A 56,436-nucleotide genomic window follows, 5' to 3' on the forward strand; every position below is an offset into this window, starting at 1 on the left:
ACATGTGCGGATCGGCTGATTGAGCATCTGTTAATTGACTTGTCAGGCGTAGTCGTTGTCGATACGATGGTGGCGCACCAGATTTTTAAATTAATTGAGGCGCTGAATCTGATCGGCGTTACGTCCACTTTATCCGGAATCAGGCCGGAAATTGCCCAAACCGCCGTACAGCTCGGTATTAATTTCTCAGATATTACGATCAAATCCAACCTCGCTCAGGCTCTTAATTACCATCAGTAACATACATAACAAAACAGGCTGCCGAATCACTCCGGCGGCCTGTTTTTATAAAAACAACAGTGAAACGAGACAGCTCGCGCCGAATAACAGAAGCACGAGCAGGAAAAAGAACCAATCGGCGCGGCGCACAGTAACCGTTCTGTAAAATGTGCGGTTTCGGCTGCCCGTAAAGCCTTTAGACTCCATCGCGATCGCTGTTCGTTCCGCCTTTCTGATTGCGCCTGCCAAAAGCGGAATGGTGAAGCGTCTGAAGGCGGAGATCTTTCCTTTCAGCCCGGAATCAGACGCCGCGCCTCTGATTCTGTGCGCCTGCCGGATGATCAGGATTTCATCTTTCAGAAGAGGGAGAAACCGGAACCCGGCGATAACGCCGTAGGCAAGCTTCGGCGGGAGCTTACACTGCTGAATCAGACTGAGCATAAACAGAATCGGATCGGTTGTGAAAAGAAACATCATCGACAAAGCGGAAAAACATAAAATACGAAACGCGATAGAAATCCCGAGCGCCGCGTTGGCACTGTTGACGGCAATCGGCCCGAGCTTAAACAGCAGATTGCTTCCGGTTGTCGGGACGTTTCCGAATACGGCGGCGGTCCATAAAGAACCAAAGGCAAGAATGACAAACGGAATCGTAAACAGCAGCCATTTTTTCAGCGGCACGCTTCCCGCCAAGAGGACGCCTCCCGCAATGATGATATAAAACACAGCTGGGGTGTACGGATTATAAATAAACGACAGCATAACCACGCATAACAAAACAGCCGCCGCCTTAATGGACGGGTTAACAGCTTCCAGCCGCACGTTCATTTCTCCGCCTCCTGTCCTGTTTCATCCATTCATACCGCAGCGGCAAAGCTAAATGCGCCCGCTCCGCGGTTCCGATATGATCAGTAAACAAAGAATCGGGAGTTCCGCGGTATACCAGCTTCGTGCCGCAGAGCACAAGGATCGTGTCCGCATAATCTGAGACGAGCTCCATATCATGTGTCACCATCAAAACAGCCGTTCCTTCCTTTTGAATCTCCCGCAGCATCAGCATACACTCACGCGCCGTTTTTGCGTCCTGCCCGAAAGTCGGTTCATCAAGCAGCAAAACTTTCACATTGTGCATAAGCATCGTCGCGACGCTGAGCCTGCGTTTTTGTCCTTGGCTTAAAGAAAACGGATGCTGTGAGGCATGGCGTCTCAGGCCGAACCGGGTTAACAGCTGAAGAGCTTTCTCCTTTGCGGCATTGCCGTCTTCAAAGCCGAACAGCAGCTCGTTAATAACAGAATCTGTGACAAACTGGTGTTCAGGGTTTTGGAAAACATATCCCATCAGGCGCCGAAGCTCTTTTTCTGAATAGGAATCTATCGGTCTGCCGTCTATTTTGATGTCTCCGCTCACAGGACGGATGAGCTTGGCCGCGGCGGACAGGAGCGTGGACTTTCCTGTTCCGTTAGGGCCGGCAATCGCAGTAATTGACCCTTTTTTTACGGAAAAGCTCACATCCTGAAAAATGACATCCGTTCCTCTTTTGCATGACAGCCCGTGAACACTCAGTGCATCCTCTGCCGAAAGCGCGGCGGCCCGGGGGCAGGGAAGAGCCGGTACAGGTTTATGAAACAGGCTTTCTTTGCACAATGTAAAAGGAATGTTGACGTATTTCTGCAATGGGATTACCCGCGGAATCGGAATGCCGAGCCGCGTCAGCTCTTCAAGCTTTGTTTCAAAGACAGCGTCCGTCTCTCCGTCCATCACTATCTGACCGGTTTCGTCAAGGACAATCGTCCTGTCCATCCACGGAACCCAATGATCAAGCTGATGCTCGATTACGAGAAGGCCGAAGTTTCTTTTGGCTTGAAGTTCTTTGATCAGCCGCACAAATTCACGGACGGAATATGGATCAAGCTGTGCCGTCGGTTCGTCCAAAATAATGAGTTCCGGATCCATCGCAATGATACAGGCGAGCGCCACTTTTTGTTTTGAACCGCCTGACAGCGAGGCGATCGTTCGTGTTTTCAGATGAGTGATTTCTAATTTTTCCAAAACGTCATCAATGATGGTATCCATATCTTCTTTTGTATATTGCAAATTTTCCAGACCGAAGGCTATTTCATCTTCAACCGTCAGCATGCAAAACTGCTGATCGGGATCTTGAAACACTACGCCGATGGATGCAGCGGCGGGTCCTGCCAAGTTTGAAAGCGGTGTTCCGTTTAAGGAAACGGTTCCCGTTTGAACCGCATCACAGGCTTCCGGGTACAGGCCGTTTAAACAAAGGGCGAGCGAGCTTTTGCCGCATCCGCTCGGTCCGAGCAATAAAGCCCGCTCTCCTTTGCGGAGCTGAAATGACACGTTTTGAAAAATCGGCTTCTCATCCTCATCATAAGAAAAGGTGAGACGGCGGGCTGATAGAAGGGGTTCAAATGCCTGCATCTTGGTTCACCTGTTTCTTTTTCTTCTTCAATTCTTTTCCGAGCGCCATGCCGTTCAGCACTCCCGTGTAAGCCAGCGCATCACTGATTGCTTTGCCGAGAAGGCCGGCAAGAAGCGCGCCTGAGACCAAACGGATGAGAAGCATGACGGTTAATAAACCCGGGTTCAAAACAGAGTATCCGGAAACGAACAAATCATAAATGAAGCTCGTTACAGAAGATCCCATACCGGATAAAAGAAGCACAGGCAGGGTATAAATCCGCCAGCGTGTCGCTAAAAAGACCGCTTCCGCCCCGATTCCCTGTGCGATGCCGATCAGAATCACCATCGGTCCTGACGGATTTCCGAGTAAGCATTCCACAAACGCGGCGATGATTTCAGAAACGAGCGCCGCACCCGGTTTTTGAATAATGTACGCGGCAATCACCGAGACGATAAACCAAATGCCGTAAATCGGTTCGTAGCTCATCCGGCCGAAAAACCCTGCCGCTATATTGCTTGCATGAGTTGATAATAAATAAATGACAGCGAATACAACACTGATGACGGACATGACGACAATTTCTCTCATTTTCCAATTTTTCATTCTGATCTCCTGCTTTCTTATCGGATAGTCCTATGTATGAAAGAGTTGATTTTGTTACAGGCGGTTCATATTCCGTTTCATAATGCGGTGTCCTCCCCCGTTTTTTAATGAAAAATAAAAAACTGCATATCCGAGGGAATATGCAGCAGCAGAACGAAAACGCATGGAAAAGAACCCGCGCTCCGGTCAATCTGCACTTCCCCACGCTGGTATTATCCAGATCGGGTTATAAGGGATCAAAACACGCTTGCCGCATGTTTTATCTCAGCCGATAACAGCACCCCTAGTGCGTTTCCTATACAGTTTTTTATGATGACATCATCATAGTTGATCATGTCTGATTTGTAAACAGCCTTTCTCGAAAAGAGAGTTTGGAATCGGAACGGATGATCATTCATAAAGATAAGAAGAGTGTATATCACGCCCTTTTGATCAAAAGGAAACGGAGGACATCTATGTTTGTTCATACAGTGCAGTCTGGCGACTCGCTATTTTCCATCAGCAGAAAGTACGGATATCCTGTTGACAGCATCAGAAGCGTCAACGGGCTTGAGGAAACGAATATCGTTCCGGGGCAGGCGCTTTTGATCCCTCTTAATGAATATACGGTTCAGCCGAATGATACGTATGCCGTTATCGCAAGTAAGGCCTATGTGTCGCAGATGCAGCTGATGCAGGCAAACCCGGATATTCAGCCGAACCGGCTGCGGCCGGGTATGAAAGTGAAGATTCCTGATATATCTAACTATCTGGCAGGAACCCTGCAATTTTATGTCATTCGGACACCTGAAGCGGACAGAGAGTTAATCAATGATTTTGCGCCCTATTCATCAGCGATTTCTTTGTTTGAATATCATTTTGGCCCGAACGGAGATATCATTAATGATTTAAACGACAGAACCGCGATAGAAACCACATGGCAAAACAGAGTGCGGCCGCTTGCCGTCATCACGAATCTGACAGAAGGAGGATTCAGCCCGGAATTAGCTCATCAAGTCCTGCAAAACCCGACGGCGAGAACGAACCTCGTCAACAATATCGTCTATTTGACTGTAAGAAAGGGATACGGCGGTGTAAATATTGATTTTGAACGGGGCAGAGAAGCCGACCGGGATCTTTTTACCGGATTTCTCCGGCAGTTAAAAACCAGGCTCTCGGAGCACCAGCTCGCGTTAACGATATCGGTTCCGGCGAAAACAAGTGAAGCAGTGCCGTGGCTGAGGGGATATGATTACGGCGGAATCGGAGCTGTCGTCGATTATATGTTTATTATGGCATACGATTGGCACCACGCCGGCAGTGAGCCGGGAGCCGTGGCGCCTTTGACAGAGGTCAGAGACACCATCAATTTTGCCATCAGCAGGGTACCGAGAAGAAAAGTGATTCTCGGTGTTCCGCTGTACGGGTATGATTGGGTGATTCCGTACCGCCCCGGAACAGTCGGATCCGCCATCTCCAATCAGCGCGCCATGGAAACAGCCATGAAGCATCAATCAGTGATCCGTTATTCCCAGCAGGATCGTTCCCCTTATTTTCGGTATACTGATGAAAATGGGAGAACGCATGAAGTATGGTTTGAGGATGTGCGGAGCATGAGTGAAAAAATGGTTCTCGTGCGGCAGTACGGACTGCAGGCGATCGGTGCGTGGCAGTTAACGCTCGGCTTCAAACCGGGACCGTGGCTGCTGCGGAACTTTTTCACGATCCGAAAAATATAGCTGTATGTCCGCTTCACCTGGTGATTTTTTCTTTTCTATGATAACGGATCTTCTTTTGGACAATCTAAAGTTGAAAAGGAGGTCTGTCCCATGAAGAAAAGGGAAGAGCAGTATATCAACGAGGCTGAGTATGTACCGCACCCGACAAAAGAAGGGGAATACGCGCTCATGCTGCATGAATCATATCATTTCCTTTCAGAAGAAGATGAAAGCGATCTGCCGGAATAAGGGCTTTATGCCTTTATTCCATTTATTTTATAGGCATATGCTGAAATAACAAATTTAAGGTTGACACATTCCTTTTTTTTCTGTAATCTCAGTGTGTCAATTCAAATAAGAACTTCGTTAGGTGAGGCTCCTGTATGGAGATACGCTGCTGCCCAAAAATGTCCAAAGACGCCAATGGGTCAACAGGAATCATCGACATAAGGTGATTCTTAACGCAGCTGGATGGCCGTCCTATGCCATACAGTGCTAAAGCTCTACGATTGAAGGCCCCGCACGTTTATTTGCCGTGCTTGTTTTCGCCTTCATATCGGAAGGTTTTTTTTATGCCTCAAAACGTACATGACTGAGCATGATAAGGAGGTGCGGAGTATGGATTCTCCCCATTCGAGTATGTCAGAAGAAGTACCCATATACAGCCAGATAACCAATGACGACATGATGAGGAGACAAACCGCCGCACTTCCCTTGACGGACGGCGCGTCTCCGTAAAGGAGGTACGAGTCCCGATGGTCCAAAACATGACCTATGACGAACTCATATTACGCATTATCATTTTATTGCGGGACGGGAAAATTAAAGAATTCCGGAGCATGATAGATGAGCTTCAGCCCTATGATATGGCGTTTTTATTTAAAGAAATGCCGGAAAAGCACCGGGCCCGCTATCTGTCATATATGACGGTTGACGATATCACCGACATGATCGGAGAGCTTGAACGGGAATTTCAGCTTGCCGTTTTGCATAAAGTCGGTAAAACAAAAGCCACTCTCGCAATGAATAAAATGGATAACGACGATCTCGCCGCTTTGCTGGAAGAGATGGATGAAGAACTGAAAGAGCAGCTTTTATCCAGCATGGAAGCTGAGGAATCAAAGGCCGTACAGCTTTTGATGAACTATCCGCAAGAATCGGCGGGCCGGATGATGACGAACCGCTTCGTCTGGATTCCGCAGCATTATACAGTAAAAGATGCGGTCGTGAAGCTGAAAAGCTTTGCAGAAATCGCAGAATCAATAAACTATTTGTACGTGATTAATGACAGCAAGCAGCTTGTCGGGGTGCTTTCTTACAGAGATTTAATTCTCGGCGATCCTGAAGATAAGGTGCAGGATCTCATGTTTACGCGTGTCATCTCAGCCGGAGTGCTTCAGGATCAGGAAGAAGTCGCCCGGCTGATCCAGCGGTATGACTTCTTAGCCATACCCATCGTTGAAGAAAATAATGTGCTTGTTGGTATTGTCACTGTCGATGATATTATTGACGTCGTTATTAAAGAAGCCGATGAAGATTACGAAAAATTCGCCGCCTCCGGTAAGGCGATTACATTTGATACGAAAGCGTATGTTGCGGCGTACCGCCGCTTGCCGTGGCTCATTCTGCTTTTGTTTATCGGATTGATTTCCGGAAGCATCCTGAATTACTTTGAAGATACATTGCAAAAAGTAGTCGCCCTCGCATTTTTCATGCCGATGATCGCGGGAACGACGGGGAATACAGGTACGCAGTCACTCGCCGTCGTCATCAGGGGATTGGCTAAAGAAGAAATGAATAAAAAAACCATCTTTAAATTGATTTTCCGTGAATTAAGGGCCGGTATCTATATCGGCATCGTCTGTTCGATCGCGATCACGATTGTCGCATCCGTCTGGCAGAAAGACTTAACTCTCGGTTTTGTCGTCGGTTCATCGCTGCTTGCCACATTGATTATCGGTACGATGGCCGGAACGATCGTCCCTATTATTCTTCATAAACTGAACATTGACCCGGCGATTGCATCCGGGCCGCTGATTACGACGCTGAACGATATTTTGTCCTTATTAATTTATTTCGGCATTGCCACTGCATTTCTTCATGCTTTATAAAAAAAGGTCCGTCTCACAAGAGGCGGACTTTTTTTGTCAGCGGTTTTTATATTTAAAATGGGCATTAAGCTGTCCTTCCAGCATTTTTTTGCGGAGCTGCGGGTCGTTTTTGAGGGCCTGCTCTTTTTTTCGCATGTCTTTTAAAATCTCAGCCGTCTGTACGCCGTCTTCCCGCTTGTTTGCAATATCCATCAGCCGCTCAACGTCCGAAAAGGAATACTTTCTCGTTCCCCGCGATGAGCGCTGCGGGTAGATCAATTTCCGTTCTTCATAGTATCTGATCTGCCTGACTGACAATCCGGTTAATTCGCTTACAATGCCGATCGAGATTACTTTTTTATCTTTGTAAGATTGTTCGTCTGTCGTCATTTTTCCACCCCTGGATGTCTTTTACTCATATTATATAAGAAAAAAAGAGAAAAAACCTGACGCTTGTCAGGTTTTCTGACGTGAAATAGAAGATTTTAGAAAAAAAGCGTCAGAAAAATTAACAAGGTTAATGCATGGCTCTGTATCCCGTTTTATGCTTACTTTACAGATACAATGAGAGGAAGGATATGAATGGAGAAAGAAAAAGCGGTTTCGCTGGCAAAAGAAATCATTGAATTAGATAGGAAACGCGATGAAATGCTGGAGACGTTTATGCAGCTTGCCGGGGAACACGCTTTTCCGCTGCTCAGAGCCGTCCAGAACGGACTTTACCGAAAAACATCATAATTCCACACAAGTTTTACAATGGCTTCATACGTCATTGAAATAAAAGCGTTATTCTGATCATAGAATAACGGAAAACAAAGGAGGCCGTCATGAGTCATTTGCTTCAAAATGCACTGGACAGAGAGAGAAACCATTATTCCGAAAAGCTTCTTCAGATCGGAGTCTATACGAAAGAAATACTGAATTCCATGACAATCACAGAGCTGAGAAAGGAATATGCGTATTTTTTCCGGAACATTCCCTATAAAGAACGTAACCCTTATACAAATTAAATGATGTATAAGGGTATTTTTTTATATAAAAAAGAAGGAATTCTGAAAAACGGCACGAATAGAATATAAAACAGAGAACGACTCTTATGAATTGTAAGGGTTTACATTATTTTTTTATAAAAATCTTAAATACGGGGTAGATATGATGAGATTATCATTTAATGAAGAAGAAGTGATGCGTGCGATGAATTTGTACAAAGTTTTTGCAAGGGCTTTCAAGAGTGTGTCTGAACACAGCATCCGCGACAGTAAAGAACACGGTTTTAATCCGACTGAATTTGCCGTTTTGGAGCTGCTGTATACGAGAGGTCCGCAAAAGCTTCAGCAAATCGGCTCGCGTCTTTTGCTTGTCAGCGGAAATGTCACCTATGTCATCGACAAGCTCGAAAGAAACGGGTTTTTGGTCAGAGAACAAGACCCGAAGGACAAACGTTCTGTTTACGCCCATTTAACTGATAAAGGAAACGAGTATTTGGACAAAATTTATCCGATTCATTCATTGAGAATTGCGAGAGCGTTTTCAGGACTTATGCCTGATGAACAGGAACAGCTGATAGCCTTACTGAAAAAAGCGGGAATTCACAGCCAGCATTTGCTTTTCCGTTAAAAGAAAGCGGATACAACACTCTTCTTCAGGGAGAGTGTTTTTTTCTGTCCCGACGGTAGAGCCTGAAGCCGTTTTTGCATATGCTGATACAGGGCGGCATCATTATTTACCAATCATAATGTGATATGCCCCATGCCAAAATATGAAGGTGCTTTGAATATAAAGAAGGTGAACGTGTGAGAAGCTGTCTGCTGACTATATGGTACTTACTTGATCCGCTTTATTTTTTCTTTACCCGGCTGACGCTGATTGATAAACGGCAATCAAATGTATTCCGCGTCCGTTTGACAAGATATAAAGGAAAAGAAGTCGTCCTGAGCGACGGAACGAGAATTAAAAAAAATGACGTGTTAGTGAAGATTCATCTCCATAATGTCAAACTCCTGAAAGAGCTGCAGCCTATTGAAAGCGCGGTCAGAAGGGGGATTATGCTATATCAGAAAGTTTATCAATCCATGCCTCATTTAGCGGATTATATTAACCAGCATAAACGGAAAGACGAGATAAAAGGCGTCGTCGGCATTACAATGCTTCATAAAGGGGCGGCAAGACTCGGGTTTGATGTGATAACGCCGTCCAGCGGCTGCTACAGGCTGTTTAAGAAAGCTGCCCATATCCCGATTTTATATTTTACTGCGAAGCAGCTCACCCTCAAAAACATTCCTTATTCCTGTTATTTATTCATTTCCAAAGAAAAACTGATGTGCACGTATCAGACGGAAAAGAGCTGACGAAAAGCGTCAGCTCTTTCTCTTGATTTGCTCAAGCACGATTGAAAGCGGGCCGTCCTGCGGATTGCGGTAAAACTCATAAAACGGATCTCCCTCTGTTCTGACGCGATTCACGACTGTATCAATCGTATAATCATCAGGTGTTAAAGAGGAATTGACTTCGTTCCAATAAAGGGGGGCGGCAACCGTTCCCAATTCGTTGCCCCGGGTCGAATAGGGGGCGATAATCGTTTTTCCTTCAGCATGCTGCAAATAATCAAGGTAGAGCCTGCCGTTTCGGTTTTTGATAAACCGCTCTGTCGTAAATAGATCCGGGCGCGTCCGGACGCAATAATCAGCAATGAGCATTGTGAACGCGCGGGTCTCTTCGTAGGTGAATGCTTCCGGTGAAAGCGGGATGTAGAGCTGAATGCCTTTATTTCCGGAAAGCTTCGGAAATGATGTAATGCTGAATGAGTCAAACAGCTCTTTCAGCACATGCGCCGCCTCCACAGCCATAGGGAAATCATTCCTTGACGGCGGATCAAGGTCAATGACGATTTCTGCGGGCCTTTTAGAATGGACTGTCTGAAAAGGAACGTGAAATTCCAGCGCCAGCTGATTGGCCAGCCATAAAAGAGACGGTATGCTGTTGCACACGATGTGCTCATGGCTTCCGTCAAACACGCTTGAGACAAAGTCCGGCGTGTAGTCCGGCTTGTTTTTTTGAAAAAAAGACTCGCCCGGCGCCCCGTGTGGATATCGGATTACTGTGACAGCCCGGTCTTTAAGAAAGGGCAAAAGAACATCGCTCATCTTCACCATATAACAAAGGAAATCTTCTTTCGTTTTTTCACGCTTCTTAAAAACGACCTTATCCAGGCTTGTGAACTGCAGCTCTGGTGGCAGCGTTTTAGATCGGAGGATTAGCTGCTGATAAGTGCATTCAGTCCAATCCATCCCAAACTGAAAGGAAACAAAAGATACTTCGCGCAGGGTGTCCTGCAATATGGTTAAATATTGCACGGTCATGCAGATGGAGGGCTCTAGTGAATACTCGCCGTTTTTCAGTTTTTTTCCGTGGGTCTCCATAATGGTTCTGACGGCGTTTTTTTCCTCAGCCTGCATGCCGTGGGAAACGGATGCGACAGGAACGGCGGTGCCGTCTTTTAAAACCGAGGCCGTCACATACCCGTTTTTCGGATTGAATCCGGTTAACAGCACATGTGCCGTTTTCATATGTTTGTACTTCTGCCAGTCGGGAGACCGTTTATTTTCCGCCCAGCCGCTCGATACCCTTTTTGCTACTATGCCTTCTCCGTCATACCGGACGACCTTGTCCCAGAGCGCTTCAAAGTCAGTGTGCTCCGGAATGTATTGAATCGCTTCTTCCGCTAAGTGACGGGGGCTTAAAGGAAGATTTGCTTCTTCAAACAGTTTGAAAAGGGCGTGCTTCCGTTTCACATAGGGCAATGAGACTGTCGCGGCGCCTTTCAGAACCAAGAGATCAAATGCCAGAAAGCGGCACGGCCGTTTATTGGCGATATTTTCAATGGCTTCCGCCCGTTTTAAACGTCCGCGGATTTGAATGTGCTCAAAGTCCGCTCTGTACGGATTCACTAAATAAACAAGCTCACCGTCAAGCGTAATGGGGAACCTGTCTTTCATGTGCTGAAAACACAGGACGGCAAAGGCTGTGATTTCCGGAAATTGATTCGTCAGCGTCTGGCCGTTTCTGCTGGTTAATGTGACACCGCTTTCGTCTATGCGGAGAAGACAGCGGAATCCGTCATACTTTACCTCATAGCGCCACTCACTGCCTGTGGGCGGTGCAGAGGTCAGAATCGGCTGCATCGTCAGCACCATAATTAAGACGTTCCGGCTTTTTGTCTGGTCGTTTTCCGTTTTTTCCCTTCGCCGCCTGCGGACGCAGTGTCTTTTGTCCGCACCGGTGCAGCCTGCTCGCGATTCGGCCGCTTCGTCCGGTCAATGCTCGCCTGCAGGGCGCTGACAAGGTCAATGACATCTTCGCGCGGACCGGGAGCAGCCGGTGTCACGCCTGCTTCTTCATGTTCGAGCTTATCATTAATTTTGGCGAGGAGGGCTTTCCGGTATGTGTCTTCGTATTGCTCTGGGTCAAACTCGGTTGTCAGCTCGTTTATTAACGTAATCGCCGTCTGCAATTCTTTTTCATTCACGGCCGTCTGCTCGGGAACTCCCGGCACATGTCCGGCGTTTCTGACTTCATCCGGATAATGAATGGACTCCATCACGATACAGTTGTCATACACGCGAAGAATCGCAAGCTGCTGCTTAGAACGGATCGTAATAGAGGCAATCCCGATTTTACCTGTCGTCCTCAGCGCTTCCCGCAAAAGTGTATAGGCTTTTGTGCCGTTATCTCCCGGCCCGACATAATAAGACCGGTTAAAATAAATCGGATCAATTTCTTGCAGCTGGACAAAGTCAACAATTTCAACCGCTTTCTCTTCATGTTCCTGTTTTACGTCTTTCAGGTCCTCGTCTGTCAAAATGACGTATTTTCCCTTTACATACTCATAGCCTTTAACGATTTCACCAGGCTCCAGACTCTTTTCACATCCGGTACAGATTTTTTCGTATTTAATCGGCGCATGGTCTTCTTTATGAAGACTGCGGAATTTTATATCTTTATCTTCAGTGGCCGCAAAGAGCTTGACCGGGATATTGACGAGGCCGAAGCTGATCGAACCCTTCCACATCGTGTGCATGAATAAAAACTCCTTTTTGTCTTTATTGTGGATAAACGGGTCCGTTCCATGTGTAGCAACTTATGGGTGGCGCGGCGCTTCATGGAGCAGCTCTTCAATCTCCTCAGGCGGCAATGGCCTGCTGAAATAGAATCCTTGAAGAAAATCGCACCCTTTTTCATCTAAAAGCTTTTTTTGCATCGCCGTTTCAACCCCTTCAACCCCTTCAGCAACGACTAAAAGAGAAAGCTGATGTCCCATGGCAATTATTGCGCCTGTGATCTGCGCGGATTTAGGATGCAGCTGGAGATCATCTATAAATGATTTATCGATTTTCAATCTATGAATCGGAAAGTCCTTTAGGTAACTGAGAGAACTATGGCCCGTCCCGAAATCATCAATACTTACACTGATTCCCAGCTCAGTTAGCGCCGTTAGCACTTTTTTGCTGTGCTCGCGGTCTTCCATCGTCATGCTTTCGGTCACTTCTGCTTCAAGCAGTGCGGGAGGAAGCTTGTAATGGGTAAGTGTTTTCTGAATAAACGGGACAAGTTCTTCCGACTGAAATTGTTTAGCCGAAATATTAATGGCGACAGGAAGATGGTAACCTTTTTCGTGCCATTCCTTCGCCTGCCGGCACGCCTCGGTAATGATCCATTTGCCGAGGTCGATAATCAGGCCGGTTTCTTCGGCGGCCTGTATAAAGTCTCCGGGGTTCTGCAGTTTTCCATCTGCGCCGGCAACTCTCAGAAGCGCTTCAACTCCTGTTATGAGCTGATCGGCGGAGCTGTATTGAGGCTGATAATGAAGGACAAACCTTTTTTTCTCAATTGCTTCTCTCAATTCCATCTCAATCCGGAGCTTTTTCGCTTCTTTTTCTCCGATTTGGGCAGAGTAATATTTGTATTTGCTTTTGTTTCGGTCTTTGCTGGCGTACATCGCCATATCGGCTTTTTTCATCAGTTCCATCCCGTCCGACCCGTCTTTTGGAGAGACGGCGATGCCGATGCTGACGGAGGTGATCAGCTCATGCTCCTGAACGATAAACGGTTTTTCGAACTGCATGATGATCTGTTTTGCTAAATCATCAATGTCATCGTCCTCAGACCGGGCATCCGTTAAAATAATAATAAATTCATCGCCGCCAAGACGGGCGATAAAACCATTATCCGGGATGATGGAAGAAAGTCTTTCAGCCGCTGATTGAAGAAGTCTGTCTCCGACATTGTGCCCGAGAGCATCATTAATAACTTTAAACCGATTTAAATCGAGAAAGAACACAACGGTCAAATGCCCATGCGAATGTTTCTTTTCCAGAACTTCCGTCAATCGCTGAACGGCATGGCGGCGGTTCGGAAGGTCGGTCAAAGAATCATAATGCGCCATGCGGTGAATTTCCTTCTCGGCTTGCCGCTGTTTGGTCATGTCTTTACAGATGACATATACACTGTCCAGTCCGTTATCGACCAAAACAGGAATAAAGGTAACATTAATATAAAATAAACCGATATCTGTCTTCAGATCAGCATCAAAATGCAGTGCCTGCTGTTCTTTTTTTACCTGTTTGAAATAGGTCTTCAGCGGACTGCTGATATGTCTGCGCCAATTTTGGCTGTCCAGTCCGAAACTGTGTATCATCTCGGCCCCTGCTTCATTAGAGTAAAGAATTTTACCACTAGGAGAAAGGATGAAAATGGGGTCAATGTTATGTTTAATTAATGATTGAAACCGCTGTTCATGATCCTTCATACGTTCATCGTGGCGGAAAAACTGACGATCGAAATGTGAGCTGAAAAACAATAACATCTGAAAACAAAAGATAATCAGCGTAATAAAAACAGACAAATGAAACGAATGAATTTCCATATCGCTGCTAGGCCTTCGCGTGTCTGCATAAAATGACGCTGCCATCATACCTGTATAATGCATCCCCGAGACGGCCGCGCCCATGAAAACAGAACTGATGATTTTTTGAAAAGTCAAATGTTCTGTCGGTTTCTTCACTGCTAAACCGAAAAATACTTTCAGCGAAACGAAAGAAGCGGCAATGGCAATCAAAATAGAGAAACAGAATAAAAAAGGATTATACATAATCATTACCCGGGAAATGGCCGACATTCCCATGTAATGCATAAGTGAAATTCCCGCTCCCATAAAAACAGATCCGGTAATCAGCCGGTTGAGTGTTAAGATTCTTCGGCTGACGATATATAAAGCCGCGAAAGACCCGGAAATCGCGGCGCCTAAAGAAGAGACCATCGGTACGGCTTCATAATTCATATGCATGTTCACATAAACGGCGAGCATCCCGACAAAATGCGTTGACCATATGCCGAAACCCATGATAACTGAACCGGCGATCAGCCACAGTTTACTGCGAATCCCCGTTTTCAGCGTTACTTTTCTGGAGATTTCAAGTGAAGTAAACGCCGCCAGACAAGCAATCAGAATGGATAACCCGACAAGCGGAAGATTGTAATATACATGTAATTCCAAAGATGATTCCTCCTACTAAACCGTGAAACAACTTACATTTATATCGGCATGTCTAAAAAATATTTCAGCTTCAAGATTTTGTGTTAAAATCATTCTTAAGTTTCGGAATATAGACTTATGTCGGGAGTGATACATCATCGAAGGTTTTATCATATCAATAATAGAGGCGTTTAAAAGCTTATCCTACACAGGAATTTTTTTGGCGCTCAGTATAGAATTCATTCCCGCGGAAATTGTTCTTCCGCTTGCGGGCTACTGGGTGTCAAAAGGGGATATGACGCTTGCCGGAGCCGTGTTTGCCGGCTCGCTCGGCGGTGTTTCAGGCCCGCTTGTTTTATATGGAATCGGCAGGCTGGGCGGTCGGCCGTTTTTGCTGAAGTACGGAAAGTATATATGGATCAAACCCGAAACCCTGCAGAAATCAGACGATTTCTTTCAGAAGCACGGAGGTTTGGTAGCGTTCAGCGGCCGTTTTATACCGGGGATCAGGACGCTGATTTCTTTGCCGTGCGGCATTGCGAAGATGAATGTCTGGGTGTTCTCCCTTTATACATATGCAGCGATGCTTCCGATTACGTTTGCTTACGTATACCTCGGAATGAAACTCGGGGAAAATTGGAAAAACGTCGGGTCCATTCTTGATCAATATATGCTCCCGCTGGGTATATTCATTGCGGTGCTTCTCGTCTCTTATATCGTTTTAAAGAGAAGAAAGCAGCGGGTCAAAACAGAAAATATTTCTCAATTTGTTAAAAAAGTTAAGCGTTGACAAATGAAGAAACAGGCTTTATCATGAGCGTATAAACAAATATTTCTTGAAATCCCAAAGGGGAGTAGCGTCCGGATCTTCCGGAAACAAAGTCGTCAATTCATGGATCATATCCATCGGCTTTGTTGGCATGCCAATGATTCATGTCTAGCAAGACCTTTGCCTTATATCGGCAAAGGTCTTTTTTGCGTAAAAAAACCGCCGGTATAAGCTCGGATGACAGAAAAGAGACGGAGGGATTGGATTGGACTTATCATTATTATTGGAGTATGGATGGGTTCTTCTCGTTTTAATCGGGCTGGAAGGGATTTTAGCGGCGGATAACGCGCTGGTGATGGCTGTGATGGTGAAGCATCTCCCGGAAAAACAAAGGAAGAAGGCTTTATTTTACGGTTTGGCGGGGGCTTTTATTTTACGTTTCGGGTCGCTGTTCGCTATTTCTTTCTTGGTGAATGTTTGGCAGGTTCAGGCCGTCGGCGCCCTATATTTGTTTTACATCGCAGTCAGCCATTTGCTGAAGCGGTATGTATTCAAACATAACACAGGGCAGAAGAAACAGAAAGAAAGCGGTTTTTGGCAGACTGTATTGAAAGTGGAGCTGGCGGACATTGCTTTTGCCGTTGATTCCATTTTAGCGGCGGTCGCGCTTGCAGTAACGCTTCCGGGAACACCGCTTCCTGCCATCGGCGGCTTGGACGGCGGTCAGTTTCTCGTCATTTTAGCCGGCGGCGTTATTGGTTTAATCATTATGCGCTTCGCGGCATCAATGTTCGTTTCTTTATTAAAAACGAGGCCGGGCCTTGAAACGGCGGCATTTGTTATTGTCGGGTGGGTAGGCGTGAAACTCGCTCTTTATACTCTGGCCCATGAGGAACTCGGCATAGTTCCAGCAGATGTGATCCATTCGGCGGCCTGGAAAATGATTTTCTGGGCGGTTCTGGCAGCCATTGCGGTATGCGGATGGTTTATGTCAGGAGCAAAACAAATAGAGACGGATGCGGCATCCGCAGAAAGAGAACACGCATAAAAAGGGTCATAGAGGGATCTGTTTTTTTAAAAAACAGGTTCCTTTTTTTGTTTGAAACGCTTACATTTAAGACATATGATAACAATTTTATAACAGCATTGTTACAAAAAACACACAGAAAACCCCCTTAATTCTGCTTGAAGGCACGAAATCATGTATAGTACGTCTTATTGGCTTGTCATAATTGAGACAAATGAAATCGATTTCTCTTTTTCTTCCTTTGCGAATCCCTACTAAATTAGCTATGATTATGAGTAGTTATAGGGAGGAACTGAGGTGAAACCAGTGCTTAGCCTTTTGTTTAAATTGGGAAAAAAGAAGCAAACGCTTGAAACATCTGTTGAAAAAATACAAAAAGGCGACAAAGATCTGCAGAACGATTTAATACAGCAATATAAGCCTTTTATCGCAAAGACGGTTTCATCCGTTTGTAAACGATATATAGATGAAAAAGACGACGAATTCAGCATCGGGCTGATCGCGTTTAACGAAGCCATTGAAAAATATTCGGCTGAAAAAGGTAATTCGCTGCTTGCATTTGCAGAGCTTATCATAAAAAGAAAAGTAATAGATTATATCAGAAAAGAAGCAAGAACCGCTCAGCACATTAATATGGATGTGCAGGAAGGCGACGACCAGGAGTCTTCGCAGAGTCTTATCGAAGCAGAGCTTTCCATTGATGAATACCGCAAACAGATAGAACAGGAGCAGCGCCGGGAAGAAATTCTTTTTTTTCAAAAGCAGCTGAAAGAATACGGGCTGTCTTTTAAAGAGTTGCTGGAACAATCGCCGAAGCATACAGATGCGAGGCAGAATGCGATTAAGGTAGCTTACACGCTTGTTGAAAATGAAGAGCTGGCGTCCATTTTGCACCAGAAGAAACAGCTTCCTGTCAAACAGCTGGAGCAGCTCGTGTCGGTCAGCAGAAAAACGATCGAACGGAACCGAAAATATATCATCGCCATGAGTATTATTATTACCGGTGATTATATTTATTTAAAAGATTATCTTAAAGGGGTGTTGCACTCATGAGAAGAGGGATCATAGTAGAGAAAAATAAAAAATTCGTCACGTTGCTAACCCCTGACGGACAATTTTTAAAAACAAAAAATGATCACCGCACTTGTGAAATCGGAGAGGAAATTACGTTTGAAGGCGAAACGCGTATGGGAAGAAGGGCCAGCTTTTTTGATTTTCTGAAACTGCGCCCTTTTAAATTGGGAGTGTTTACGATGACTGCTATTATCTTATTTATTTTAATCATGCTCCCGGTTTTTTCTGATAACAAAGCTTACGCGTATATGACGCTGGACATTAATCCAAGCATTGAGATGGCTTTAAACAGCAAATATGAAGTCATTGAACTTACGCCGCTGAACCATGACGCCAAACAGGTCATTAATGACATCGGAGACTGGAAAAGCAGCGATTTTAAGGAAGTCATCAGTGATATTATTACCGATTGCAGCAAGCATGGATATGTAAAGGAATCAAAAGAGATTTTAATTTCCACGGTTTATGAAAATACAGATGACAATACATATAAAAAAGGCGTCAAAAAACAGCTGGCTGATATGACTGAAAAATATAAGGGCACCTACCAGCTTCAATCGCTTGAATCAGATATGGAAACAAGAGAAAAAGCGAAACAGGAAGGTATGTCAACAGGCAGCTACATAAGAAGAAACGAAAAGAAAACAGAAGAAGAACAGCCTGAAAAGAAAACAGACGGCCAAGAAACCGATCAGAAAAACAATGAAACAGATACTGATCAAAACATGCAGCCGGACACAGAAAAGCCGGCGGCTGATGAGCAGACATCTCCTGATGAAGAAAAGGCAGCGGACCAGCCGGAAAACAATGAAACAACGCCCGGCACGGAAGAAGCGAAGCCGGACAGTCAGGACGGCAATCAGCAAACCGAAAAAAATGCAGCTTCCGGATCAGAGGAAAACACTCAGAAGGAACAAGATGGGGAAAAAGAGCAGCCCCCAACACAAAATCCTCAGGAAAACGGAAACGACAAAGAGCCCAAGCATAGGTATAACAATCATTACTGGAATCAGCGGGATCATGAGCGCAATGAACAGCGGGAATCCTATCGGCGCCATGAAGATTCGTCAGACCGCAGGAACCCGAACGGCTACCGGCACGGAAGGGAAAATGCCGATAAATATCAAAATTCGCCGAGAAATCCCGGCGAATAAGCTACATTATTGAGTTTTGCCGTTTAATTGTGATTGAGCCTGCTGTACAAGCCGTTTTGTCATTTCCCCGCCTACAGAGCCGTTTGCGCGTGCTGCTGTATCAGAGCTAAGGTTCACGCCGAATTCTTGAGCCACTTCGTATTTAAATTGGTCAAGTGCCTGCTCAGCCCCTGGAACTAAGAGTTTATTTCTGCTCGCCATCTTTTTCATCTCCTTTTCTCTGGCAAGATGTTTTACGCATTTTAGTTTCAAACGGAACGGTATTGATTATGCTGGCAATTGTTGTGCAGCTGAAAAAAACCCCGGCGCAGACACCGGGGCTAAGAACGTTATGAATTATAATAAATGGCTGGTCATTTTGTAGGCGGAGGCTTGAATATGGAAAGTCAAAACGGAGAGCACCGTAACGGCGAGTATGGATCTGATATTGTTCCATTGCCCGTTTCCGAGTTCTTTGAAGCAGCCTCTGAGCTTGTCCGTCTGCTGTTCAACGAGCTCCTGCAGGCTCGTTTCCTTCATCGGCGGGTTGCCCTTATGATGGAGATAATCAATCACCTGAGCGCAGCTCTCATAGTAGCTGATCGGGCTGATGACGTCATCTGTTCTGTCGGTGATCGTGTTAAATGCGATCTTCAGTATGCCGCGTATATGTTCGAAGTCATAAATTGATTTTAAATCACGTACAATGAGAAGGATGACAGCTTGTTCAATTGTATATTTTTTTCCGAGTAAGGGGTGGCCGATCAAATCTTTAATATCGCGTTTCACCCAGTTTTGGACGGCGGTTGATTTTAAAGACGTCAGCTCGCACAGATTTCCCAGTTCGACAATCTCGTTTGTTGAAAGTCCGTATTCTTTTTTCTCTTTTTTTCGCTCGAATCTCGTCAGAAATTCAGGGATATGCAGCCGGTTTTCCGCTTCATCCAATGTCATATCCGCAGATTGCAATAAGATTTGGAGAGGGGTTGCGTCTCCTTGGCCCTTTAACGCGTAAAGAAGCCGGACCATATCAGTTCGGGTCAGTTTAAACGTGTTCATTGTTCACCTCTGATTGATTACGTGTTCACTTTCTTGTATCACTGAGAATTACATTAACATCATACGTCGAAATTGTTGCATTTTCAAACAGATCATTTATAATTTAATTAAATAAGTTCTTTTGATCTTAAAAAAGACGGAGGTAATTATGGCGAAAAGAATATTTCTGTTTATTTTAACAAACCTTTTGGTCATTACGACAATCGGAATTGTGCTTACGATTATTACAAGCGTCACCGGTGTCGGCTCGTATATACAAAATGGCCGCGTCGATCTGACGGCATTGCTCGTGTTCAGTCTTGTCGTCGGTTTTGTCGGTTCTTTTATTTCTCTCGGAATGTCCAGATGGATGGCCAAAACGATGATGGGTGTCCGGGTGTTAAATCCGAAGAAACAGTCACTCAGCTTTGAAGAGCAGCAATTGGTTGACCGGGTGCACAGACTGGCCCGTACTGCAGGGATGACGAAAATGCCTGAAGTCGGTATTTATCATTCCCCTGAGGTCAATGCCTTTGCGACCGGGCCTTCTAAGCGCCGCTCACTTGTCGCGGTTTCCTCAGGTTTATTGCAGCAGATGGATGATGCTGCGGTGGAAGGGGTTCTTGCCCATGAAGTCGCACACATTACAAACGGTGACATGGTCACGATGACGCTGCTGCAGGGAATCGTCAATACGTTCGTCGTCTTCCTTTCCCGTATCGCGGCATGGATTGCAAGCCGCTTTGTCAAAGAAGACCTCGCGCCGGTCGTGCATTTTATCGCGATGATCGTGTTTCAGATTATTTTTTCCATTCTCGGCAGTCTTGTCGTCTTCGCATACTCGCGTCACAGAGAGTTCCACGCTGACCGCGGCGGTGCCGACCTTGCCGGCAAGGATAAAATGATTCACGCCCTGCGTACGCTGAAGTCTTACACAGGACACGTGAATGAAGAGGATCAGACGGCGGTGCAGACGTTAAAAATCAATGGCAAAAAGCATTCGTCACTGTTCTCTACACACCCTGATCTGGATGAACGCATCCGCAGGCTTGAAGCCAAATAATCAACAAAACCTCTGACATTGGTTCAGAGGTTTTTTGATTAAAGATCGGCAAATTACATAAGGTAAATAAAAAATCTTTCTAAAAAGACCTTTAAAAATTCTCCCAATATCATTAGAATAATTACGTACTACAATGAGAGGCAAAAGGAATTATCTTATGAAATTAATGCTGAAGAAATTCATACAGATCTTGTCGCCTGCACAGCTGATTGCATTATATTATTTTCTTGCTGTGACGGTGGCAGTTATATTGTTAAGTCTGCCGGCAGCCCACAAACAAGGGGCCAGCTGGTCGTTTATAGACGCGCTGTTTACAGCTGTCAGCTCAGTCAGTGTAACGGGTTTAACGGTGGTCAACACGGCTGATACATTCAGCACGACCGGGATTGTCATTTTGGCATTCGTGCTGCAATTCGGCGGAATCGGCATCATGACGCTCGGAACATTCGTCTGGCTGATTATGCGCAAACGGATCGGTCTGCGGGAACGGAAGCTCATTATGGTGGATCAGAATCAATCGCAGTTTTCCGGAATCGTCAACTTGATGAAGCAAGTCCTGTTTTTGATTTTATTAATCGAGTTTTTGGGCGGCATCATTTTAGGAACATATTTTTTAACGTATTACCATTCGTTTGAACAAGCTTACTTGCACGGATTCTTTGCGAGTGTCAGCGCCACGACAAACGGCGGTTTTGATATTACGGGAAATTCACTCGTTCCGTTCAGGCATGACTATTTCGTGCAGTTTATTACGATGCTTCTGATTATTTTCGGTGCGATCGGGTTTCCGGTGCTCGTAGAAGTTAAGGACTTTTTGTTTTCAAAACAGCGCAGATACTCATTTACGCTGTTTACGAAAATTACGACCGTTACGTTCGGAATGCTCGTTTTGTTCGGGGCCGTCGGAATTTACGCGCTTGAAGCAAGCCATGCCATGAAGGGAAAAAGCTGGCATGATGTTTTGTTTTTATGTCTCTTTCAATCAACCGCTACAAGAAGCGGCGGGCTTGCGACAATTGATATCAGTCAGCTGTCGGCGCCGACACTATTTTTCATGTGCGCCCTTATGTTCATCGGCGCATCGCCGAGCTCAGTCGGCGGCGGAATCCGCACCACGACATTTGCGCTTAACCTTCTTGCTCTGTTTCATTTTGCCCGGGGGAATAAAGCGGTCAAGGTCTTTAAACGCGAGCTTCATCAGGCTGATGTCATGAAATCGCTGGTCGTTACGATGATGGCGATTCTGCTTGTGTTCGGATCGACGCTGATTCTGGCTGTGACGGAGAAGAATCAGACGCTGCTCGGACTGCTTTTTGAAGTTTGCTCCGCTTTCGGAACGACCGGGCTTTCGCTTGGGATTACCCCGCATTTAAGCGATATCGGAAAATGCGTGATCATGATCGTCATGTTTATCGGCCGGATCGGCATTCTGACTTTCCTTTATTTAATCGGCCGAAAGGAAATCGAAGCGAATTATCACTATCCGAAGGAAAGAATTATAATCGGCTGACACCGCTTTTTTAAAAGCGGTGTATTTTATTTCCGGAAAATGGATGTGTGGCAGCAGTTTTTTTGGAGATTCTATTTGTAAAGAGGTGACGTCATTGTTTGCCGTATTCTGGAAATCTGTGATTATGATAGCGGTCGGTACCTTTTTATTGCGAATTGCCGGGCGGAAATCGATCAGCCAGCTGTCGGTGACCCAGACAGTCATCATGATTTCCATCGGCTCAATTATTATTCAGCCGTTTATTGAACATAGTTTATGGGAAACCATTTTCGCGGCTGCGATTTTTATTGCAGTACTGATCCTGATGGAATATTTAGAAATCAAATCAAACTTTTTTGAGGTTTTATTTTCAGGAAAAACCATCGCCGTTGTCAGAGACGGAAAAATCATACCGGAAAATTTAAAAAAGATGCGTTTCACCGAGGCGCAGCTGTCAATGCGGATCAGGCAGGAAGGCCTCGGGGATATACAAGATTTTAAATATGTGTTGCTTGAGCCGAACGGACAGATCGGCTATGAGCTTATTGATGATGCCAAAAACGTGACAGTGCGCGACCTGAAAAAAATGCTTGATGAATTCAAAACAGATTTGCTGACAGAAGGAGGAAATCAAATGAAACGCAAAGCAGCGAAGAATGAAGCTTTGACCAATAACAATACACCGACTGAGAGCATGGACAAAGATGCATACAAAACGCAATATGACGGTGATCCCGGACTGAGAGGCGCAAACCGCAAATCAAAACACGGCAAACAAGGAGGCGAATAACATGACGAAAAAAAATCGCCACAGTAGAGACATGCAAAACCATAAAAAGCCGATGGACCCTGAATTGCTTGAAGAAGAATTTTCAAGCGAGCTTGGTGATTATAACGCCGGAAAACTGATTGAAACGCTTGAACAGACGAAACCCAAGAAGAAAGAAGACAGCAAAAAATAAAAAATACCTCTTAGGCGATATCGCTTAAGAGGTATTTTTTATTATTTCGAATAAACACCGTTTCTTGTTCCTTTCACCGCTTCAAGCCAGCCGGTTATCCGCAGTTCAATAAACGGCTGTGCGGCCGTTTTCACCGCATTGCTGGAGAGAATGGAAGTAAGAGCGGCCGTTAAAATCAAGAGCATGACTAAATTCTGGTAATCAGACAGGTGATCTTCAAGCCCGATCTGGCGCAGCGTTTTTATGATGAATCCATGCAGCAGATACACGTAAAACGTCCTCGTACCCCACTTCGTAAAGAAATAACGCTTTTGCGGAACGAGCGCCAAAAAGCTGAATGTGGCGGCAAAGGCCAATACATACCAGCCGATGCGCGACAGACCGCTCAACAGCGTCACTGTGCCGAATGTGGAATAAGGCTCCGACCCGAACAGCCACGAGTAATCAAAATCAATGCACCAGCATAAGAGGAAAACAATCCCGAGTACGCCGGCGGCAATCTGCCTGCCTCTTTTGGCACGCAGTAAATCAAAGTGCTGTTTTTTCAAATAGAACCCGACGAGAAACATCGGAAGAAAGACAAACGTTCGTGAGAGACTCAGCGTGCTGCTGATGAAATCCAGATACCCGATCATAACGGCAAGCCCGCAGCTCGCTCCAAGCGCCCACATTTTTGGCAGCTTCGTAAAAGGGTACAGCAGCAGATTCCAAAAGAATAAGCTGACTAAAAACCAGAGAGACCACTGCGGATCAATCGGATTGACGCTTGTCATGCTTTCATCCTGAATCAAGTAGTAAAAAACCGAGTAGATGCCCTGAAAAATCAGGTACGGAATAATCAGCTTCACAGCCAGCTTTTTCACATAACCTTTCCGCTTAAAGTTTTTAGCGAAATAGCCGGAAACCAGGATAAAGGCCGGCATATGAAAAGTATAAATGAATTTGTAGAGATGAAGCATAAACTCATTTCCGTTAATAAAAGACCGGAGAATGTGGCCGAACACCACCAGAAAAATCAAGATAAACTTGGCGTTGTCAAAGTAACTGTCTCGCGATTTTGTCATAGCATCACCTTCTTTTCAAAAAATCATCCACTGCATGATTATTTCCTGATGATGTTCATTTTAAAATAAAAAACAAAAAATTGAAGGAGGACAAAAGGGATTGTTAGGATGATGTAATGGGGAGGTAAGGATCGTAGAAAAAGACTTTAACTTGTCATATCATTGAAATTTTCTGAAATGTATAGGGCGAATGAAGGAAGATGAGGTATTTTGTAGAAATATTGAAGGATAGGTTTTTGAAGAAGGAGTGTACTGAATGGCTGAAACTCTGGATTTGCAAACAAAGGAGTCGCTGAAAGAGCAGCTGAAGCGGATGAAGGAGGAAAATGACCGCCTGAAGAGTGATTTGCATCGGTATCATGTGATTATGAATAACACGCTTGATGCCATTTTTATATGCCATAAGGAAATGAAAATCGTCCAGGCGAACGAGGCTGCCGCCCGGATGATGCAGATTGAGGCAGAGAGCCTCATAAACCGCTCCGTCCTGGACTTTTTATATTCTGTGCCTCAGGAAGAACTGAATAAGGCCGTGAAAAAATTTTTGAAAAAGGGCCATCTGTGGAAAGAGGTGCCGATTAAGCTTGACAGCGGCGCGACGAAATACATTGAATTCCTCGCCAAAGACGGAATTGGGGAGGATTATTTTTTTGTGGTGATGAGGGATATCTCCTCTAAAAAAATACTAGAGCGTGAATTTTCCATGAAAGAGCAGCTGTTTAAAGATCTGTTTGACAGAGCTGTCGATGGCATCGTCCTGTTTGACAAGGACGGCGGGTTTATTGATGCGAACCTCTCTTTTTGCAAAAGCTTTGAGATCGGTCAGAATGAACTGTCCCATCTGTCGCTCCGCCATTTTACAGAAGGAGAAAACAACAAGCACCTGAAAGAAATCTGGGACACCCTCGGCAAAAAAGGAAAAGCTAAAGGAGAGCTGCCGGTCAAGCTCCGGTCCGGCGAGGAGAAGCTGTTTGAATTTACGATTACGTCCAACTTGATCAGCGGGTTTTACATGTCCATTATGAGGGACATAACGGAGAAACGGTCGATGGAATTGAAACTCTTTAAAAGCGAAGAGCGTTTCCGCGAAATCTTTGAAAACGCTATGGACGCGATTGTCATTTGGTCTGATGACGGAAGGATTGCCAAAGCAAACGAGTCGGCGTGCCGTATTTTTGAACTGCCGATGGATAAGCTGGTGGAACGGAATTTATGTTCGTTTATCGTTGATCCGCAGAAAAAATACAAACAGATTAAGAAAAAATATGAAAAATACGGGGAAATCCGTGAAGAGATGCTGTTTCAGATGGCAAACGGCCAATATAAAGAGCTTGAATTCACATCAAAACGAACCATACTTGAAGGTCAGCATTTAACCATTTTAAGAAATGTCAGCGATCGAAAGCGGATGGAAAAAGAATTGAGGGAAAGCGAGCTGAAATTCAGAAAAGTATTCAACGGCTCAATGGACGGCAAAGTCTTGTTTGACAACCAATTCCGCATTATTGACGCAAACCCTCTCGCAAGCCGTATCCTCGGCATGCCGGATGAGGAGCTGAGAGCGTACACCGTTCCGGATATTCTTTCATTATTTGATATTGAAAACGCGGGTGTGCCCGCCAGAAAGATTGATTTAGAAGGAATGGATAATGAAATCCCCTTCCTGTTAAGCAGCAGTGACAGCCGCAAACTGGAATTCTCCTTCAAAAGGAATATCATTCAAAATATGAATCTGGCCATTTTTAAAGATGTCACCGAGGCCAAAGAGCTTGAGGAGCGGCTGCGGAAATCAGACACTCTTCACGTCGTAGGTGAGCTTGCGGCCGGCATCGCCCACGAAATCAGAAATCCGATGACGGCGCTGAAAGGGTTCATTCAGCTTTTGCAAGGAAGCATTGAAGGAGAACATTCCCTGTACTTTAACGTCATTACCTCAGAATTAAAACGCATCGAGTCTATCATCACTGAATTTTTAATTTTAGCGAAACCTCAGGCGATATTATATGAAGAAAAAGACGTGACGCAGATTATGAAAGACACGGCCGATCTCTTGAATGCCCAAGCCAATCTTGTCAATGTGCAGATCCATTTGAACCTGACCGGAAACATCCCGCCGATTTACTGTGAGCCGAATCAATTAAAACAGGTGTTTATCAATATTTTAAAAAACGCCATTGAAGTCATGCCGGGCGGCGGCAATATCTACGTGACCATTCAGCCTTCTGATAAAGACCATATTCTGATTTCTCTTCAAGATGAAGGAACAGGCATGTCCGAAGACAAATTAAAACGTCTTGGCGAACCATTTTACACGACAAAAGACAGGGGAACGGGGCTCGGTCTGATGGTCAGCTATAAAATCATCGAAGAGCACCAGGGCCGCATTCATGTGGAGAGTGAAGAAGGGAAGGGCACCGTCTTTCATTTGACGCTTCCGATCCGGCAGAATACTGAAGAAAGAAGGAGCGGCGAATGATCTGTTTTACAAGTGTGAAGGCACCTTTTGGAACCGTCATCATAACAGAGGAAGAGGGCTTTATTACCGGCCTGTTTCTCAACGGGGAAGATTTTGAGAAATGGCGGAAAGATACGCCCGGCGTGAAATCGTGTGAAACCGCTTTGCTATCTGAGGCGAAACAGCAGCTGACCTCTTATTTTTCCGGAGAAAGAAGGCATTTCTCTCTGCCTCTGAGACAAAAAGGGACAGCTTTTCAGGAAAAGGTATGGAACGCGCTGACGGTGATTCCATACGGCGAATCCCGGAGCTACGGTGATATAGCCGAAATGATCGGCAAACCGAAAGCGGTGCGCGCCATCGGACAAGCCAATAAACGCAACAGGCTGCCGATTTTGATTCCGTGCCATCGGGTAATCGGCAAAAACAGCGCCTTAACGGGTTACGCGGGCACCCAGACGGATGTAAAAGCGGTGCTGCTGAACATCGAACAAATATCCTATAAAGAAAAATAAAGCATATGGCACGTTCCGTTTTTTCACGTCCGACATATCATTTTATTAAGTGAAAAAAGTTGGTCTTACGAAAAAGGAGGACGAAGCCTGATGAGAGTGAGCCGTCCGCAAAAGATAGCCGGCTATGCAGAGCTGTTTTTTAAAATGCATCTGATTTCAGCCGCCCAAAAAGATGAAGTGATTACATTATGCAGACAAAAAAACCGCTGACATTGCCTGAGGCAATATCATCAGCGGTTTTTCAGCTCAGCTGGCAGTCTGCAAATAATTGTTCAATTTCTTCCGTGTAAGAATCAGTCACGATGCCTTTCTCGGTTATAATGCCTGAAATCAGGCTGCTCGGTGTAATATCGAAGGCAGGATTGAAGACCGGCACATCTTCAGGAGCGGTGCGTATGCCGGAGATCTGTCTGACTTCATCCGGATCTCTTTCTTCAATAGGAATCTGATCGCCGTTTTCAATCTGTAAGTCAAAAGACGAAAGCGGTGCGGCCACAAAAAACGGAATTTGAAAGGCGTTTGCCAAAATAGCGAGGCCATACGTTCCGATCTTGTTGGCCGTATCCCCGTTTTTAGCAATTCTGTCAGCGCCGACAATGACCGCTGAAATGTGCTTTTCCTTCATTGTGTGGGCGGCCATGCTGTCAGTAATGAGCGTGACATCAATCCCGCCCTGCATCAGCTCCCACGCCGTCAGCCGGGACCCCTGGAGAACGGGCCTTGTTTCACAAGCGTAAATATGAAGACCGAGGTCTTTTTGTTTCGCTAAGTAAAAGGGGGCAAGCGCCGTACCGTACCTGCTTGTGGCAATTGAACCTGCATTGCAGATAGTCATGATCTTATCGCCTTTTTTAAAAAGTTGCAGAGCATTTTGGCCGATCATCCGGCATGTTTCTTCATCCTCAATCTGAATCTGAATGGCTTCATGAACGAGCGTTGTCTTCGCTTCATTGATTGAGGTCGCATCTCTGATGGAGTCCGTCAGTCTGTCAAGCGCCCACGCGAGGTTGACGGCAGTCGGTCTCGAGCTGTTTAAATACGCTTTGACATCCGCGAGCTGACGGCGGAAATCAGAAAGATCGCGGACTTCAAACGATTTGGCAGAGAGCGCGAGTCCGAACGCCGCCGTTATACCGATGGCCGGAGCGCCCCTTACTTTCAGTGTGATAATCGCGTCGAATACATCTTCCTTTGTTTCAAGATCCACATATTCAGTAACGTCAGGGAGCTTTTGCTGATTTAAAATGCGGATGTATGTTTCTTTCCATTCCACAGAACGGGGGATGGCAAATTCATTGGTCATGCTGCATCATTCCTTTACACGGAGCTTAAATTGTTCCAGAACCTCAGTGATATCCTTCAGTTCTTTTCTGTTTTCGATATAACAGGCGCCGATTTCAAGCGCCAGCTTTTTCCGTTCAATTCGTTTGTCAAACGGAGTGAGTTCATCTAAGTCAGCTACATGGGCGAGTCCGATCGTGCGCCGAATCAATTCGCATCCCGCAAAACCGACCGCTTCCTCAAACGTGTTTTTCAGTGTATCTTCCAGCAGATGTCTGCAGGAAGGCAAGCTGTCTTTCTCCCAAGCTTCACTGAATGTTTTCACAAATGTGTCCCATACGGCGGCAGTATGGTCATATAACGGCTGTCTGTCGTCACCGTCCCGGCTGAGGGCGTTTAACAGCAGGTTGGCGATAAATTGGCCGATGTCAAAGCCGATCGGTCCGAAGAAAGCAAATTCGGGATCAATGACTTTTGTTTCATGTTCATCAGCGAAGATGCTTCCCGTGTGCAGATCGCCGTGAATCAATGTTTCCGCTGAATTCAGAAAGATGGCTTTCAATTCATCGGCGCCTTCTTTCAGCCGGGAATTGTTCCAAATTTTTTCTGCGTATGGGCGCAGCTCCTCTTCGAAATCATTTGTTTCATGATCGAGAAACGGTTCTGTAAACACAAGTCTTTCTGTGATATTGCAAAGCTCAGGATTTGTAAACTGCTTTGCGAGCTGCTGCTTTACTTTCGCATCAAGCGCATAAGCGGATGAGTAAAACAGCGTTTTTCCTAAAAATTCACCGATATGGGCCGATAAGTTCGGATAATGTTTTCCTTCCAGCAGCCCTTTTCTTGAGATCTTTAAATGCGAGAGGTCTTCCATTACCGTGACGGCCATTTCAGTATCGGAATAGTAAACGGCCGGAACGAGGTGCGGCACATGCTCGCCCTGGCGGATGAGGGCGCTGCTTTCGATTCTCGCCCGATCGATCGTAAGCGGCCAGCTTTCACCGACGACTTTGGCGTAAGGAATCGCCTGCTTGATAATCAGTCCCTTTTTGTTTTCTTTATCGTACACATGAAAGACGTAATTCAAATTGCCGTCGCCGATTTCACGGCATGTCAGGGTGCTTTTGCTTTGGAACAAGCCGAGCTTCACGGCTAGCGCGGCGGCGGAGCTTTCTGTTAATTGTTCATAAAGACTTGTTTTAGTTGCAGACATGGATTTACCCTCCTATTATGTAGTGGCTGTAAGAGATCGTGACGGAGAATACGCCCGAAAAAAAGCCTCCTTCTCTGAAAGAGAAGGAGGCTGAAACAGTGCAGTCCGCCTCTTATCTCTCAGATAACATCTGATGGAATTAGCACCGTGCCTTATGAGACAATGTCTCGGCGCAAAATGTACGCGCCCCATTTCACAATGGAATTACGGTCGGTTGCTGTTGGGGTCAAAAGGCCGATTCCCTCGCCCAACTCTCGATAAGAGAAAAATATATTGATTTGTATCACAATTCGGATTAATCAGTTGATGAAAATATTAGCAGGTGCGGAATATTCTTGTCAACGTTTTTTTGAAAATTAATATAAATCACGCCGCAAATCTTGGAAAACCGGTATGGTGCCGCGCACGGCCTCACTTTCTGAAACATCGATTTCCGCTGGGACTGCGCCTTCCGTCCGGTCTCCTTCGGCCAAAATCCGGCCCCATGGGTCAATTATCAGGCTATGGCCGGCAAATTCATTATCGGGATTGGATCCCGTGCAGTTGCAGGCGGCGACAAAACATTGGTTTTCAATTGCTCTGGCGATAAGCAGGCTTCGCCAATGATCGAGGCGGGGCAACGGCCATTCCGCAGAGATAAAGAGTACATTTGCTCCCTTGGACGTATGCTTTCTGATCCATTCGGGGAAACGGATATCATAGCAGATCAGCCCGGCACACTTGACACCGTCAAGCTCAAAGGAACCGTCGCTGTTTCCTGCTGACAGATATAGATGTTCATCCATCAGCTGAAACAGATGGGCTTTCTGATACTGCTTCACGATCTGTCCGCTGTTATCGGCGATGTACATGGTGTTATAGACATTTTCTCCTTCTTTGACCGCGACAGATCCGGCAACGAGGTGTACATTGTATCTTTTGGCCGTTTTTTTAAGCCATTGTACCGAGGTTTCGCCGTTTTCATCCGCCAGCTGGTCAAGCCGTGTGAGGTCATAGCCGGTCGTCCATAACTCAGGAAGCACGATGACATCAGCGCGGCGGCTTTCTTGCTCAATCAAAGATTCTGCTTTTTTGAAGTTTTCTGAAGGATTTCCGTATGAAATATCAAATTGCAAACAAGAAACGGTCCATTTCATTTTTTCAACACCCCAAGTTTCTCTTTACTTTTTTTATTTAACCATATATGATGATGGACTATCATTTCAAGAAATTTTTAGAAGGTGAAAATATGAACTTTGAAATCTCTGATGTACTCAAACAGCTGCCGGAACAATTTTTCGCATCATTGGTGCAAAAAGTGAATCAAAAGCTGAAAGAAGGCAAAGACGTCATCAATTTGGGACAGGGGAACCCCGATCAACCGACGCCTCAGCATATCGTTGAGGAAATGAAGCGCGCCGTCGAAAGGCCGGAAAATCATAAATACTCATCCTTCCGGGGCGCTTACAGCTTCAAAAAAGCAGCCGCTGAATTTTATGAAAGGGAGTACGGGGTTACGCTTGATCCGGAAACGGAAGTGGCCGTGCTGTTCGGAGGCAAGGCGGGACTTGTAGAGCTTCCGCAATGTCTTTTGAACCCGGGAGATACAATTCTTGTGCCTGATCCCGGATATCCTGATTACTGGTCGGGTGTCGCCCTTGCGAAAGCGAAAATGGAAATGATGCCGCTGACGGAAGATAGAGGGTTTCTCCCTGATTACAGCGCAATTCCTGAAAAGGTGCAGAATGAGGCGAAGCTGCTGTATCTCAATTATCCGAATAATCCGACCGGTGCTGTGGCGACAGAGGCGTTTTTTGAGGAAACGGTCAGCTTTGCAAAACAAAACGGCATTTGTGTCGTACATGATTTCGCATACGGAGCAGTCGGCTACGACGGGCATAAACCGCTGAGCTTTTTGCAGACGGAAGGTGCAAAAGAGACAGGAATTGAAATCTATACCTTGTCAAAAACTTATAACATGGCGGGCTGGCGTGTCGGATTTGCCGCCGGAAACGCGTCTGTTATCGAAGCGATCAACCTTTATCAGGATCATATGTTTGTCAGCCTGTTTCCCGCCGCGCAGCAGGCGGCGGCAGCAGCTCTTTTAGCTGATCAGGCGTGCGTCGCAGCGCAAAATGACAGATATGAGTCGAGACGAAATGCATGGATTGCAGCATGCCGCGATATCGGCTGGGATGTCACGGCTCCCGCGGGCTCTTTTTTTGCATGGCTCCCGGTGCCGGACGGTTATACATCACAGTCGTTTTCAGATCTGCTGCTGGAAAAAGCAAATGTCGCGGTCGCAGCCGGAAACGGGTTCGGAAAATGGGGGGAGGGCTATATCAGAGTCGGTCTTCTGACAAGTGAAGAAAGACTTAAAGAGGCTGCGGAACGGATCGGGAAACTCAATCTTTTCACCCGAAAAAGCATTGACATATCAAAATAACAATGCGATAATTCAAAATACTTTATAAAATCATTATTCTTATCAAGAGCAGGCAGAGGGACGAGCCCGATGAAGCCCGGCAACCGACTGTTAAAGCACGGTGCTAATTCTTGCAGCAGGAGCTGAGAGATAAGATTCGGACATAACACGAAGCCTCTTTCTGCTCATACGGAAGAGGTTTTTTTATGTTTTTCGAAAGAAAGAGAGGCGTTCACGCATGAGCGAAGTATTGGCAACATATCTTCTGACGGACACAACAGACAGTGAAAAGCGGGCGGAACAGATTGCAGCGGGGCTGACGGTAGGTTCCTGGACAGATCTGCCCCTTGTGAAGCAGGAACAGCTCAGAAAGCATAAAGGCCGGGTCGTAAAAGTTGAGGAGAAAGAAGGAACCCCGGAAAACGAAAAACAGGCCGTCATCACCATCGCCTATCCTGAGGCGAACTTCTCAAGAGACATACCCGCCGTCCTGACGACTGTATTCGGAAAGCTGTCACTGGACGGAAAAATAAAATTGACTGATCTTGAGTTTTCCGAAGGGTTTAAACGCTCTCTTCCCGGGCCGAAGTTCGGCATATACGGCATCCGCAAACTGCTGGGCGAATTTGAAAGACCGCTTTTGATGAGCATATTTAAAGGGGTGATCGGACGGGATCTCCGTGACATTAAAGAACAGCTCAGACAGCAGGCGCTCGGCGGCGTGGATCTTATTAAAGACGACGAAATTTTCTTTGAAAATGAGCTGGCTCCGTTTGAAACCCGCATTATTGAAGGAAAACAAGTCCTGAAGGAAACCCGGGAGGAGACGGGGCATAAAACGCTGTATGCCGTGAACCTGACGGGGAGAACTGCTGAATTGCGGGATAAAGCGAGACGCGCGGCGGAGCTCGGGGCGGACGCCCTCTTGCTGAATGTGTTCGCCTACGGTTTGGATGTGATGCAAAGCCTTGCGGAAGACGGTGAAATCCCGCTTCCGATTATGGCGCATCCGGCAGTCAGCGGCGCATTCACATCATCTCCCGTTTACGGTTTATCGCATGCGCTTTTGCTCGGCAAGCTGAACCGCTATTGCGGCGCTGATTTCAGTTTATTTCCGTCACCTTACGGATCTGTTGCACTGCCGAAGGAGTCGGCGCTTGCGATTCACGATGAATGTGTAAAAGACGATGTCTTTCATCCCTCGTTTGCCGTCCCGTCAGCAGGCATTCATCCCGGCATGGTGCCGTTTTTGATGCGTGATTTCGGCATTGATCACATCATAAATGCGGGCGGAGGCGTTCACGGCCATCCGAACGGAGCAGAGGGCGGCGGCAAAGCGTTCCGCGCTATCATTGATGCGGTGCTTGAAGCCCAGCCGATTGAAGAAAAAGCCGCGTCGTGCAAAGATCTTCAGCTCGCATTAGACAAATGGGGAAGGGTGGAAGCCGTATGACCCGCACACCGCTGATTATTTGTGATTTCGACGGAACGGTTACCATGAACGACAACATTGTCAGTATGATGAAAGAATTCGCGCCTCCTGAGTGGCTTGAATTAAAAGACGGTGTTCTGTCTAAAAGCCTATCAATTCAGGAAGGAGTCGGCCGGATGTTCGGGCTGCTGCCGAGTAGCTTAAAAGAAGAGCTGACTGATTTTATCCTGAAGGATGCGAAATTAAGGGACGGCTTTTTGGATTTTGTCTCGTTTGTCCGGTCAAACGATCTCCCGTTTTATATCGTAAGCGGGGGAATGGACTTTTTTGTGCATCCGCTTTTGGAAGGCATCGTAGAAAAGGAGCGGATTTTCTGTAATCATGCATCCTTTGACAATGAATATATTCATATCAATTGGCCGCACGCCTGTGACGGCGGCTGCACGAATCAATGCGGCTGCTGCAAACCGTCAGTGATCCGAAAGCTGTCCGATCAGCAGAATTTTCTCATTATGATCGGTGATTCGGTCACGGACCTCGAGGCTGCAAAATTATCCGATATGTGCTTTGCAAGGGATTATCTTTTGACTGAATGCGAAGAACTCGGTCTTCGGCATCTGCCTTTTCAAGATTTTCATGAGGTGAAAACAGGCATCGAAAACATCGGGGAGGTGCAGGCATGGCTGCAAAAGAAGAACGCTGGCGCGAACTTGCCGAGGTAAAGCGCGAGCTGGCTGAAAGAGACTGGTTTCCGGCAACGAGCGGAAATCTTTCCATTAAAGTATCCGACGGGCCGCTGACTTTTCTCGTTACGGCAAGCGGCAAAGACAAACGAAAAGAAACAGACGAAGATTTTCTCTTAGTCGATGAGAACGGGAGGCCCGCTGAGACCGGCCATTCCTTAAAACCCTCGGCAGAAACGCTTCTCCATACTTACTTATACAAAAAGACAGACGCGGGCTGCTGTCTGCATGTCCATACCGTTAATAATAATGTCATTTCAGAGCTCTACGGAGATGAAAAACAAATCACCTTTCAGGGGCAGGAGATTATTAAGGCGCTCGGATTGTGGGAGGAAAACGCGTCGGTGACCGTTCCGATCATTGACAATCCGGCGCACATCCCGGCATTGGCCGAAAGTTTCGTGCGCCATGCAGACACCGAATCAGGCGCGGTATTAATCCGCAATCACGGCATTACGGCATGGGGGCGGACCGCGTTTGAGGCGAAAAGGGTGCTGGAAGCCTATGAATTTTTATTCGGCTGTCACATCAAGCTTCTGTCACTTCGGCCGCAGCTCGTAAAATAAAAGGAGGAATGCAAAATGGCGACAATCAGAATTCATGATGAAAAGAATACGATCATTGAAAATCAGGAAGAAGTAGCGCGCTTTTTAGACGAACAACAGGTAATCTATGAGCAGTGGGACATTGAAAAACTTCCGCCTGAGCTTTCGGAGAAATATGATGTAACCGAAGCTGAAAAAGATCGGATTCTCGCGGCATTTGACAAGGAGATTCAGGATATTTCAGCCCGGCGCGGCTATCAGTCTCAGGATGTCATTTCTTTATCAGACTCAACGCCGAATCTAGATGAATTATTGAAAAATTTCCAAAGAGAACATCACCACACGGATGATGAAGTCCGCTTTATTGTCAGCGGGCATGGCATCTTCGTCATTCAAGGCAAAGACGGCACTTTTTTTGACGTCCGTTTAAATCCGGGGGATTTGATTTCGGTTCCGGAGAACATCCGCCACTACTTTACGCTTCAGGAAGACCGCAGGGTCGTCGCAATCCGAATCTTCGTGACGACTGAAGGCTGGGTGCCGATTTACGAAAATGAAAGTGTGCAAAACTGATAGACTTGCGAACCTCTCATGCAGCCAGCGGCATGAGAGGTTTTTTATTATAATATAAAATCAGCTGTCTCTGTTTTTTGTGCGTTGAAATATGCCGTATTCTGTTTATATCATTACCTGAATGGGTATTATTCTCGTAATCATGCTAAAGATTCCAATATGAAATGAAAAATTAAGTTATTTAGTAAAAAAATGTTTACAAATAAAGTATAATCTGTAATAATGCTCAATAACCCAATCAAACTTGTTTCCTATTCTTTTAGCGGTGAGGGGTGAAGTGAATGGGCAGTTATTCTGAACAAGAAAAATTGCTTGTATCTATTGATGAAAAGAGAAAAATGATGATAGATGCGGCTAACAGGCAGGGGTTTACAGGGTATGACACGATCAGGCACAGCCAGGAACTGGACTGTCTGATGAACGCATATCAGCAGCTGATAAACCGTGAACGCACACATCACCAAGGAATACAGGGCCTTGTGAAGAAAATAGGCTTGTTCTCCCGCGGTGATATCATGCCTGCATATGAAGCAAACAAATGATTAATGATAAACAGATAACGAAGACTGAATGCGCTTCCTGATCAAGCGTCGCATCCGAAAGATGACCGCGTACAGTCAGCGGGTTTTTCCGCCGGCACAGCTCACGAAGCGCCTCGTATCTATCTGCCGGCTATGATGCCGTTCCCCGGTATATCCTCTTACACATATTCTTCTTTATCTAAAAAACACCCTGTTACAGGGTGTTTTTTCATCGTGAAGCGGCAGGGAGGGTAATGGTGACCTCTGTGCCTTTATCGACTTCGCTTTGAATGTCAATCGAACCGCCGTACATCAGCACGATTCGTTTACACACGACAAGGCCGAGACCGGTTCCTTTTTCCTTTGACGTTACAAACGGAAGAAAAATGTGCTCAAGCATATCTTCAGAAATACCCATTCCGTTGTCAGCAACCTTAATGACTGCTTTATGGTCGCGGGCTTCTAAATAGATGGACAGCCGGCCGCCTTCCTGCATTGACTCAAGCGCGTTTTTCGCGACATTTAAGATGACCTGTTTAATATGGTCTTTCGTGCAATTGACCTTGAGCGGCCGATTGACGAGAATCTCCACATTTACTTCCACATTATAAAGGTTCCCTTCCGAATAAATAATCGGCATAATCTCATCAAGGATATCCTGCAGCGAGTTCACTTCCAGTCGTTCCGCGGTCGGTTTGCCGAGCACTAAAAACTCACTGACAATCTGATTAATCCGTTTAATTTCCTGCTCAATAATTGAGAAATACAGCTGATCTTCCTCTGTTTTATATTTTTTCTGCAAAAGCTGAATGAAGCCGCTGATCCCTGTAAGCGGGTTGCGGATTTCATGGGCGGTGCTTGCGGCAAGCGTTCCGATCAGCTCCAATTTCTGCGCCTCGTTTTGAGCGCGCTCCAGCTGGGTCTTGCGCTTAAGCAGATAATATTGAACGAGGATGAACAGAATATTCAGCAGCACGGCGATACTGGACATCGGCAGCAGCACGCTTTTGGTCAGCTCGTTCAGCTCAACCGGTTTCGGAAAAACATTGATATTCCAGTTAATATCATCCAGATAGCCGCTGACCGGCTGCACGCCTTCTGATTGATCAGCGCGTCCGCTGGCAAATATCACTTTATCCTGATGGGTTGCCTTGACATAAACGTCAGGGCTCAGCATATTGATCATATTTCTCAAATAATCGACTTGTATGGCGGCCACTAAATAATCGGTGACCTCCCGGTTTGCATCTAACACGGGCACGCAGATCGTAAAGATGCGCTGGCCTGTAATTCTGCTGGGGTAGTCATTTGTGATGACCGTTTTCTTCGTCTTTCTTGCCTTCGTAAAATACGGTCTGTCGGCCAAATTCACCTTTGATTTCAGATCGGTCGTGCTTGCGATGACGTCACCTTTGGCATTCAGCATATACAGTCCGCTGAATCTGGGTTCATCCTCAAAAGCCTGATCGAGAATTTCATTTATCTTTTCTTCATTGACAGGCTTATCGACAGCGATCGCAAGTGTTGTCATCCGGGCTTTTGTTTCACCGATTAAATAATTGAGCTTGTTGCGGTGAAGGTTGAGCATCATACTGGCTTCCTGTATGTGTTTATCGGCTATTTTCTGTTTTTCTTTTTCATAAATGAAAAAGCTGATAATAAGTGCCGGGATGATCACCAATATGAGATAAAGCTTGATCTTTCCCCGGGCACCTTTGAATGTATTCACTCTGCATCGCTCCAACATTACACTTGAATAGAGGTATTATATCATTGTTTATACTTCTTTAATAAGAAAAAATAACCAAAATGATATAAAAACAAATTATTTTATTAAGGTTTGTCAAAAAGAAGAGAAATTTTGGAAACATTTTTGTTGACATTTTTCATTTTGTTTATTAATGTTTCTCTGTAACGGTTTCTTTTGCAAAAGGATGATTGAATGTATGACGGATAAAACAGAAAACTCATTGAAATTATTTATTGTACTGTCGCGGGCGTACCGGTCCATTAACGACCATATGAATAAACATATTCATAAGCACGGCCTGAACCCGACGGAATTTGCTGTGCTGGAGCTGCTGTATCACAAAGGCAATCAGCCGCTGCAGCAGATCGGCGACAAAATTTTATTAGCGAGCGGAAGTATTACATACGTTGTTGACAAATTAGAGAAAAAAGAACTTCTCATCAGAAAAGCTTCACCGACTGACAGAAGAGTGACTTTCGCACAGATTTCTGAAAAGGGAATCCGTCTTTTGGACGATATTTTCCCTGATCATGCAGACGAGATTAAAGAAATGATCAGTGTGCTGAGTGATGAAGAGATAGAATTGTGTACGGAAATGCTGAAAAGAGTGGGATTAAACGCTAAACATTTTCATCAGAAATAAAAAAGGAAGCCTTTTGAAAGGCTTCCTTTTTTATATTACTGATTTTCGTCAGTGGCGGCGTTTCTCGGCTGTATCAATACTTCGACGCGCCTGTTTTTGCTGCGCCCTTCTGCGGTTTTGTTCGACGCAGCTGGTTTATACTCGCCGAACCCTTTGGCGCTGAATACTTTTGCGTCAAGTTTAGGGTTTTCCGTGAGAATAGCCATGAAGTTGACGGCCCGCATGACGCTTAAATGCCAGTTTGATTGAAATTGTGAGTTTTTAATCGGCACATTGTCGGTATGCCCGCTGATGATAATGTTCCTTGGCGGATTCAGCACAAGGAGATTCGAGATTTCCTTTGCAAGCGGGATATCTTCCTGGCGGATAACTGCCTGTCCCGAGTCAAAAAAGATACTGTCTTTAATGGTAATTAAGAGGCCTTCTTTTGTCAGCTTTGTTTCCAGCTGATGTTCAAGCTTTTTGTTTTTTATAAATTGATTGACTTGCTTTTGCACACCTTCAAGCTCTTGGCGGTCGGCTGCTTCTCTTTCTTTCTTTTTCTGTTCTTTATCTTTTTCTTTTTCTTTTTCCTTGTCCTTGTCTTTTTTTAACTGATCAATGCCGTCTTTTTCGTTTTCGGGAGGGGTGACGCTTGAATATTCAAGGACACCCGTGCCTCCTGTAAAAACGGCGTTAAATGATTTAGACAGCATTTGGAATTTTGCCGCGTCGACCGAGCTCATGGCGAACAATACAATGAACAGAGCCAAAAGAAGGGTGAGAAGGTCCGCGTACGGGATCAGCCAAGACTCATCCACATGCTCGTCATCATGCTTCTTCTTCTTTTTTCTCGCCATTGTTTGCCTCTCCTTCTTGTTCAATGACTTTTGCGCGTTCATTCGCAGGAAGATACATGAGAAGTTTTTGTTCGATCACTTTCGGGGCCTGTCCTTCAAGCACTGACAGAACGCCTTCAATCATGATTTCACGCAGTTTGACTTCCTGTTTTGATTTGCGTTTCAGTTTGTTGGCAAAGGGATGCCATAGTACATATCCGGTAAAAATCCCGAGAAGGGTGGCGACAAACGCCGCACTGATGGCATGTCCGAGCGCCTCGGTATTGTTCATGTTGGAAAGGGCCGCAATGAGGCCGATAACCGCACCCAAAACGCCGAGCGTCGGCGCATATGTGCCGGCTTGGGTAAAGATAGCTGCACCGGCCTGGTGTCTGTCCTCCATCGCTTCAACTTCCTCAGTCATAATATCTCTGATAAATTCTGCGCTTTGTCCGTCAACCGCCATGCTCAGGCCGTTTTTCAAAAACGCGTCATCCACGTCTTCGATGCTTGCTTCCAATGCGAGCAGCCCTTCACGTCTTGCGATTTGCGCCCATTGAGAGAACATAGGAATTAATTGCGCAATGGTCAGCTGTTTGTTTTCTTTGAACAGCACTTTAAAAAGGGCAGGCACTTTTTTGATTTCTTTTCCGGGGAATGCGATGATCACCGCAGAAATCGTACCGAACAAAATAATCAGAATAGCTGCCGGGTTAGCGAGTGCGCTTAAGCTGACCCCTTTCAGCACCATGCCCACGCTTAAAGCAATCAAGGCGAGGATGATACCGATAATCGATGTTTTATCCATAGTTTTCACCAAATCCTTTATACTAGCTTTCTATGGTTAATATCGGTGGCAGTGCATGGAACTTTAGAGTGATTGAGAAATTGTTCCCGAATTCTTCACAGTTTCTGCCCTTTTGGCAGAGTAAAAGAAACAAAAAAGCGGCTCCACGACAGGGAACCGCTTTTTTTTATTGTGCACGGACTTTGATGTCATCCTCTTCCATTACAACATGGAAGGCTTTTATTTCATTGTCATCCAATAAGAGGTCTGTCATTTCGTCCTCGATCAATTCTTGGATCGTTCTTCTGAGCGGGCGTGCACCGAAAGCAGGGTGGTAGCCGATTTCAGCGATTTTTTCTTTCGCATCGTCTGTGACGCAGAGACTGATGCCGCGCTCTTTTAATGTGTCTTCAAGTTCTGCGAGAAGCAGACTGACGATTTTTACGAGATGTTCTTTTTTCAGAGATTGGAATTCAATGATGCTGTCAAACCGGTTTAAAAATTCAGGTTTAAAGAACGAGCTCAGTGAATCAATCAGCGTTTGTTCTTCCATAACGCTTTCTTCAGATTGGAACCCGACTTTCGTCTGTTTTTCGCCGGTTCCCGCATTGCTTGTCATGATCAAAACGGTATCTTTAAAGCTGACCGTTCTGCCCTGGCTGTCTGTCAGACGTCCGTCCTCCATAATCTGCAGGAACATATGCTGGACGTCAGGGTGCGCTTTTTCAATCTCATCAAGGAGCACGATGCTGTACGGATTGCGCCGTACTTTTTCCGTTAATTGACCGGCTTCATCGTGTCCGACATATCCCGGCGGTGAACCGATAATTTTTGAAACGGCGTGTTTTTCCATGTATTCACTCATATCGAGCCGAATGATGGAATCTTTTGTGCCGAAAAGTTCATCCGCGAGTGTTTTTGATAACTCGGTTTTTCCGACCCCGGTCGGTCCGACAAAGAGGAAGGAGCCGACAGGTCTGTTTTTGGATTTTAAGCCGGCGCGGCTTCGTCTTACCGCTTTCGCCACTTTTTTCACGGCTTTTTCCTGACCGATGACGCGCTGATGAAGGCGTTCTTCAAGTTCTTTCATTTTGACTTGTTCATCAGCCTGCAGTTTTCCGACCGGAATGCCTGTTTTCTGTTCAATGATGGCTTGAATATGCTCCGCCCCGATTTCTGAAGAAGAGACCGGTGATTCTTGTGCCAGCTGCTTTTCCAATGCCACTTCTTCATCACGCAGTTTCGCGGCAAGCTCATAATTTTCTTCCTGAAGCGCTTTTGTTTTCTCCGCGTCAATTGCTTTGAGTCGCTCAGCCGCTTCTTCTTCATTTACGGTATCAAGCTCCAGATTTGCTTTGGAGCCGGCTTCATCTAACAAGTCGATCGCTTTATCCGGCAGGTGGCGGTCCTGAATGTAGCGGGAAGAAAGCGTAACACACGCCTTGATCGCTTCATCGCTGAATGTGACGCTGTGGTATTTCTCATATTTATCTTTAATGCCTTCAAGAATGCTGATGGCTTGTTCTATAGAAGGCTCGTGAACCATGACAGGCTGGAAGCGTCTTTCAAGCGCCGCATCTTTTTCAATCTGGCGGTACTCTTTCAATGTCGTCGCCCCGATGACCTGCAGTTCGCCTCTGGCAAGCGCAGGTTTCAGGATGTTCCCGGCATCCATTGATCCCTCGGCAGAGCCGGCGCCTACAAGAAGGTGAATCTCATCAATGAACAAAATGACGTTTTTCCGCTCTTTTAATTCGTTCATTAATTGTTTCATTCTTTCTTCAAACTGGCCTCTGATTCCTGTATTGGCGACGAGGGAAGCGACATCAAGCAGATAAAGCTCTTTGTTTTTCAATTTATTCGGCACATCGCCTTCAGCGATTTTAAGCGCTAAGCCTTCTGCAATAGCCGTTTTACCGACACCCGGTTCACCGATAAGCACCGGATTGTTTTTATTCCGGCGGTTCAAAATTTCAATGACGCGCGCCACTTCTTCATCGCGGCCGATCACAGGATCAATCAGACCTGCTTTTGCGCCGTTTGTGACGTTTTGGGCGAGCTCGTCGAGCAGGCCTTTTTTACGGCCGGCCTGCTGTTTATGTTGATCCGGAGCGAAACCTTGCTCAAACGGGAATCCGAAAGATTGCGGTCCCATGCTCATAGACGGTTTTCGGGTTAATTCTGTATAACATGTTTCACATAAAACGAATTGTTTTTGAATGGAATTGACTTGCATGTTCAGGCGAATCGTCGCCTCGTTTTTCTGACAATGTTGACAACGCATTTGCCAAAACCTCCTTGAAATGTTTGATCATCTTTGACCAAATGGATTAGAAAATAAGGTCTTAACTTTGACCTTCTTTGATTAATAGTATACTCTGACCTTCTTTGACTTTCAAGTGTTTTGTTTTAAACCCCGAAAAATCAAAGTTTACAGCGTGTTAAGTGTTATTTGTGATGTTTGATTATTATTGACCAATATGATCAGAAAGGAAATGAAATGCTTTGACCTTTCTTGATGAAGAGTATACGCCGGCGCTTTTTTTCTTTCAATATTTTTGCTTAGAAGAGAGCTGAATCTGTTTTTTCCCGGGGAGGACGATTTGTTCTTCTTTTCAGGCGACTTGTCTCATAAGCATATAAAAAGGCCTGGACAAATTTGCGCTTAGCCGGAGGGTGAAATGGGACAAACAAAAGGTTCTGCAAGTCAGCTTGCATTCGTATACGTAGGAACGGTTGTAGGAGCCGGTTTTGCCACGGGACGGGAAATCGTTGAATTTTTCCTCAGGTTTGGCTGGATCGGTCTGTTCGGTATCATGGTAAGCGGTCTGATGTTTATATATTTAGGCGCCAAAATCATGATCATTTCCAAACGGATTCATGCAGCATCTTACCAGGAATTGAACACGTATTTATTCGGCCGGTCTATCGGACGCGCCGTTAACATGTTTATGATGTTTATATTGCTGGGAGTGACTTCTGTCATGCTGTCCGGAGCGGGAGCGCTGTTTCATGAACAGCTTGGCTGGCCCGCACAAGCGGGAATACTTTTGACGATCGTATTGAGTTTTGCCGTCATGACAAGCGGTGTTAAAGGTGTGTTCGGCGTCAATGTATTGGTTGTGCCGCTTTTAATTTCCTTCTCTTTTATCGTTGCCGCTGATTCTTTTGTATTTACAAGCACGAGAAATGCGGAAGAATGGGTATGGCCTGACAAGTGGAATTGGCTTTTGTCAGCCGTCTCTTACGGCGCGTTAAATTTATCGCTCGCCCAAGCTGTCCTTGTGCCGCTTGCGAACGAAATGTCATCAGAGAAGGTGATCAGAAGGGGAGCTTACTTAGGCGGCGCTCTTTTGACACTGGTGCTTGCCGCGAGTTTCTTATCATTATCGGTGCTGCCGGATGTACTGGAGTTTGACATTCCGATGGCTCAAGTTGTCTATTTCTATTCACGATCGCTTCATCTCATTTATTTGATTATTATTTTCGGGGAAGTGTTTACGTCGGTCATCGGCAATTTATACGGATTGGAAAAACAATTAAACAGTTTTCTTCATATAAAAAGTACATATATTTACGGCGGCATTTTGGTGTTTGCTTTTATTGTCAGCCAAATCGGCTACGGACAGCTGATTTCCACTGTTTACCCGGTGTTTGGATATGTGAGCCTGGCCTTTATCGGCGCATTGGTTTGCAAAAAAATCCCGAGAGAAAAATAACGGATATAAGGAAAATGTCTGTATTTTTTGGGAATTCCCCTTCTTTTTTCCTGTCATTTCTGTATAATGAATTGGGAAATGATGGGGAGGAGTAAGAGATGAAAGATCGACGTGTGTTATTGGGATTTATTTTTATTTGTATCGGCATTGCGTTTTTTTTTACAGAAGGCGGGAGTTATACATATATCCGGTGGTTCGGCGTGGCCGTTTCTTTTCATTATAATGTCCGCAGGGTTCCACGCTGGATTTATTTTTGTGAAAAAAGCGCCTGAACAAGCGGGACTGCTCGTTCCCGGCGGTATGTTTCTGGTGCTGGGCTGCTTATTTTGGTTTGAGACGGCAACGGGATGGGCGTATTCAGCCATGACGTGGCCTGTTTATATTTGGGCGCCTGCTCTCGGTCTGTTTGAGCTGTGGTATTTCGGCGGGAGAAAGACAGGGGCATTGATTCCCGCTTTGATCCTGACAGCGGCGGGCGCTCTATGTTTTGCCGGTATGCTGATGACAGGGCTGTGGCCGCTTTTGATCATTGCTGCCGCGCTTGTGTTTCATGCCGCTGCCTTCATGCAGCCGAAAAAAAGAACGGGCCTTCTCATTCCGGGCGGCATTATGCTTGTGACGGGCGGTTTATTATGGTTTGAAACGCTGACGGATTGGACATACGCAAATGTGAGCTGGCCTGTCTATCTCTTTGCCGTAGCGTTCGGCCTGTTTGAGGCTTGGATGTTCGGCAGAAAGCAAAGAGGGCTTTTGGCTTCTGCGGCGGTTCTGTGTGCTATAGGGATTTTCGGCATATTCACGAATGCAAATGAAGTCATCAGCGAACGCGGCTGGCCCGCTCTCATTCTTTTGCTTGCCGCCGCTTTTCATATTCCGATTTTCGGCCCGAAACCGGTAAAAAACGCGGGGCTTCTCGTACCGGGCGGAATTTTATTGATTACGGGGCTCCTGTTTGTCTTTGAAACGGCAACAAATTGGTCCTATTCCGGTGTGACGTGGCCTGTTTACCTGCTGGCGGCGGCATTCGGTTTATTTGAGCTGTGGCTGTTCGGCGGGAAACAAAAGGCGCTGCTCATCCCGATTGCGGTGCTGACTTTGACAGCACTTTGCTTTATGATGACGTATCATCCGATCGTTCCGGTTTCTGTTTTCTGGCCTGCTTTATTTGTTCTGATCGGTATTGCGCTGATGGCGTTTCCGAAGAAGAAGCGCGGGGCTTAAACCGGCTTTTGCAGCCTGACACAGGTTTTCAGGCTGTTTTTTTATTGTCATGGGAAACAACATTATGGTATGATAGCAAAAGTGAAAAAAGAAGAAAATCCGTATCTATGCGGGAGAGGTTCTAGCTACACCCTCTATAAAAAACTAAGGACGAGCTGTATCCTTGGATACGGTTTTTTTTATGTTTTTTAGGGCGCCTTCTCCGAGAAAGGCGCTTTTTTTATGGAATGATAGATAAGGGAGAGAATGAAATGAAAAAAGAAAAAGCGGTTGTGGTGTTCAGCGGAGGCCAAGACAGCACGACTTGTTTATTATGGGCTTTGCAAAACTTTGAAGAAGTAGAAACCGTTACATTCCATTACAATCAGCGTCATCAAGAAGAAATTGATGTGGCAAAATCGATTGCCGAAAAACTCGGTGTCAAAAATCATCTGCTTGATATGTCTCTTTTAAATCAGCTTGCGCCAAACGCGCTGACACGGGATGATATCGAAATTGAAGCGAAGGACGGGGAATTGCCGACAACGTTTGTGCCGGGACGCAACCTCGTGTTCTTATCGTTTGCTTCCATTCTTGCGTATCAAATCGGCGCGCGCCACATCATTACCGGTGTTTGCGAGACTGATTTCAGCGGCTACCCGGACTGCCGTGACGAGTTTGTCAAGTCCTGCAATGTCACCGTCAACTTGGCGATGGAAAAGCCGTTTGTCATTCATACGCCGCTTATGTGGCTGAACAAAGCGGAAACTTGGAAGCTTGCTGATGAGCTCGGCGCGCTTGATTTTGTAAAGAATAACACACTGACTTGCTATAACGGCATCATTGCGGACGGATGCGGCGAATGCCCGGCATGTCTGCTCCGCAATAAAGGATATGATGAATATATGAAAATGAAAGGAGAGCGGAATTAATTGCTTTCTCAAATTTACCCGCAGGTTCAGCATCCTTATTCGTTTGAGTTGAATAAGGACATGCACATTTCAGCCGCGCACTTTATTCCCCGTGAAAGCGCCGGAGCGTGCAGCAGAGTCCACGGGCACACATATACCGTAAATATTACCGTCGCAGGTGATGAACTGGATGATTCAGGCTTTCTCGTGAATTTCAGCGTGCTGAAGAAATTGGTGCACGGCGCTTATGACCACACATTGATGAATGACCATGATGAATTTTCTGATGATGACAGATACTCGCTTCCGACAACTGAAGTCGTGGCCAAAACGATTTACGATAAGGTTCAGTCCTACCTTGAAACACTGGAGAATCAGCCGGTCTGCGTCCAGATTTTTGTCAGGGAAACCCCGACGAGCTATTGCGTATACCGCCCGAAAAAAGGTGATATGAATGGCTAAAGGAATCCCGGTATTAGAAATTTTCGGACCGACGATACAAGGGGAGGGCATGGTCATCGGCCAGAAAACCATGTTCGTCCGCACGGCTGGCTGCGACTACTCCTGCAGCTGGTGCGACTCTGCTTTTACATGGGACGGCTCAGCCAAAAAAGATATCCGCTGGATGACGGCGGAAGACATTTACCGCGAGCTGAGAGAAATCGGCGGAGACGCCTTTTCCCATGTCACCATCTCAGGAGGAAACCCGGCGCTGTTAAAGCAGCTTGACGCGCTGATTCTGCTGTTGAAAGACCACGGTGTGCGCGCCGCTTTAGAAACGCAGGGAACGGTCTATCAGGATTGGTTTACCATGATTAACGATCTGACCATTTCACCGAAGCCGCCAAGCTCGGGAATGACAACCGATTTTGCAAAGCTTGATCATATTGTGTCTTCGCTTGATGCGGCAGAAAGGCTCAGCGCGGTCAGCTTAAAAGTCGTTATTTTTAATGATGAAGATCTGCAATTCGCGAAAACCGTGCATAAGCGGTATCCGAATATCCCGTTTTATCTTCAGGTCGGTAACGATAACGTCCATACGACGGACGATCAGGCATTAATTGCGCATCTGCTCGGAAAGTATGAAAAACTCGTTGATAAGGTTTCTGCCGATGCCGATCTGAATCTCGTCAGAGTCCTGCCTCAGCTGCACACACTGCTCTGGGGCAATAAACGGGGAGTTTAATAGAAAGGGAGAATTTACATGACCAGAAAAGAATCAGAATTAGAAGGAGTTACGCTCCTGGGGAATCAAGGGACAAACTATTTATTTGAATATGCGCCGGAGGTTTTGGAATCATTTCCGAATAAACATGTGAACCGTGATTATTTCGTTAAATTCAACTGTCCGGAATTTACGTCGCTTTGCCCGAAAACGGGACAGCCGGACTTTGCAACCATCTATATCAGCTATATTCCTGACGAAAAAATGGTGGAAAGCAAATCGTTAAAGCTGTATCTTTTCAGCTTCCGCAACCACGGAGATTTCCACGAGGACTGCATGAACATCATCATGAATGACTTGATCGAATTAATGGACCCCCGTTACATTGAAGTGTGGGGCAAATTCACGCCAAGAGGCGGAATCTCCATTGATCCGTATACAAACTACGGCAGACCGGGAACAAAATATGAAAAAATGGCCGAACATCGGATGATGAATCATGATATGTACCCGGAGACGATTGATAACCGTTAATTTACGAGACGGATACGGACTCGGGGCGTAACCTAAAACCCCCGCCTTTTAGGGCGGGGGTATTTTTTTGTCTGCAAAACGTTACGGGAAAAGTCTGAAGGGAAGAAAAAAGACGAGTAAACCCGGGGGGAGTGTACTCGCCGCTTCATTACGTGACGGGTGCTGGATGGCAGCTCGTCTGTTTTATCATAAAATAGGGAACATACGTTTGTAAAGGCCTGCGCCGTTTTTTTCCATGCGGAGCGGATCAATTGTGAATAAATGATCAGAATGATAGCATGTCCTGTAAAAAGAAGGAGTGTTTTTCATGGAGCTGTTAGAGTTGAACGGTGTAAGGCTTAAGATGTATGACTGTAAAGAAAGTGCGGGCAAAAACGGCCGCGTTATCTCATTTATATTGAAGGTGACCTCTGAAACGTATCATGATATTGCCGTCCTTTTGTATGAAAAAACTTTTGAAATCAAGGTGCCAAAGCGGGGGCTTGATTTCCGCGGCAAAATAACCAACTACTATACATCCGTCACAAATCTTTACAATAAAGACGAGACCGGAGATTTTTTTGTTGAAATGACTGAGATCTGAATTCATTTGAAAAAGCTGCCGGGCGGCAGCTTTTGTACGGGATATGTAAATGGTTCGGATGGTTTGGTGGGGCTTAATAGGAGTCTTTGATGATTTTGTAATTCTTATGGTTGACGACAGTGAGGGAATCTAATTCAAGATCACGATAATTATCCATGATGGTTACATCAACGATGACGGAGTTTTCATTTACCTTTTCAACGATACCGGTTAATCCGTTTTTAAATTCAATGACGTTTCCAACCTTAGCAATTTTCACGAGCTTCCTCTCCTTTATCATAAATCCTGTTTGAAAATATTTTGCAGTATTTTCTTTAAGAAGTAAAGCGATATGGGTATCAGCCCGCTCAATCATTGTCCCGGCGGGGGAAAGATGGTATATTGATTTTCGGGAAAAAGCCGAGAAAAGGGGGGTGTGTTTGTTGCTGCCTGAGGAAATATCAGAACGTATCAACCAAATACGCACCGGTGAAGTCAAAGAATTCAGGGTGCAGAAAGAACATTTTCTTGCATTTCGAGCGGTTTTGTCGAAGCAGGAAGATTTTAAGCATTTCCGCGGTATTGCCCAGCAGGGCGGAGATGTTGTTTTCCAGTATTTAGAACAGCCAAGAAGCTGACGGCTCCTCGCACATGAGGAGTCTTTTTTTGATTTCGGTGTTTCATTTCATCCTGCTGTAACAGATGTAAACAAAATGTAAAATCCCTCCGATGGATACTTTTACTGCTATTTGGTTAATGTTGTGAGAATGACGGCCGTTTTCCTTCCAATAACAAGGATGTTAACGAACTTCTTCCATCATAAAAGCTGATTGGGAGCGCTGGAAAATCTTTAACCGTGAATTTGCGTACAGCTCTTGTTAAGGTAGTGAAGTATTTAAGGAGGAAATCGTATGACGACAAAATTTGCTGCCTTGGCTGTCTTTTTTCTTTGTTTTATGCCTGCAACAAAAATTGAACATACAGAAGCTCTGTTTACTTTAGCGAAGAAGCCAAAGCAAGAATCCAGCACACTGGTTGCTGATTTAAATAGAAAAGGTTCGGTTCCGAAGCTTTCAAAAACTGATCAGAAGCATTCTATCCATCCGATAAAGCTGTCATCTCATCTGGAGAAGAAAGCCAAACCGGAGGAGACGGCTTATCAGCCCCCGAAAAAGACGTATTCCCGTGCTGACAGAGAACTTCTGTCACGTCTCGTTCACGCGGAAGCGAAAGGTGAGTCTTATAAAGGGAAGGTTGCGGTAGCCAGCGTAGTGCTGAACCGGACTGAAAAGAACGGCTTCCCGGATACCATTCGGGGTGTGATCTATCAAAGGAATGCATTTGAGCCGGTAGCAAACGGAAGCATTAATCAAAAGCCGGATAAGGATTCCATTGCCGCCGCAAATGAGGCGCTTGACCATCCGGGCAGAGAAACGAGCGCATTGTTTTTCTACAATCCGAAAACGGCGTCTGACAACTGGATCCGTTCCCGAAAAATTATCGAACGGATCGGCAGACACGTATTTGCTATGTAAGCATAGCGGGATCAAATATCCCGGCTATGCTTTTTTCAATTTTAAGAAATCGAAAATATTTTCAGAACTTGTCTCATATGATGATGGAAGAACGAGAGACAAGGAGAGACACCATGAATCGATTTGTGAAAGGGATCATTCTTTTATCCATTGCCGCCTTTTTCGCTGAATGTCTGGAATTTGTCGTGAATATGATACTGGCGCGGGAGCTTGGCGAGCATGGGATGGGGCTTTACATGAGCATTCTGCCCACCATTTTTTTAATTATCGTGATCGCCAGTCTGGAGCTTCCGATCTCCATTTCAAAATTCATCGCGGAATCCAATCAGAAGCTGCATGAAAGCATGCTGCGGCATGCCTTCAGAATGACCGCCGTATTTACCGCGTTTTCAACCGCGGCCGCAAGCATCGCGCTGCCGTTCATTCCTGTATTCGATACGTATCACCCTTTTATCAAAGGGATTGTCATCGGACTGATCCCCGTCGTCGCTTTTACATCCATCGCCAGAGGCTATTTTATGGGTGTGCAGCAAATGGGGAAAATCGCGGTTGCGAATGTATTGAAAAAAATCATTCAAGTGCTTTGTCTGTTTATCTTTTTTCAATGGTACTCGTTTGAAATTGATATGGCCGTGCTCATTTCATTATTTGTGCTGGTCGCAAGCGATGTCGTGGTGTTCGTTTACTTGTATACGCAGTTTATTTTAGCGCGGAGGACGCTTTCCGGCCATCAGCATATTCACCTGCGCGGCAAGGATGTGAGGAAACGCCTTCTGGCCGTATCCATTCCGACAACGGGACTTCGTATTTTTCACGCGGTGACAAACGCCATTGAACCCTTCTTAGTAAAAGGAGCGCTGCTGGCGTCGGGGGCAGCCGGGACCGCTGCGATTGATCAATACGGCATGCTTGCCGGTGTAGCGGTGACGATCGGTTCGTTTCCCGCATTTATCGCTCATTCGCTGATGGTTGTTATGATTCCGAGCATTTCAGAAGCGTACGCGCTGTCTCAATATGATATTGTACTGAAACGCCTGAGACAATCGATTTTTATTACATTCGGCTACGGCATTCCGGCTGTCTGGATTATGTTTCAGTTCGCGGCCCCGCTGACCCATTTGTTTTTTCAGTCTCCGGAAGCGCAGTATTATTTGCAGCTTTTGTGGCCGTATTTTCTTTTTCATCTGTTCGTGATGCCGCTTCAGGCCTGTCTGATCGGCATCGGCCATGTAAAGACGGCGTTTTATCATAATGTATGGAGCCATATCGTGGCGCTTTCGATGATGTATGTGCTCGGTTCTATGCCGGAATTGCAAATGCTCGGCATTATACTCGGCATGAATACCGGCATGATTCTTCTGACAAGTTTACATTACGCGACAATCTGCAAAGACCTCGGTGTCTCCGTGTTTCTGACGGGAGGCGGAAGAACAGCGCCCCGGATTGAAGGCTGATACATTTCGATAAGGAAGGGCAAGCTATCCGAAACGCATGAAAGGAAGATCGTATGCATAAAACCCGCCTTATTGTATGTGCAGTCCTTTTGATAGCTGCAGCCGTCTGGATGCCTGAAGCGAAAGCCTCATCAGAAAAACGGGCAATTCCCGCTGTGTTTTTGATGAAGACGATTGAAGGAGACAAGATATCGATCCCGGATAAAGGGCAGAAAACAATTTTGCATTTTTGGACATCGTGGTGTCCGTCTTGCAAAAAAGAACTGCCTCAGTTCCAAACGTACTATGAACAGAGTCAGTCCGATGATGTAAGACTTGTAACGGTAAATCTGATGAATGCCGAGCGAAACAAAGATACCGTTCAAAACTTTGTCAATCAGCACCATCTCACATTCCCGATTGTTCTTGACTCTAAAGGCGAGCTCATGAAGGAATACAATGTGATGACGATTCCCACGTCATTTCTGTTGAATGAAAAAGGGGAAATCGAAAAAAAGATCGTCGGTCCGATGACCGCATCACAATTAAAAGAATGGTCTGAGAAATAAAAAGGCGCGGGAGGATTTCCTCCCGGCCTTTTTTTGCATATAATGAACAGCTGAAGGAGTGCTAATGATAATTATTATCAAAAAGAAATTAAAACAATTATAATTGAAATCTTCCGCCGGCATGCTATAATAAAGAAAACACCGCGATATTACTGTGAAAATGCTGCCTGTTAGGCGGCTGTTTTTGCTTTTATCGGGGAATTGAAGATGATTTGCGTTCTCAATTAGAGAGGAGAATTCATAATGAATGAACAAGTGATGTCTCAAGCCCATTCACAACAGCAGATACAAGAAGAACGGTCCGGAAAAAAGTGGCTCCAGCATGCGGAGCTCATCGCGGCTCTCGTATCCGGCGCCCTCATTCTTGCGGCCTGGTTTTTCACCGAAACAAAAGGCCTGTCCGTCACTTTGTATATCCTTGCCTTCCTGATCGGCGGATTTGCAAAAGCGAAAGAGGGCATCGAGGATACACTGGAAACGAAGACGTTAAATGTTGAACTGCTGATGATTTTTGCCGCTGTCGGTTCTGCCCTTATCGGTTATTGGGCGGAGGGCGCCGTCCTTATTTTTATTTTTTCGTTAAGCGGCGCGCTCGAAACATATACGATGAATAAGAGCAGCCGTGATTTAACCTCCCTGATGAAACTGGAGCCGGAGGAAGCGACCTTGATTGCGGATGGACAGGAAAAGCGGGTGCCGGCCGCTGAACTGAAGATCGGAGACATGATCGTCATTAAGCCGGGCGAACGGGTAGCGGCCGACGGGATTATTGAGTCAGGCGTGACGAGCCTTGATGAATCGGCGCTGACGGGTGAAGCGATGCCGGCGGAAAAAACACCCGGAGATTCTGTGTTTACAGGAACGGTAAACGGAAACGGCTCCTTAACAGTCCGTGTTACGAAAACAAATGAACAGTCCTTATTCAGAAAAATTATCAGACTGGTGGAATCGGCTCAAAACAGTGTGTCACCGGCCCAGGCGTTTATTGAGCGATTCGAAAGTGTCTATGTCAAAGGCGTGCTTTTAGCCGTGGCTTTGCTTTTATTTGTTCCTCATTTTGCATTAGGATGGAGCTGGAGTGAAACCTTTTACCGGGCGATGGTGTTTATGGTGGTCGCCTCGCCGTGCGCACTTGTCGCTTCCATCATGCCCGCTGCGCTTTCCCTTATTTCAAATGGGGCCCGCAACGGATTATTGGTCAAAGGAAGTGTATTTTTAGAGCAGCTGGGAAGCGTTCGGATGATTGCGTTTGACAAAACCGGCACGGTAACGAAAGGACAGCCGGCAGTCGCGGTTTTCCAAGCGGCAGAACATGTGAATGAAGATGAGATCATGCAAGCGGTGTATGCGATTGAAAAGCAATCAAGCCACCCGCTTGCAAAAGCGATAGCTGAATTTGCCGAAAGCCGAGGCGCCGCGCCCGCAGGCCATACTTTAATTGACGAGACGTCCGGATTCGGTGTTCAGGCTGATATAGAAGGAGTTAAATGGATGATCGGAAAAGCGGGATTTGCAGGCGAAGAGGCGGCAGACGCTTTTTTGAAAACATCGGGAAAAGAGTTAAAAGGGAAAGGCTTTACGCTTGTTTTCGTTAAGAAAGATGACCGGATAGCAGGCTGCTTTGCTTTAAAGGATCAAATCCGCCCTGAAGCCAAAGCGGTGATGGCTGAACTTAAATCACTGGGCATTAAAACCGCCATGCTCACAGGCGATCAGCCTGAAACAGCGGCTGCCATTGCAAAAGAAGCGGGCATGACGACGGTTGTTGCAGATTGTCTGCCCGACCAAAAGGCGGAAGAAGTGAAGAAGCTGAAAGAAACGTACGGTACAATCGCCATGGTGGGGGACGGCATTAATGACGCGCCCGCTCTGAAAACCGCTGACGTCGGTATTGCGATGGGCGGAGGGACGGACGTGGCTTTAGAAACCGCTGACTTGGTCCTCATGAAAAATGACCTTTATAAGCTTGTGAAAATGTGCAGACTCTCACGGAAAATGAACCGGATTATTAAGCAGAATATTGTTTTCTCGCTTTCGGTCATCTGCCTGCTGATCTGCGCCAACTTTCTGCAGGTGATGGAACTGCCGTTTGGTGTGATCGGTCATGAAGGAAGCACGATTCTGGTCATACTGAACGGACTGAGATTATTAAAATAAGCAGAACAGCCGCACACCGGGCGGCTGTTTTTTTAATGTTCGTTCACAGCATAAACGCCGGAAAACTGATAGAATGAAAAAAGAGTCACATTGGTAAGGAGGAAAAACAAAAATGAACAGATTAGAACGTGTTTCATCTTGGCTGAAAAAAGAAGGGCATGACGCGGCGTTTATACATACAAAGGAAAACGTATTTTATTTGACTGATTTTTATACAGACCCGCATGAGCGGTTAATGGGATTATTCCTGTTCCAGGAACAGGAGCCGTTTTTCGTTTGCCCCGGAATGGAAGCCGGACAAGCCCGCAGCGCCGGGTGGGAGCATGATATTATCGGATACGGTGATCACGAAGATCCGTGGGAGCTGATAAAAGCCGAGCTTGCAAGACGAAATATGCGGCTTGATTCCATCGCGGTTGAAAAGGATTCGATCTCACTTTCCCGCTCAGAACAACTTAAGCACGCTTCAGGTGGCGCCGCATTTGCATCGGCAGAAGAAACACTCAACCAATTCCGTCTCGTCAAAGATGAGAAAGAAATCAGCATTCTGAGGGAAGCGGCAAAACTCGCGGATTACGGAGTTGAAGTCGGTGTCGCGGCGCTTAAAGAGGGTGTGAGTGAAACAGAAGTACTGGCGCAGATTGAGTTTGAGCTGAAGAAAAAAGGCGTGCAGGGCATGTCATTTTCAACAATGGTGCTGTTCGGAGAAAAATCAGGCCAGCCTCATGGAAATCCGGGTACAGACCGGTTGAAAAAAGGTGATTTCGTTCTGTTTGATCTGGGCGTTATTCTTGACGGCTACTGCTCAGACATAACGAGAACATTCGCATACCAATCAATCAGCCCGAAGCAGGAAGAGATTTACGAAACGGTGCTTAAAGCTGAACAGGCGGCGCTTCAATTAAGCAAACCCGGCGTCAGAATCGGCGATCTTGATTTAAAAGCCCGCGGCATTATTGAAAAAGCCGGATACGGGGACTATTTCCCGCACCGTCTCGGCCACGGACTCGGAATTTCAGTGCACGAATATCCATCAATGAGCAGTGCGAACGACACACTCCTTCAAGAAGGAATGGTATACACAATAGAACCCGGGATTTACGTGCCTGATGTAGGCGGCGTGCGCATTGAAGACGACGTGTTTGTCACAAAAGACGGCGCCGAAACATTAACGCAGTATCCGAAAGAATTAACGATCCTGAAATAGAAAGCTTTGTGATAAAAAAGGACGGTTCTGGAAGGCAGCGTCCTTTTTTATCACCTTTTAAATGAAAAAATCATCAAAATGCTGAAATGGTTTGATATCATGCTTTTCCCGCAGCGGCCGCACAGCAAGATAACTGCCGCCGAGTATGGCCAGACACAAACCGATTAAGCAAAGAATCCCCATCACTGTTATTCTCCTTTCAAACGAATAGGCTGTATCTGTTTTTAGCTTACTGTATGAAACGCATTCCAGATCAAGGGAAAAAAGAAGGGGGGACGCCATGGCCACGATCAGAGACATTGCCGGCGCTGCCGGGGTCTCCGTTACAACCGTATCAAGAGTATTAAACAATCATCCGTATGTAAGTGAAGACAAAAGAGAAAGAGTGAAAAAAGCGATGCAATCGCTCGGATACAGGCGCAACATTCATGCTGTGCATTTATCCAAAGGTTTTTCCGATATGATCGGCGTTGTGCTTCCGTCGGTGAATCTTCCGTATTTTGCAGACCTTGTCGCAGGTATTGCTGAGGCTGCCGAAGCGTCAGGCGTGCATCTTTCTTTATACCAGACAGATTATCAGCAGCAAAAAGAACGCTTTGCCTTATCACAATTACAGGAGCGCCAAGTGGACGGCCTGATTATCTGCTCCAAAGCAATTCCTGATGAGCATCTGCTTTCCGTGCAAGAACCGCTCATCCTCTGCCAGCATACTGATACGGCGGGGCTTTCCTCAATCAGTAATCCGCACCGGGAAGCATTTCGGCACGGTCTGGATTATCTGATAGAAAAGGGACACCGGAAAATAGCGATCAGCCTGGCGAGAAAAAAGGGGAAAAACAGTCAAGTCCGCATTGCCGCATATAAAGAGGCGCTGAAGAAGATCGGGCAGCCTTACAGGGAAGAGCTGGTTGTGGAAAAGGCGCTGACGCTGCTTGACGGAAAAGCTCTTTTTCATAGATGGCAGAGCTGGGATGACAAACCGACTGCGCTGTTTGCGGCGAATGATCAAGTGTCCGCCGGTCTTTACCTTGAAGCCAAAGCAAACGGGACAAGAATTCCGGAAGAGCTTGCGATTTTGAGCATCGACAATCATGATATCAGCAGGATGCTGGGTATTTCCACAATAGATATACAAACGAAAGAAATGGGAAAGCAGGCTTTTCACATGCTTGAGAATCGGATCAGCGGAGAGCCCCCGTCAAGGAAGGTTCTTGATTACCGGCTTATTGAACGATCATCCGTCTAAAAAAAGAATTGACGCGCTTTCCGTTCGTTTTGTACGATATGAGGTATTGAATGACAAAGGAGCTGAGGATCATGAAGGGGTCCTTTACAGTTGAGAAGGTATTAAATAACAATGTGCTCATCGCAACACATGATAGATACAGTGAGGTCGTCTTAATCGGGAAAGGGATCGGCTTTGGAAAAAAACAAGCGGATGTCATTGAAGATAAAGGATATGACAAGATGTTCATCTTAAAGGATGAAAAAGAACAAAAACAATTTAAAAAGCTCCTCGGTTATGTGGACGAGACACTTGTCGACATCTCCAATGACGTCATTTATCATATCAAGAAGCGGA

58 protein-coding genes, 1 pseudogene and 5 riboswitches (2 of these 64 only partly in view) are annotated in these 56,436 nt (G+C 45.8%); of the genes and pseudogenes, 40 read left to right on the forward strand and 19 right to left on the reverse strand.

The genetic code is table 11. The features are described 5' to 3' along the window. Nucleotides 1-240 carry the 3' portion of an STAS domain-containing protein gene (locus tag MHH91_RS06910; protein WP_014471726.1) on the forward strand. The gene continues 594 nt to the left of window position 1, outside the view, so only the last 240 of its 834 coding nucleotides appear in the window; its start codon lies off the left edge, out of view; its stop codon occupies nt 238-240. A gap of 45 nt (nt 241-285) precedes the next feature. Here MHH91_RS06910 and MHH91_RS06915 read toward each other — a convergent pair whose 3' ends face one another. The 3 genes from MHH91_RS06915 to MHH91_RS06925 are packed head-to-tail and all read right to left on the reverse strand — an operon-like array spanning nt 286 to nt 3,245. Beyond that, nucleotides 286-1,047, reverse strand: a complete 762-nt coding sequence (locus MHH91_RS06915; protein WP_013352003.1) for an energy-coupling factor transporter transmembrane component T family protein — start codon at nt 1,045-1,047, stop codon at nt 286-288. Further along, nucleotides 1,022-2,659, reverse strand: a complete 1,638-nt coding sequence (locus MHH91_RS06920) for an ABC transporter ATP-binding protein (RefSeq protein ID WP_013352004.1) — start codon at nt 2,657-2,659, stop codon at nt 1,022-1,024. Before MHH91_RS06920 ends, MHH91_RS06915 begins: the two co-directional genes overlap by 26 nt. Continuing rightward, complete coding sequence (locus tag MHH91_RS06925; RefSeq protein WP_013352005.1) at nt 2,646-3,245, reverse strand: ECF transporter S component; 600 nt, start codon at nt 3,243-3,245, stop codon at nt 2,646-2,648. The genes MHH91_RS06920 and MHH91_RS06925 overlap by 14 nt, the downstream gene beginning before the upstream one ends. Before the next feature lie 181 nt (nt 3,246-3,426). Next, nucleotides 3,427-3,540, reverse strand: a riboswitch (TPP riboswitch). 160 nt (nt 3,541-3,700) lie between these two features. On the opposite strand from MHH91_RS06925, the gene MHH91_RS06930 reads away from it, so the two are divergent. From MHH91_RS06930 to mgtE, 3 genes are all read left to right on the forward strand, one after another. Further along, complete coding sequence (locus tag MHH91_RS06930; protein ID WP_014471728.1) at nt 3,701-4,963, forward strand: glycosyl hydrolase family 18 protein; 1,263 nt, start codon at nt 3,701-3,703, stop codon at nt 4,961-4,963. 90 nt (nt 4,964-5,053) lie between these two features. After that, on the forward strand, nt 5,054-5,191 hold the full coding sequence (locus MHH91_RS06935) for a transcriptional regulator SplA domain-containing protein (RefSeq protein WP_003154740.1): 138 nt from the start codon (nt 5,054-5,056) through the stop codon (nt 5,189-5,191). A gap of 106 nt (nt 5,192-5,297) precedes the next feature. After that, nucleotides 5,298-5,463: riboswitch (M-box (ykoK) riboswitch) on the forward strand. A 234-nt stretch (nt 5,464-5,697) separates the two neighbouring features. Further along, nucleotides 5,698-7,053: a magnesium transporter gene (gene mgtE / locus MHH91_RS06940; protein WP_013352007.1), complete on the forward strand. Its 1,356-nt coding sequence runs from the start codon at nt 5,698-5,700 to the stop codon at nt 7,051-7,053. 36 nt (nt 7,054-7,089) lie between these two features. Here the strand turns inward: mgtE and MHH91_RS06945 are convergent, their stop codons facing one another. Further along, on the reverse strand, nt 7,090-7,422 hold the full coding sequence (locus MHH91_RS06945; RefSeq protein ID WP_013352008.1) for a MerR family transcriptional regulator: 333 nt from the start codon (nt 7,420-7,422) through the stop codon (nt 7,090-7,092). 192 nt (nt 7,423-7,614) lie between these two features. On the opposite strand from MHH91_RS06945, the gene MHH91_RS06950 reads away from it, so the two are divergent. From MHH91_RS06950 to MHH91_RS06965, 4 genes are all read left to right on the forward strand, one after another. Further along, nucleotides 7,615-7,770, forward strand: coding sequence for a hypothetical protein (locus MHH91_RS06950; RefSeq protein ID WP_013352009.1), 156 nt, complete (start codon nt 7,615-7,617; stop codon nt 7,768-7,770). 89 nt (nt 7,771-7,859) lie between these two features. Further along, nucleotides 7,860-8,042, forward strand: a complete 183-nt coding sequence (gene fbpA, locus MHH91_RS06955) for a Fur-regulated basic protein FbpA (RefSeq protein ID WP_013352010.1) — start codon at nt 7,860-7,862, stop codon at nt 8,040-8,042. A 142-nt stretch (nt 8,043-8,184) separates the two neighbouring features. Next, a complete protein-coding gene (locus MHH91_RS06960) occupies nt 8,185-8,649 on the forward strand; it encodes a MarR family winged helix-turn-helix transcriptional regulator (RefSeq protein WP_013352011.1) in 465 nt (154 codons plus the stop codon). A gap of 176 nt (nt 8,650-8,825) precedes the next feature. Further along, nucleotides 8,826-9,380, forward strand: a complete 555-nt coding sequence (locus MHH91_RS06965; protein WP_013352012.1) for a YkoP family protein — start codon at nt 8,826-8,828, stop codon at nt 9,378-9,380. Between the two features lie 9 nt (nt 9,381-9,389). Here MHH91_RS06965 and MHH91_RS06970 read toward each other — a convergent pair whose 3' ends face one another. Genes MHH91_RS06970 through MHH91_RS06980 form a run of 3 tightly spaced genes read right to left on the reverse strand, consistent with a single transcriptional unit; the run spans nt 9,390 to nt 14,584 of the window. Beyond that, complete coding sequence (locus MHH91_RS06970) at nt 9,390-11,225, reverse strand: DNA ligase D (RefSeq protein WP_013352013.1); 1,836 nt, start codon at nt 11,223-11,225, stop codon at nt 9,390-9,392. Nucleotides 11,226-11,227: 2 nt separating this feature from the next. Further along, a complete protein-coding gene (gene ku / locus MHH91_RS06975) occupies nt 11,228-12,109 on the reverse strand; it encodes a non-homologous end joining protein Ku (RefSeq protein ID WP_013352014.1) in 882 nt (293 codons plus the stop codon). A gap of 60 nt (nt 12,110-12,169) precedes the next feature. Beyond that, nucleotides 12,170-14,584, reverse strand: a complete 2,415-nt coding sequence (locus MHH91_RS06980) for a bifunctional diguanylate cyclase/phosphodiesterase (RefSeq protein ID WP_014471731.1) — start codon at nt 14,582-14,584, stop codon at nt 12,170-12,172. 133 nt (nt 14,585-14,717) lie between these two features. Between MHH91_RS06980 and MHH91_RS06985 the strand changes: the two genes are divergently transcribed. The 4 genes from MHH91_RS06985 (at nt 14,718) to MHH91_RS07000 (ending at nt 18,587) form a co-directional block, all read left to right on the forward strand. Beyond that, nucleotides 14,718-15,353, forward strand: a complete 636-nt coding sequence (locus MHH91_RS06985; protein ID WP_373419139.1) for a DedA family protein — start codon at nt 14,718-14,720, stop codon at nt 15,351-15,353. A 244-nt stretch (nt 15,354-15,597) separates the two neighbouring features. Further along, nucleotides 15,598-16,380, forward strand: a complete 783-nt coding sequence (locus MHH91_RS06990; protein WP_013352017.1) for a TerC family protein — start codon at nt 15,598-15,600, stop codon at nt 16,378-16,380. 276 nt (nt 16,381-16,656) lie between these two features. Then, entirely contained in the window at nt 16,657-17,412 is a 756-nt protein-coding gene (sigI, locus tag MHH91_RS06995; protein WP_003154719.1) for an RNA polymerase sigma factor SigI, read from the forward strand. After that, nucleotides 17,409-18,587 carry an anti-sigma-I factor RsgI family protein gene (locus MHH91_RS07000; protein ID WP_013352018.1) on the forward strand — a complete coding sequence of 393 codons (1,179 nt, stop codon included), beginning with the start codon at nt 17,409-17,411 and terminating at the stop codon, nt 18,585-18,587. The genes sigI and MHH91_RS07000 overlap by 4 nt, the downstream gene beginning before the upstream one ends. Nucleotides 18,588-18,593: 6 nt before the next feature. Here MHH91_RS07000 and MHH91_RS07005 read toward each other — a convergent pair whose 3' ends face one another. Together MHH91_RS07005 and MHH91_RS07010 are read right to left on the reverse strand one after the other, a co-directional pair. Next, complete coding sequence (locus MHH91_RS07005; RefSeq protein WP_013352019.1) at nt 18,594-18,788, reverse strand: alpha/beta-type small acid-soluble spore protein; 195 nt, start codon at nt 18,786-18,788, stop codon at nt 18,594-18,596. Nucleotides 18,789-18,923: 135 nt separating this feature from the next. Next, the gene (locus tag MHH91_RS07010) at nt 18,924-19,625 is read right to left on the reverse strand and encodes a DUF1836 domain-containing protein (protein ID WP_013352020.1); all 702 of its coding nucleotides are present in this window, start codon (nt 19,623-19,625) and stop codon (nt 18,924-18,926) included. Nucleotides 19,626-19,773: 148 nt separating this feature from the next. Here MHH91_RS07010 and htpX point away from each other — a divergent pair, with 148 nt between their 5' ends. The 4 genes from htpX (at nt 19,774) to MHH91_RS07030 (ending at nt 23,118) form a co-directional block, all read left to right on the forward strand. Continuing rightward, nucleotides 19,774-20,667 (forward strand): protease HtpX, encoded by an 894-nt coding sequence (htpX, locus tag MHH91_RS07015; RefSeq protein ID WP_013352021.1) that lies wholly within the window; start codon nt 19,774-19,776, stop codon nt 20,665-20,667. 157 nt (nt 20,668-20,824) lie between these two features. Next, complete coding sequence (locus tag MHH91_RS07020; RefSeq protein ID WP_013352022.1) at nt 20,825-22,177, forward strand: TrkH family potassium uptake protein; 1,353 nt, start codon at nt 20,825-20,827, stop codon at nt 22,175-22,177. A gap of 94 nt (nt 22,178-22,271) precedes the next feature. Beyond that, nucleotides 22,272-22,946: a DUF421 domain-containing protein gene (locus MHH91_RS07025; RefSeq protein WP_013352023.1), complete on the forward strand. Its 675-nt coding sequence runs from the start codon at nt 22,272-22,274 to the stop codon at nt 22,944-22,946. 1 nt (nt 22,947) lies between these two features. Then, entirely contained in the window at nt 22,948-23,118 is a 171-nt protein-coding gene (locus MHH91_RS07030) for a hypothetical protein (RefSeq protein WP_013352024.1), read from the forward strand. A gap of 41 nt (nt 23,119-23,159) precedes the next feature. Here MHH91_RS07030 and MHH91_RS07035 read toward each other — a convergent pair whose 3' ends face one another. Further along, the gene (locus MHH91_RS07035; protein ID WP_013352025.1) at nt 23,160-24,182 is read right to left on the reverse strand and encodes an acyltransferase family protein; all 1,023 of its coding nucleotides are present in this window, start codon (nt 24,180-24,182) and stop codon (nt 23,160-23,162) included. 256 nt (nt 24,183-24,438) lie between these two features. On the opposite strand from MHH91_RS07035, the gene MHH91_RS07040 reads away from it, so the two are divergent. Beyond that, nucleotides 24,439-26,658 (forward strand): PAS domain-containing sensor histidine kinase, encoded by a 2,220-nt coding sequence (locus MHH91_RS07040; RefSeq protein WP_014471732.1) that lies wholly within the window; start codon nt 24,439-24,441, stop codon nt 26,656-26,658. Continuing rightward, nucleotides 26,655-27,152 carry a methylated-DNA--[protein]-cysteine S-methyltransferase gene (locus MHH91_RS07045; protein ID WP_013352027.1) on the forward strand — a complete coding sequence of 166 codons (498 nt, stop codon included), beginning with the start codon at nt 26,655-26,657 and terminating at the stop codon, nt 27,150-27,152. The genes MHH91_RS07040 and MHH91_RS07045 overlap by 4 nt, the downstream gene beginning before the upstream one ends. Before the next feature lie 241 nt (nt 27,153-27,393). On the opposite strand, the gene mtnA is transcribed toward MHH91_RS07045, so the two are convergent. From mtnA to MHH91_RS07065, 3 genes are all read right to left on the reverse strand, one after another. Continuing rightward, nucleotides 27,394-28,455: an S-methyl-5-thioribose-1-phosphate isomerase gene (gene mtnA, locus MHH91_RS07055; RefSeq protein ID WP_013352028.1), complete on the reverse strand. Its 1,062-nt coding sequence runs from the start codon at nt 28,453-28,455 to the stop codon at nt 27,394-27,396. A gap of 6 nt (nt 28,456-28,461) precedes the next feature. Beyond that, nucleotides 28,462-29,646: an S-methyl-5-thioribose kinase gene (gene mtnK, locus MHH91_RS07060; RefSeq protein WP_013352029.1), complete on the reverse strand. Its 1,185-nt coding sequence runs from the start codon at nt 29,644-29,646 to the stop codon at nt 28,462-28,464. A 109-nt stretch (nt 29,647-29,755) separates the two neighbouring features. After that, a riboswitch (SAM riboswitch) is annotated at nt 29,756-29,910 on the reverse strand. 92 nt (nt 29,911-30,002) lie between these two features. Then, a complete protein-coding gene (locus tag MHH91_RS07065) occupies nt 30,003-30,782 on the reverse strand; it encodes a carbon-nitrogen family hydrolase (protein ID WP_013352030.1) in 780 nt (259 codons plus the stop codon). 92 nt (nt 30,783-30,874) lie between these two features. On the opposite strand from MHH91_RS07065, the gene MHH91_RS07070 reads away from it, so the two are divergent. From MHH91_RS07070 to MHH91_RS07095, 6 genes are all read left to right on the forward strand, one after another. Further along, nucleotides 30,875-32,071: a pyridoxal phosphate-dependent aminotransferase gene (locus MHH91_RS07070; protein WP_013352031.1), complete on the forward strand. Its 1,197-nt coding sequence runs from the start codon at nt 30,875-30,877 to the stop codon at nt 32,069-32,071. Nucleotides 32,072-32,107: 36 nt separating this feature from the next. After that, nucleotides 32,108-32,207, forward strand: a riboswitch (SAM riboswitch). Between the two features lie 81 nt (nt 32,208-32,288). Further along, on the forward strand, nt 32,289-33,503 hold the full coding sequence (gene mtnW / locus MHH91_RS07075; RefSeq protein WP_013352032.1) for a 2,3-diketo-5-methylthiopentyl-1-phosphate enolase: 1,215 nt from the start codon (nt 32,289-32,291) through the stop codon (nt 33,501-33,503). After that, on the forward strand, nt 33,500-34,204 hold the full coding sequence (gene mtnX / locus MHH91_RS07080) for a 2-hydroxy-3-keto-5-methylthiopentenyl-1-phosphate phosphatase (RefSeq protein ID WP_014470473.1): 705 nt from the start codon (nt 33,500-33,502) through the stop codon (nt 34,202-34,204). Before mtnW ends, mtnX begins: the two co-directional genes overlap by 4 nt. Next, entirely contained in the window at nt 34,162-34,791 is a 630-nt protein-coding gene (locus MHH91_RS07085) for a methylthioribulose 1-phosphate dehydratase (protein ID WP_013352033.1), read from the forward strand. Before mtnX ends, MHH91_RS07085 begins: the two co-directional genes overlap by 43 nt. A 15-nt stretch (nt 34,792-34,806) precedes the next feature. Further along, nucleotides 34,807-35,343: a 1,2-dihydroxy-3-keto-5-methylthiopentene dioxygenase gene (locus tag MHH91_RS07090; RefSeq protein ID WP_340977350.1), complete on the forward strand. Its 537-nt coding sequence runs from the start codon at nt 34,807-34,809 to the stop codon at nt 35,341-35,343. Between the two features lie 281 nt (nt 35,344-35,624). Continuing rightward, nucleotides 35,625-35,885, forward strand: coding sequence for an aspartyl-phosphate phosphatase Spo0E family protein (locus tag MHH91_RS07095; protein ID WP_013352035.1), 261 nt, complete (start codon nt 35,625-35,627; stop codon nt 35,883-35,885). Between the two features lie 208 nt (nt 35,886-36,093). On the opposite strand, the gene MHH91_RS07100 is transcribed toward MHH91_RS07095, so the two are convergent. Further along, complete coding sequence (locus MHH91_RS07100; protein ID WP_088612710.1) at nt 36,094-37,611, reverse strand: ATP-binding protein; 1,518 nt, start codon at nt 37,609-37,611, stop codon at nt 36,094-36,096. A 199-nt stretch (nt 37,612-37,810) separates the two neighbouring features. Between MHH91_RS07100 and MHH91_RS07105 the strand changes: the two genes are divergently transcribed. Further along, nucleotides 37,811-38,257 carry a MarR family winged helix-turn-helix transcriptional regulator gene (locus MHH91_RS07105; RefSeq protein ID WP_013352037.1) on the forward strand — a complete coding sequence of 149 codons (447 nt, stop codon included), beginning with the start codon at nt 37,811-37,813 and terminating at the stop codon, nt 38,255-38,257. Nucleotides 38,258-38,292: 35 nt separating this feature from the next. On the opposite strand, the gene motB is transcribed toward MHH91_RS07105, so the two are convergent. The 3 genes from motB to clpE form a co-directional block, all read right to left on the reverse strand. Beyond that, the gene (gene motB, locus MHH91_RS07110; protein WP_013352038.1) at nt 38,293-39,096 is read right to left on the reverse strand and encodes a flagellar motor protein MotB; all 804 of its coding nucleotides are present in this window, start codon (nt 39,094-39,096) and stop codon (nt 38,293-38,295) included. Beyond that, a complete protein-coding gene (motA, locus tag MHH91_RS07115; RefSeq protein WP_013352039.1) occupies nt 39,068-39,883 on the reverse strand; it encodes a flagellar motor stator protein MotA in 816 nt (271 codons plus the stop codon). Before motA ends, motB begins: the two co-directional genes overlap by 29 nt. Nucleotides 39,884-40,049: 166 nt before the next feature. Then, entirely contained in the window at nt 40,050-42,146 is a 2,097-nt protein-coding gene (gene clpE, locus MHH91_RS07120; RefSeq protein ID WP_013352040.1) for an ATP-dependent protease ATP-binding subunit ClpE, read from the reverse strand. A 397-nt stretch (nt 42,147-42,543) separates the two neighbouring features. Between clpE and MHH91_RS07125 the strand changes: the two genes are divergently transcribed. The 7 genes and pseudogenes from MHH91_RS07125 to MHH91_RS07155 all read left to right on the forward strand — a co-directional run bounded on the left by MHH91_RS07125 (nt 42,544) and on the right by MHH91_RS07155 (nt 47,974). Further along, the gene (locus tag MHH91_RS07125) at nt 42,544-43,581 is read left to right on the forward strand and encodes a YkvI family membrane protein (RefSeq protein ID WP_013352041.1); all 1,038 of its coding nucleotides are present in this window, start codon (nt 42,544-42,546) and stop codon (nt 43,579-43,581) included. Between the two features lie 98 nt (nt 43,582-43,679). After that, a pseudogene (locus tag MHH91_RS07130) lies at nt 43,680-44,802 on the forward strand (hypothetical protein). Between the two features lie 109 nt (nt 44,803-44,911). Further along, nucleotides 44,912-44,956: riboswitch (PreQ1 riboswitch) on the forward strand. A 97-nt stretch (nt 44,957-45,053) separates the two neighbouring features. Next, the gene (gene queC / locus MHH91_RS07135) at nt 45,054-45,713 is read left to right on the forward strand and encodes a 7-cyano-7-deazaguanine synthase QueC (protein WP_003154679.1); all 660 of its coding nucleotides are present in this window, start codon (nt 45,054-45,056) and stop codon (nt 45,711-45,713) included. After that, on the forward strand, nt 45,714-46,154 hold the full coding sequence (gene queD, locus MHH91_RS07140; protein WP_013352043.1) for a 6-carboxytetrahydropterin synthase QueD: 441 nt from the start codon (nt 45,714-45,716) through the stop codon (nt 46,152-46,154). Further along, entirely contained in the window at nt 46,147-46,878 is a 732-nt protein-coding gene (gene queE / locus MHH91_RS07145; protein WP_013352044.1) for a 7-carboxy-7-deazaguanine synthase QueE, read from the forward strand. The genes queD and queE overlap by 8 nt, the downstream gene beginning before the upstream one ends. A gap of 18 nt (nt 46,879-46,896) precedes the next feature. Next, nucleotides 46,897-47,391 carry a preQ(1) synthase gene (queF, locus tag MHH91_RS07150; protein WP_003154673.1) on the forward strand — a complete coding sequence of 165 codons (495 nt, stop codon included), beginning with the start codon at nt 46,897-46,899 and terminating at the stop codon, nt 47,389-47,391. 307 nt (nt 47,392-47,698) lie between these two features. After that, complete coding sequence (locus tag MHH91_RS07155) at nt 47,699-47,974, forward strand: DUF3219 family protein (protein ID WP_013352045.1); 276 nt, start codon at nt 47,699-47,701, stop codon at nt 47,972-47,974. A gap of 73 nt (nt 47,975-48,047) precedes the next feature. Here MHH91_RS07155 and MHH91_RS07160 read toward each other — a convergent pair whose 3' ends face one another. Continuing rightward, the gene (locus MHH91_RS07160) at nt 48,048-48,233 is read right to left on the reverse strand and encodes a YkvS family protein (protein ID WP_013352046.1); all 186 of its coding nucleotides are present in this window, start codon (nt 48,231-48,233) and stop codon (nt 48,048-48,050) included. Nucleotides 48,234-48,396: 163 nt separating this feature from the next. Between MHH91_RS07160 and MHH91_RS07165 the strand changes: the two genes are divergently transcribed. The 6 genes from MHH91_RS07165 (at nt 48,397) to MHH91_RS07190 (ending at nt 54,854) form a co-directional block, all read left to right on the forward strand. Continuing rightward, nucleotides 48,397-48,591: a hypothetical protein gene (locus MHH91_RS07165; RefSeq protein WP_013352047.1), complete on the forward strand. Its 195-nt coding sequence runs from the start codon at nt 48,397-48,399 to the stop codon at nt 48,589-48,591. 273 nt (nt 48,592-48,864) lie between these two features. Next, entirely contained in the window at nt 48,865-49,488 is a 624-nt protein-coding gene (locus tag MHH91_RS07170; RefSeq protein ID WP_014470468.1) for a cell wall hydrolase, read from the forward strand. Nucleotides 49,489-49,601: 113 nt separating this feature from the next. Next, complete coding sequence (locus MHH91_RS07175; protein WP_013352049.1) at nt 49,602-50,942, forward strand: polysaccharide biosynthesis protein; 1,341 nt, start codon at nt 49,602-49,604, stop codon at nt 50,940-50,942. A gap of 53 nt (nt 50,943-50,995) precedes the next feature. Further along, on the forward strand, nt 50,996-51,490 hold the full coding sequence (stoA, locus tag MHH91_RS07180; RefSeq protein WP_014471744.1) for an endospore biogenesis thiol-disulfide oxidoreductase StoA: 495 nt from the start codon (nt 50,996-50,998) through the stop codon (nt 51,488-51,490). Nucleotides 51,491-51,733: 243 nt separating this feature from the next. Beyond that, the gene (locus MHH91_RS07185; RefSeq protein ID WP_014470466.1) at nt 51,734-53,647 is read left to right on the forward strand and encodes a heavy metal translocating P-type ATPase; all 1,914 of its coding nucleotides are present in this window, start codon (nt 51,734-51,736) and stop codon (nt 53,645-53,647) included. Nucleotides 53,648-53,759: 112 nt separating this feature from the next. Beyond that, a complete protein-coding gene (locus MHH91_RS07190) occupies nt 53,760-54,854 on the forward strand; it encodes a M24 family metallopeptidase (RefSeq protein ID WP_013352052.1) in 1,095 nt (364 codons plus the stop codon). 57 nt (nt 54,855-54,911) lie between these two features. Here the strand turns inward: MHH91_RS07190 and MHH91_RS07195 are convergent, their stop codons facing one another. Continuing rightward, entirely contained in the window at nt 54,912-55,037 is a 126-nt protein-coding gene (locus tag MHH91_RS07195; protein WP_014470464.1) for a hypothetical protein, read from the reverse strand. A gap of 97 nt (nt 55,038-55,134) precedes the next feature. On the opposite strand from MHH91_RS07195, the gene MHH91_RS07200 reads away from it, so the two are divergent. Both MHH91_RS07200 and glcT read left to right on the forward strand, forming a co-directional pair. Next, on the forward strand, nt 55,135-56,100 hold the full coding sequence (locus MHH91_RS07200; RefSeq protein WP_013352053.1) for a LacI family DNA-binding transcriptional regulator: 966 nt from the start codon (nt 55,135-55,137) through the stop codon (nt 56,098-56,100). A gap of 50 nt (nt 56,101-56,150) precedes the next feature. Further along, nucleotides 56,151-56,436, forward strand: partial view of a glucose PTS transporter transcription antiterminator GlcT gene (glcT, locus tag MHH91_RS07205; RefSeq protein WP_088030502.1) — the beginning only. Its footprint extends 581 nt past the window's final position; only the first 286 of its 867 coding nucleotides appear in the window; the start codon lies at nt 56,151-56,153; its stop codon lies beyond the right edge, outside the window.

It is taken from the genome of Bacillus sp. FSL K6-2819 (genome assembly GCF_038008305.1).
GTDB classification, from domain to species: domain Bacteria; phylum Bacillota; class Bacilli; order Bacillales; family Bacillaceae; genus Bacillus; species Bacillus amyloliquefaciens.

Excerpts from the sequence above, each read along its gene's own strand:
- MHH91_RS06915 (WP_013352003.1), bottom strand. The coding sequence starts at position 1,047 with ATGAACGTGCGGCTGGAAGCTGTTAACCCGTCCATTAAGGCGGCGGCT.
- MHH91_RS06920 (WP_013352004.1), bottom strand. The coding sequence starts at position 2,659 with ATGCAGGCATTTGAACCCCTTCTATCAGCCCGCCGTCTCACCTTTTCT.
- MHH91_RS06925 (WP_013352005.1), bottom strand. The coding sequence starts at position 3,245 with ATGAAAAATTGGAAAATGAGAGAAATTGTCGTCATGTCCGTCATCAGT.
- MHH91_RS06930 (WP_014471728.1), top strand. The coding sequence starts at position 3,701 with ATGTTTGTTCATACAGTGCAGTCTGGCGACTCGCTATTTTCCATCAGC.
- MHH91_RS06935 (WP_003154740.1), top strand. The coding sequence starts at position 5,054 with ATGAAGAAAAGGGAAGAGCAGTATATCAACGAGGCTGAGTATGTACCG.
- mgtE (WP_013352007.1), top strand. The coding sequence starts at position 5,698 with ATGGTCCAAAACATGACCTATGACGAACTCATATTACGCATTATCATT.
- MHH91_RS06945 (WP_013352008.1), bottom strand. The coding sequence starts at position 7,422 with ATGACGACAGACGAACAATCTTACAAAGATAAAAAAGTAATCTCGATC.
- MHH91_RS06950 (WP_013352009.1), top strand. The coding sequence starts at position 7,615 with ATGGAGAAAGAAAAAGCGGTTTCGCTGGCAAAAGAAATCATTGAATTA.
- fbpA (WP_013352010.1), top strand. The coding sequence starts at position 7,860 with ATGAGTCATTTGCTTCAAAATGCACTGGACAGAGAGAGAAACCATTAT.
- MHH91_RS06960 (WP_013352011.1), top strand. The coding sequence starts at position 8,185 with ATGATGAGATTATCATTTAATGAAGAAGAAGTGATGCGTGCGATGAAT.
- MHH91_RS06970 (WP_013352013.1), bottom strand. The coding sequence starts at position 11,225 with ATGGTGCTGACGATGCAGCCGATTCTGACCTCTGCACCGCCCACAGGC.
- ku (WP_013352014.1), bottom strand. The coding sequence starts at position 12,109 with ATGCACACGATGTGGAAGGGTTCGATCAGCTTCGGCCTCGTCAATATC.
- MHH91_RS07000 (WP_013352018.1), top strand. The coding sequence starts at position 17,409 with ATGAGAAGAGGGATCATAGTAGAGAAAAATAAAAAATTCGTCACGTTG.
- MHH91_RS07005 (WP_013352019.1), bottom strand. The coding sequence starts at position 18,788 with ATGGCGAGCAGAAATAAACTCTTAGTTCCAGGGGCTGAGCAGGCACTT.
- MHH91_RS07010 (WP_013352020.1), bottom strand. The coding sequence starts at position 19,625 with ATGAACACGTTTAAACTGACCCGAACTGATATGGTCCGGCTTCTTTAC.
- htpX (WP_013352021.1), top strand. The coding sequence starts at position 19,774 with ATGGCGAAAAGAATATTTCTGTTTATTTTAACAAACCTTTTGGTCATT.
- MHH91_RS07020 (WP_013352022.1), top strand. The coding sequence starts at position 20,825 with ATGAAATTAATGCTGAAGAAATTCATACAGATCTTGTCGCCTGCACAG.
- MHH91_RS07030 (WP_013352024.1), top strand. The coding sequence starts at position 22,948 with ATGACGAAAAAAAATCGCCACAGTAGAGACATGCAAAACCATAAAAAG.
- MHH91_RS07035 (WP_013352025.1), bottom strand. The coding sequence starts at position 24,182 with ATGACAAAATCGCGAGACAGTTACTTTGACAACGCCAAGTTTATCTTG.
- MHH91_RS07040 (WP_014471732.1), top strand. The coding sequence starts at position 24,439 with ATGGCTGAAACTCTGGATTTGCAAACAAAGGAGTCGCTGAAAGAGCAG.
- MHH91_RS07045 (WP_013352027.1), top strand. The coding sequence starts at position 26,655 with ATGATCTGTTTTACAAGTGTGAAGGCACCTTTTGGAACCGTCATCATA.
- mtnA (WP_013352028.1), bottom strand. The coding sequence starts at position 28,455 with ATGACCAATGAATTTGCCATCCCCCGTTCTGTGGAATGGAAAGAAACA.
- mtnK (WP_013352029.1), bottom strand. The coding sequence starts at position 29,646 with ATGTCTGCAACTAAAACAAGTCTTTATGAACAATTAACAGAAAGCTCC.
- MHH91_RS07065 (WP_013352030.1), bottom strand. The coding sequence starts at position 30,782 with ATGAAATGGACCGTTTCTTGTTTGCAATTTGATATTTCATACGGAAAT.
- MHH91_RS07070 (WP_013352031.1), top strand. The coding sequence starts at position 30,875 with ATGAACTTTGAAATCTCTGATGTACTCAAACAGCTGCCGGAACAATTT.
- mtnW (WP_013352032.1), top strand. The coding sequence starts at position 32,289 with ATGAGCGAAGTATTGGCAACATATCTTCTGACGGACACAACAGACAGT.
- mtnX (WP_014470473.1), top strand. The coding sequence starts at position 33,500 with ATGACCCGCACACCGCTGATTATTTGTGATTTCGACGGAACGGTTACC.
- MHH91_RS07085 (WP_013352033.1), top strand. The coding sequence starts at position 34,162 with ATGGCTGCAAAAGAAGAACGCTGGCGCGAACTTGCCGAGGTAAAGCGC.
- MHH91_RS07090 (WP_340977350.1), top strand. The coding sequence starts at position 34,807 with ATGGCGACAATCAGAATTCATGATGAAAAGAATACGATCATTGAAAAT.
- MHH91_RS07095 (WP_013352035.1), top strand. The coding sequence starts at position 35,625 with ATGGGCAGTTATTCTGAACAAGAAAAATTGCTTGTATCTATTGATGAA.
- MHH91_RS07100 (WP_088612710.1), bottom strand. The coding sequence starts at position 37,611 with ATGTTGGAGCGATGCAGAGTGAATACATTCAAAGGTGCCCGGGGAAAG.
- MHH91_RS07105 (WP_013352037.1), top strand. The coding sequence starts at position 37,811 with ATGACGGATAAAACAGAAAACTCATTGAAATTATTTATTGTACTGTCG.
- motB (WP_013352038.1), bottom strand. The coding sequence starts at position 39,096 with ATGGCGAGAAAAAAGAAGAAGAAGCATGATGACGAGCATGTGGATGAG.
- motA (WP_013352039.1), bottom strand. The coding sequence starts at position 39,883 with ATGGATAAAACATCGATTATCGGTATCATCCTCGCCTTGATTGCTTTA.
- clpE (WP_013352040.1), bottom strand. The coding sequence starts at position 42,146 with ATGCGTTGTCAACATTGTCAGAAAAACGAGGCGACGATTCGCCTGAAC.
- MHH91_RS07125 (WP_013352041.1), top strand. The coding sequence starts at position 42,544 with ATGGGACAAACAAAAGGTTCTGCAAGTCAGCTTGCATTCGTATACGTA.
- queC (WP_003154679.1), top strand. The coding sequence starts at position 45,054 with ATGAAAAAAGAAAAAGCGGTTGTGGTGTTCAGCGGAGGCCAAGACAGC.
- queE (WP_013352044.1), top strand. The coding sequence starts at position 46,147 with ATGGCTAAAGGAATCCCGGTATTAGAAATTTTCGGACCGACGATACAA.
- queF (WP_003154673.1), top strand. The coding sequence starts at position 46,897 with ATGACCAGAAAAGAATCAGAATTAGAAGGAGTTACGCTCCTGGGGAAT.
- MHH91_RS07155 (WP_013352045.1), top strand. The coding sequence starts at position 47,699 with ATGGAGCTGTTAGAGTTGAACGGTGTAAGGCTTAAGATGTATGACTGT.
- MHH91_RS07170 (WP_014470468.1), top strand. The coding sequence starts at position 48,865 with ATGACGACAAAATTTGCTGCCTTGGCTGTCTTTTTTCTTTGTTTTATG.
- MHH91_RS07175 (WP_013352049.1), top strand. The coding sequence starts at position 49,602 with ATGAATCGATTTGTGAAAGGGATCATTCTTTTATCCATTGCCGCCTTT.
- stoA (WP_014471744.1), top strand. The coding sequence starts at position 50,996 with ATGCATAAAACCCGCCTTATTGTATGTGCAGTCCTTTTGATAGCTGCA.
- MHH91_RS07185 (WP_014470466.1), top strand. The coding sequence starts at position 51,734 with ATGAATGAACAAGTGATGTCTCAAGCCCATTCACAACAGCAGATACAA.
- MHH91_RS07190 (WP_013352052.1), top strand. The coding sequence starts at position 53,760 with ATGAACAGATTAGAACGTGTTTCATCTTGGCTGAAAAAAGAAGGGCAT.
- MHH91_RS07195 (WP_014470464.1), bottom strand. The coding sequence starts at position 55,037 with ATGGGGATTCTTTGCTTAATCGGTTTGTGTCTGGCCATACTCGGCGGC.
- MHH91_RS07200 (WP_013352053.1), top strand. The coding sequence starts at position 55,135 with ATGGCCACGATCAGAGACATTGCCGGCGCTGCCGGGGTCTCCGTTACA.